55 protein-coding genes and 2 pseudogenes are annotated in these 56538 nt (G+C 33.1%); 15 read left to right on the plus strand and 42 right to left on the minus strand.

Annotation, left to right across the window (positions count from 1 at the left end):
- Nucleotides 1-180: 180 nt before the first annotated feature.
- From HMPREF2864_RS06755 to HMPREF2864_RS06780, 6 genes are all read right to left on the minus strand, one after another.
- Nucleotides 181-1023: a YitT family protein gene (locus HMPREF2864_RS06755; RefSeq protein ID WP_248285670.1), complete on the minus strand. Its 843-nt coding sequence runs from the start codon at nt 1021-1023 to the stop codon at nt 181-183.
- A 250-nt stretch (nt 1024-1273) separates the two neighbouring features.
- Nucleotides 1274-1534, minus strand: a complete 261-nt coding sequence (locus HMPREF2864_RS06760) for a hypothetical protein (protein WP_070572154.1) — start codon at nt 1532-1534, stop codon at nt 1274-1276.
- A gap of 557 nt (nt 1535-2091) precedes the next feature.
- Entirely contained in the window at nt 2092-3321 is a 1230-nt protein-coding gene (locus tag HMPREF2864_RS06765; RefSeq protein WP_002459821.1) for a NupC/NupG family nucleoside CNT transporter, read from the minus strand.
- A 512-nt stretch (nt 3322-3833) separates the two neighbouring features.
- Complete coding sequence (locus tag HMPREF2864_RS11905; RefSeq protein ID WP_083300137.1) at nt 3834-6002, minus strand: bifunctional glycosyltransferase/CDP-glycerol:glycerophosphate glycerophosphotransferase; 2169 nt, start codon at nt 6000-6002, stop codon at nt 3834-3836.
- Nucleotides 6003-6023: 21 nt separating this feature from the next.
- Nucleotides 6024-7511 (minus strand): glycosyltransferase, encoded by a 1488-nt coding sequence (locus tag HMPREF2864_RS06775; protein WP_002459824.1) that lies wholly within the window; start codon nt 7509-7511, stop codon nt 6024-6026.
- Between the two features lie 310 nt (nt 7512-7821).
- Nucleotides 7822-9549, minus strand: coding sequence for an ABC transporter ATP-binding protein (locus tag HMPREF2864_RS06780; RefSeq protein WP_002479400.1), 1728 nt, complete (start codon nt 9547-9549; stop codon nt 7822-7824).
- Between the two features lie 293 nt (nt 9550-9842).
- On the opposite strand from HMPREF2864_RS06780, the gene pbp4 reads away from it, so the two are divergent.
- Nucleotides 9843-11141 (plus strand): penicillin-binding protein PBP4, encoded by a 1299-nt coding sequence (pbp4, locus tag HMPREF2864_RS06785; protein WP_002459826.1) that lies wholly within the window; start codon nt 9843-9845, stop codon nt 11139-11141.
- A 333-nt stretch (nt 11142-11474) separates the two neighbouring features.
- Here pbp4 and tagD read toward each other — a convergent pair whose 3' ends face one another.
- The 4 genes from tagD to HMPREF2864_RS06805 all read right to left on the minus strand — a co-directional run bounded on the left by tagD (nt 11475) and on the right by HMPREF2864_RS06805 (nt 15239).
- Nucleotides 11475-11873 carry a glycerol-3-phosphate cytidylyltransferase gene (gene tagD / locus HMPREF2864_RS06790; RefSeq protein WP_002459827.1) on the minus strand — a complete coding sequence of 133 codons (399 nt, stop codon included), beginning with the start codon at nt 11871-11873 and terminating at the stop codon, nt 11475-11477.
- Nucleotides 11874-11975: 102 nt separating this feature from the next.
- Nucleotides 11976-13043, minus strand: coding sequence for a glycosyltransferase family 2 protein (locus HMPREF2864_RS06795; protein WP_002459828.1), 1068 nt, complete (start codon nt 13041-13043; stop codon nt 11976-11978).
- The gene (gene tarB, locus HMPREF2864_RS06800) at nt 13040-14128 is read right to left on the minus strand and encodes a teichoic acid glycerol-phosphate primase TarB (protein ID WP_070545081.1); all 1089 of its coding nucleotides are present in this window, start codon (nt 14126-14128) and stop codon (nt 13040-13042) included. Before tarB ends, HMPREF2864_RS06795 begins: the two co-directional genes overlap by 4 nt.
- Before the next feature lie 298 nt (nt 14129-14426).
- The gene (locus HMPREF2864_RS06805; RefSeq protein WP_002492956.1) at nt 14427-15239 is read right to left on the minus strand and encodes an ABC transporter permease; all 813 of its coding nucleotides are present in this window, start codon (nt 15237-15239) and stop codon (nt 14427-14429) included.
- A gap of 398 nt (nt 15240-15637) precedes the next feature.
- Between HMPREF2864_RS06805 and tagH the strand changes: the two genes are divergently transcribed.
- The 3 genes from tagH to HMPREF2864_RS06820 all read left to right on the plus strand — a co-directional run bounded on the left by tagH (nt 15638) and on the right by HMPREF2864_RS06820 (nt 18141).
- The gene (gene tagH / locus HMPREF2864_RS06810; RefSeq protein WP_002459832.1) at nt 15638-16432 is read left to right on the plus strand and encodes a teichoic acids export ABC transporter ATP-binding subunit TagH; all 795 of its coding nucleotides are present in this window, start codon (nt 15638-15640) and stop codon (nt 16430-16432) included.
- Between the two features lie 145 nt (nt 16433-16577).
- On the plus strand, nt 16578-16925 hold the full coding sequence (locus tag HMPREF2864_RS06815; RefSeq protein ID WP_014533359.1) for a Na-translocating system protein MpsC family protein: 348 nt from the start codon (nt 16578-16580) through the stop codon (nt 16923-16925).
- A gap of 190 nt (nt 16926-17115) precedes the next feature.
- Entirely contained in the window at nt 17116-18141 is a 1026-nt protein-coding gene (locus HMPREF2864_RS06820; protein ID WP_070572156.1) for an NAD-dependent formate dehydrogenase, read from the plus strand.
- 145 nt (nt 18142-18286) lie between these two features.
- Here HMPREF2864_RS06820 and tarA read toward each other — a convergent pair whose 3' ends face one another.
- The gene (gene tarA / locus HMPREF2864_RS06825; protein WP_002459835.1) at nt 18287-19057 is read right to left on the minus strand and encodes an N-acetylglucosaminyldiphosphoundecaprenol N-acetyl-beta-D-mannosaminyltransferase TarA; all 771 of its coding nucleotides are present in this window, start codon (nt 19055-19057) and stop codon (nt 18287-18289) included.
- A 200-nt stretch (nt 19058-19257) separates the two neighbouring features.
- Between tarA and HMPREF2864_RS06830 the strand changes: the two genes are divergently transcribed.
- The gene (locus HMPREF2864_RS06830; protein WP_002459836.1) at nt 19258-20004 is read left to right on the plus strand and encodes a M50 family metallopeptidase; all 747 of its coding nucleotides are present in this window, start codon (nt 19258-19260) and stop codon (nt 20002-20004) included.
- A gap of 148 nt (nt 20005-20152) precedes the next feature.
- Here HMPREF2864_RS06830 and HMPREF2864_RS06835 read toward each other — a convergent pair whose 3' ends face one another.
- Nucleotides 20153-20800, minus strand: a complete 648-nt coding sequence (locus tag HMPREF2864_RS06835) for a metal-dependent transcriptional regulator (RefSeq protein ID WP_002459837.1) — start codon at nt 20798-20800, stop codon at nt 20153-20155.
- 121 nt (nt 20801-20921) lie between these two features.
- On the opposite strand from HMPREF2864_RS06835, the gene HMPREF2864_RS06840 reads away from it, so the two are divergent.
- Genes HMPREF2864_RS06840 through mntC form a run of 3 tightly spaced genes read left to right on the plus strand, consistent with a single transcriptional unit; the run spans nt 20922 to nt 23409 of the window.
- Nucleotides 20922-21623, plus strand: a complete 702-nt coding sequence (locus HMPREF2864_RS06840; protein WP_070545116.1) for a metal ABC transporter ATP-binding protein — start codon at nt 20922-20924, stop codon at nt 21621-21623.
- 32 nt (nt 21624-21655) lie between these two features.
- Nucleotides 21656-22501 (plus strand): metal ABC transporter permease, encoded by an 846-nt coding sequence (locus HMPREF2864_RS06845; protein ID WP_070545085.1) that lies wholly within the window; start codon nt 21656-21658, stop codon nt 22499-22501.
- Entirely contained in the window at nt 22489-23409 is a 921-nt protein-coding gene (gene mntC / locus HMPREF2864_RS06850) for a manganese ABC transporter substrate-binding lipoprotein MntC (protein ID WP_002459840.1), read from the plus strand. Before HMPREF2864_RS06845 ends, mntC begins: the two co-directional genes overlap by 13 nt.
- A 239-nt stretch (nt 23410-23648) precedes the next feature.
- Here the strand turns inward: mntC and HMPREF2864_RS06855 are convergent, their stop codons facing one another.
- The 9 genes from HMPREF2864_RS06855 to HMPREF2864_RS06895 all read right to left on the minus strand — a co-directional run bounded on the left by HMPREF2864_RS06855 (nt 23649) and on the right by HMPREF2864_RS06895 (nt 32485).
- On the minus strand, nt 23649-25688 hold the full coding sequence (locus HMPREF2864_RS06855) for a cation:proton antiporter (protein WP_002459841.1): 2040 nt from the start codon (nt 25686-25688) through the stop codon (nt 23649-23651).
- Between the two features lie 306 nt (nt 25689-25994).
- Nucleotides 25995-26492: a Na+/H+ antiporter subunit G gene (locus HMPREF2864_RS06860; RefSeq protein WP_002459842.1), complete on the minus strand. Its 498-nt coding sequence runs from the start codon at nt 26490-26492 to the stop codon at nt 25995-25997.
- The gene (mnhF2, locus tag HMPREF2864_RS06865; RefSeq protein WP_002459843.1) at nt 26467-26769 is read right to left on the minus strand and encodes a Na+/H+ antiporter Mnh2 subunit F; all 303 of its coding nucleotides are present in this window, start codon (nt 26767-26769) and stop codon (nt 26467-26469) included. The genes HMPREF2864_RS06860 and mnhF2 overlap by 26 nt, the downstream gene beginning before the upstream one ends.
- Complete coding sequence (gene mnhE2, locus HMPREF2864_RS06870; protein ID WP_037544845.1) at nt 26769-27251, minus strand: Na+/H+ antiporter Mnh2 subunit E; 483 nt, start codon at nt 27249-27251, stop codon at nt 26769-26771. Before mnhE2 ends, mnhF2 begins: the two co-directional genes overlap by 1 nt.
- The gene (mnhD2, locus tag HMPREF2864_RS06875) at nt 27248-28747 is read right to left on the minus strand and encodes a Na+/H+ antiporter Mnh2 subunit D (protein WP_002459845.1); all 1500 of its coding nucleotides are present in this window, start codon (nt 28745-28747) and stop codon (nt 27248-27250) included. The genes mnhE2 and mnhD2 overlap by 4 nt, the downstream gene beginning before the upstream one ends.
- Nucleotides 28737-29087: a Na+/H+ antiporter Mnh2 subunit C gene (gene mnhC2 / locus HMPREF2864_RS06880; protein WP_002479408.1), complete on the minus strand. Its 351-nt coding sequence runs from the start codon at nt 29085-29087 to the stop codon at nt 28737-28739. Before mnhC2 ends, mnhD2 begins: the two co-directional genes overlap by 11 nt.
- Entirely contained in the window at nt 29084-29509 is a 426-nt protein-coding gene (mnhB2, locus tag HMPREF2864_RS06885; protein WP_070545087.1) for a Na+/H+ antiporter Mnh2 subunit B, read from the minus strand. The genes mnhC2 and mnhB2 overlap by 4 nt, the downstream gene beginning before the upstream one ends.
- Nucleotides 29496-31898 (minus strand): DUF4040 family protein, encoded by a 2403-nt coding sequence (locus HMPREF2864_RS06890; protein WP_070545088.1) that lies wholly within the window; start codon nt 31896-31898, stop codon nt 29496-29498. Before HMPREF2864_RS06890 ends, mnhB2 begins: the two co-directional genes overlap by 14 nt.
- Nucleotides 31899-31927: 29 nt before the next feature.
- On the minus strand, nt 31928-32485 hold the full coding sequence (locus HMPREF2864_RS06895) for a tyrosine-type recombinase/integrase (RefSeq protein WP_070545090.1): 558 nt from the start codon (nt 32483-32485) through the stop codon (nt 31928-31930).
- Nucleotides 32486-32623: 138 nt separating this feature from the next.
- On the opposite strand from HMPREF2864_RS06895, the gene HMPREF2864_RS06900 reads away from it, so the two are divergent.
- The 5 genes from HMPREF2864_RS06900 to sarA all read left to right on the plus strand — a co-directional run bounded on the left by HMPREF2864_RS06900 (nt 32624) and on the right by sarA (nt 36034).
- Nucleotides 32624-32830, plus strand: coding sequence for a sigS mRNA-stabilizing protein SroA (locus HMPREF2864_RS06900; protein WP_002479411.1), 207 nt, complete (start codon nt 32624-32626; stop codon nt 32828-32830).
- A 15-nt stretch (nt 32831-32845) separates the two neighbouring features.
- Nucleotides 32846-33067, plus strand: a complete 222-nt coding sequence (locus HMPREF2864_RS06905; RefSeq protein WP_002459851.1) for a DUF2922 domain-containing protein — start codon at nt 32846-32848, stop codon at nt 33065-33067.
- Nucleotides 33068-33356: 289 nt separating this feature from the next.
- Complete coding sequence (locus HMPREF2864_RS06910) at nt 33357-34286, plus strand: DMT family transporter (RefSeq protein WP_070572158.1); 930 nt, start codon at nt 33357-33359, stop codon at nt 34284-34286.
- Nucleotides 34287-34405: 119 nt separating this feature from the next.
- Nucleotides 34406-35335 (plus strand): efflux RND transporter periplasmic adaptor subunit, encoded by a 930-nt coding sequence (locus HMPREF2864_RS06915; protein WP_070545092.1) that lies wholly within the window; start codon nt 34406-34408, stop codon nt 35333-35335.
- 330 nt (nt 35336-35665) lie between these two features.
- A complete protein-coding gene (sarA, locus tag HMPREF2864_RS06920; RefSeq protein WP_002459854.1) occupies nt 35666-36034 on the plus strand; it encodes a global transcriptional regulator SarA in 369 nt (122 codons plus the stop codon).
- A gap of 230 nt (nt 36035-36264) precedes the next feature.
- Here sarA and HMPREF2864_RS06925 read toward each other — a convergent pair whose 3' ends face one another.
- The 21 genes and pseudogenes from HMPREF2864_RS06925 to HMPREF2864_RS07020 form a co-directional block, all read right to left on the minus strand.
- Nucleotides 36265-37047, minus strand: coding sequence for an alpha/beta fold hydrolase (locus HMPREF2864_RS06925; protein WP_002459855.1), 783 nt, complete (start codon nt 37045-37047; stop codon nt 36265-36267).
- A gap of 166 nt (nt 37048-37213) precedes the next feature.
- Entirely contained in the window at nt 37214-37930 is a 717-nt protein-coding gene (locus tag HMPREF2864_RS06930; RefSeq protein WP_002459856.1) for a hypothetical protein, read from the minus strand.
- Nucleotides 37931-38098: 168 nt separating this feature from the next.
- The gene (locus HMPREF2864_RS06935) at nt 38099-38605 is read right to left on the minus strand and encodes an SA0570 family protein (RefSeq protein WP_002459857.1); all 507 of its coding nucleotides are present in this window, start codon (nt 38603-38605) and stop codon (nt 38099-38101) included.
- Nucleotides 38606-38756: 151 nt separating this feature from the next.
- On the minus strand, nt 38757-39551 hold the full coding sequence (locus tag HMPREF2864_RS06940; RefSeq protein ID WP_070545094.1) for an alpha/beta fold hydrolase: 795 nt from the start codon (nt 39549-39551) through the stop codon (nt 38757-38759).
- Between the two features lie 3 nt (nt 39552-39554).
- On the minus strand, nt 39555-40256 hold the full coding sequence (locus HMPREF2864_RS06945) for an HAD family hydrolase (RefSeq protein ID WP_070545096.1): 702 nt from the start codon (nt 40254-40256) through the stop codon (nt 39555-39557).
- A 51-nt stretch (nt 40257-40307) separates the two neighbouring features.
- Complete coding sequence (locus HMPREF2864_RS06950) at nt 40308-41258, minus strand: FecCD family ABC transporter permease (RefSeq protein WP_002459860.1); 951 nt, start codon at nt 41256-41258, stop codon at nt 40308-40310.
- A gap of 166 nt (nt 41259-41424) precedes the next feature.
- Nucleotides 41425-42318, minus strand: coding sequence for an ABC transporter substrate-binding protein (locus HMPREF2864_RS06955; protein WP_070545099.1), 894 nt, complete (start codon nt 42316-42318; stop codon nt 41425-41427).
- 225 nt (nt 42319-42543) lie between these two features.
- Entirely contained in the window at nt 42544-43038 is a 495-nt protein-coding gene (locus HMPREF2864_RS06960; RefSeq protein WP_002459862.1) for a DUF805 domain-containing protein, read from the minus strand.
- A gap of 75 nt (nt 43039-43113) precedes the next feature.
- A complete protein-coding gene (locus HMPREF2864_RS06965) occupies nt 43114-43878 on the minus strand; it encodes a MerR family transcriptional regulator (RefSeq protein ID WP_237449032.1) in 765 nt (254 codons plus the stop codon).
- A 70-nt stretch (nt 43879-43948) separates the two neighbouring features.
- Nucleotides 43949-44608, minus strand: a complete 660-nt coding sequence (locus HMPREF2864_RS06970; protein ID WP_070545104.1) for an endonuclease III domain-containing protein — start codon at nt 44606-44608, stop codon at nt 43949-43951.
- Nucleotides 44609-44664: 56 nt separating this feature from the next.
- Nucleotides 44665-46332 carry an arginine--tRNA ligase gene (gene argS, locus HMPREF2864_RS06975; protein WP_070545106.1) on the minus strand — a complete coding sequence of 556 codons (1668 nt, stop codon included), beginning with the start codon at nt 46330-46332 and terminating at the stop codon, nt 44665-44667.
- The gene (locus HMPREF2864_RS06980; RefSeq protein WP_002459866.1) at nt 46329-46745 is read right to left on the minus strand and encodes a YwiB family protein; all 417 of its coding nucleotides are present in this window, start codon (nt 46743-46745) and stop codon (nt 46329-46331) included. The genes argS and HMPREF2864_RS06980 overlap by 4 nt, the downstream gene beginning before the upstream one ends.
- 452 nt (nt 46746-47197) lie before the next feature.
- Entirely contained in the window at nt 47198-47338 is a 141-nt protein-coding gene (locus HMPREF2864_RS12155; RefSeq protein WP_002479420.1) for a hypothetical protein, read from the minus strand.
- Between the two features lie 253 nt (nt 47339-47591).
- A complete protein-coding gene (locus tag HMPREF2864_RS06985; RefSeq protein ID WP_002459868.1) occupies nt 47592-47984 on the minus strand; it encodes a hypothetical protein in 393 nt (130 codons plus the stop codon).
- A 146-nt stretch (nt 47985-48130) separates the two neighbouring features.
- Nucleotides 48131-48535, minus strand: a complete 405-nt coding sequence (locus HMPREF2864_RS06990) for a cupin domain-containing protein (protein ID WP_002459869.1) — start codon at nt 48533-48535, stop codon at nt 48131-48133.
- Nucleotides 48536-48650: 115 nt separating this feature from the next.
- A pseudogene (adhP, locus tag HMPREF2864_RS06995) lies at nt 48651-49661 on the minus strand (alcohol dehydrogenase AdhP).
- Nucleotides 49662-50223: 562 nt separating this feature from the next.
- Nucleotides 50224-50730, minus strand: coding sequence for a YwhD family protein (locus HMPREF2864_RS07000; protein ID WP_070545109.1), 507 nt, complete (start codon nt 50728-50730; stop codon nt 50224-50226).
- A 98-nt stretch (nt 50731-50828) separates the two neighbouring features.
- A complete protein-coding gene (locus HMPREF2864_RS07005; protein ID WP_002459872.1) occupies nt 50829-52166 on the minus strand; it encodes an HD domain-containing protein in 1338 nt (445 codons plus the stop codon).
- A 26-nt stretch (nt 52167-52192) separates the two neighbouring features.
- On the minus strand, nt 52193-52672 hold the full coding sequence (locus tag HMPREF2864_RS07010; RefSeq protein ID WP_002459873.1) for a GNAT family N-acetyltransferase: 480 nt from the start codon (nt 52670-52672) through the stop codon (nt 52193-52195).
- A gap of 184 nt (nt 52673-52856) precedes the next feature.
- Nucleotides 52857-53402, minus strand: coding sequence for a flavodoxin family protein (locus HMPREF2864_RS07015; RefSeq protein ID WP_070545118.1), 546 nt, complete (start codon nt 53400-53402; stop codon nt 52857-52859).
- A 185-nt stretch (nt 53403-53587) separates the two neighbouring features.
- The gene (locus HMPREF2864_RS07020; RefSeq protein ID WP_070545110.1) at nt 53588-54526 is read right to left on the minus strand and encodes an aldo/keto reductase; all 939 of its coding nucleotides are present in this window, start codon (nt 54524-54526) and stop codon (nt 53588-53590) included.
- 154 nt (nt 54527-54680) lie between these two features.
- Here HMPREF2864_RS07020 and hypR point away from each other — a divergent pair, with 154 nt between their 5' ends.
- Nucleotides 54681-55103 carry a redox-sensitive transcriptional regulator HypR gene (gene hypR, locus HMPREF2864_RS07025; RefSeq protein WP_070545112.1) on the plus strand — a complete coding sequence of 141 codons (423 nt, stop codon included), beginning with the start codon at nt 54681-54683 and terminating at the stop codon, nt 55101-55103.
- 4 nt (nt 55104-55107) lie between these two features.
- Nucleotides 55108-56429, plus strand: a pseudogene (merA, locus tag HMPREF2864_RS07030) (hypothiocyanous acid reductase MerA).
- Nucleotides 56430-56538: the final 109 nt, after the last annotated feature.

A 56538-nucleotide genomic window follows, 5' to 3' on the forward strand; every position in this document is an offset into this window, starting at 1 on the left:
CCTAGTCAACCTTGCCAGGGCGGGACTACGAATTTATAATGAATGCTGTCCCGCTCCCAACAATAATCATGTGGGATTCAACAAATAAAAATAAGCACTACGTGTTCAAACTTAGCATGATTATTGTGCAAAACAATACAACCTTTGTTAAGAAGTTCGATTTCTGTTCTATTCCTTTGATTATTCTTCGACAAGAAAACCATTCCCATAGACATCACGCACATCGTGAATCACTAAAAATGCATGATCATCAATACGCTTAATAATGCGCTTTGCTCTTGACACTTGCGTCTTACTGATGACCACGTACAAAACATCTTTTTGCTCTCGTGTATAATACCCATGCCCATTTAATATGGTTAGGCCTCTTCCTACCTGCTCACCAATTGCTTTAGCTACATCTTCAGACTTACTTGAAATAATGGTCATTGCTTTTTTTGTGTTTAATCCTTCAATGACATATTCCATAACTTTAGTACCTATATAGAGTGAAATAACAGTGACTAATACCATTTCTATTGGTAATACTGTTAAAGAAATCAGTACCACAATTAAATCAAAAAAGAGCAAAGCATAAGGTGTACTAACGTCTAAATATTTATTAGCAATCCGTGCAAGAATTGTTGTCCCAGCAGTTGTTCCTCCGGCTAACACGATTATCCCAATACCAAGTCCCACCGAACCACCACCAAATATGCAATTAATAATGATATTTGACGTTTTAATATGCCAGTTTTCAGTTAATCCTAAAAATACAGAGATTAATATGGTTGCCAAAATGGTTAAATACGTGCTTCGTTTACTTAGAAACTTGAAACCTGCGATGATTAAAATAGCATTAGCAACAAAATTAGTCACTGCCGGCGAAATATGAAAGGCATAGTAAAGTATGATTGCCATACCTGTCACACCACCTTCACCTAAATTACCGGAAATAATAAAGGCATTCACACCAGCAGAAAAAATAAAAGAACCTATAATAACAAATACTATATCTCTAATAAGTTTATTCACTATACTCATCCCCTCTGCAATGTCTTAGGTAAAAGCTGTAATATATAAACATCATACGAGACTTTATATGAAATTTAAACCTGTGATGATTAAATTTTCTAAAAGTTGAGACTAAAGTCGCTACTTTTAGAAAATAAGATATAAAAAAAGCGAAAGCAAAGTTCGTTACTTCTTTGCTATTTCGCTCTATTCTTTCTTAATTAATTTACAAGTCAACCGAATTTAATATAAATTACGTAAGTATATATTTCATTGAAGCTTAGAATAAAAAGATTAAAAGTGCTGTAGCGATAATTATGATATTAAATAAATTGATAAAAACGCTAATGTAGCAATGATTTTTCAAGTCATCATTGTATCGATAATAAATACTATAAATTATAGATAATAGTAAACTTGTTGCACTAAAGGTAGCAACAATGTAAAATCCATAACTACTTAACGCATCTCTAAAGATAAAAATCATAGTTAAAACGATGATATAGTTAAGGATATTAATACCATATATTACACGTTCCATATTATATTCACCCACTTATATAAGTGTCCTATATGTACTTTTTATCGCCTTGCTTAAGCATTTTTTACATAATCCTTTCGATTATAATATAAACATACCCTCTATATAACTACAAGTAGTATGGCTTTTCAACACTTTTATGATGCACTTCATTTTCAGTTCTATACTTCTGATAACTATTCATTATAATTATTAAAAAAGTAAATACTATGCGTGCCATAAAATCAAGTTAAGCAATGAATTTATAAACAAATTTAAATTTTCTGAATTTTCTATTCACATTTTAGTTCTCTTCTGTTATAATGTGTATAACTTCTTATTAAGAGAAGTTATCTCCTTTGTGTTGTTTATATTAACAAACAAATTTTGCTCGAAGTACTGTGACAGTACCTAGTCCTTACCGTTACAAGTACATTAATATTCATTTCCCATAAAAACCAAGTGCAAAGAGTGTGTCCTTACTGTTCGTGCTTGGTTTTTATCTATTTACTAAACATAAGTACACCCCAATACTATACATTTAGTCATGTAATAGCATAGGGGCTTTTTATTTTTCATTACCAAGCAAATAAGCCAACAAAAGCAGCTGTTAATAATGACACTAAAATACCAGATAATAACATCATAGGCACATATTTAGACACAAAATCTGATGTCTTCTTATCGACAATGCCTTTTAATGTTCCAATAATCATTCCGATTGTCGAGAAGTTTGCAAAAGATACCAAGAATGTTGAAATCACTGCACGTCGATGTGGACTATATGTATCTATGACACTCGAAATTTTCCCCATTACAACAAATTCATTTGTCACAATTTTCTTAGCCATATCTTGTGCCACGTGCCAAGCTTGGTCTATTGGTAACCCTAATAGTAGCGCAAATGGATACATAATTGCACCTAGTATTTGGTCTAAACCAAAGCTAAATTTGAAGCCCATCCAACCAGCAATTAACCCTGTTATAAGATTAATAAAACGATCAAACAAATCTGCTAATGCTACAAAACTAATTACAAAGGCGATAATAATCAGTACTAACTTGCCTGCAGCTAAGACAGAATCGCCTAAAAATGAAAAGAACGGTTGACGTTCTTGTTTATTCGTATTAATACTATAGATAATATCTTCCTGTTCTTCAACCGTCACTGGATTGAGCAATGACGTTACAATAATAGCATTGATAATATTAAGCGGTATTGCCGTTAAGACTAAATCTCCTGGAATCATGCGAACGTAAGCGCCAACAATAGCTCCAGAAATCGAACTCATCGACATCATTGCTACGGTTAACACACGCATTTCATTCATACGCTTTAATTGCTCATTCGAAACAGCTAAAGCTTCTGTATTACCTAAAAACATCATTTCAACACCAAAGAATGATTCAAACTTTGGCTGACGCGTAATTTTTGCTAGTAACCAACCTATGCCCCCAATAATTTTAGGTAACACGTTAAAATACATTAAAATATCAAATAATGGCACAATTAACAAAATAGGAAATAATGCACTGACTGCCATGTCCATCATTTTCCCACTCACAAAACTTTTAAAGGCAAAGCCAGTTCCTTCATTCGCTGATTGAATAACCCAAGCTATCGCGTTAGCTAAACCTCTAACGACTTTTCTTCCCTGTTCAAAGTACACAAAGAACCATGCCAAAAAGAGATTAAGTGCAACTAATATTCCTATTGACTTCCATTGAATATGTTTCCGATTGCGCGAACATGCATAAGCAATGCCTAAAAATACAAATAACCCTATAATATTGATAATTAAAAACATAAGGCACCTACCTTTTTATTTCACCTTAGATGAACAATCTAAGATGAGATTTTGAATACACTTTTTAAAGTAAACATGTAAAATATCTGTAAATTCTACATGAAATATTATACCACGGGCTTACCATAAGAGGATATGACGTTTTAGCAAATTCATAATTACAACAAAATAGCATTCAGTATATAAATTGTTTCTAAACAAAGAAAATAGCAATTTCTTCTTAATTTTTAATAGAAATCGCCATTTTTTTATTAATACTATATTTATCGTGTTGTAGATCTAGTATTTTTCTGGTATTTAGTGATAATTTATCAAATTTTATATAAATAGCTATTGACTGAGGCAAGTCTTCAAGGAAATTAGTATCCATCCAAAGTTATGATAGCACCCTTGAAAATTAAGACAATACTATAAATCATTATTATAAAAACACCCTGAATGAATTCTGACAATACATTTAGGGCGTCTCATTCTATGATTAATATTCTAAATTTGATTGGCGCTTATTTATACTATTGATGACGATGAATATCATTATAAATATGATCACCAATAAACTGTGAAGCATGACCTTTCTCAAGTGAACAAAAGTCTTGATAAAACTTCTCAATTTTATCTTTATAGCGTTCTTTATGTTTATCAATGTGTTTGAGTTCTTCAGCTAATTTAAATTCATCAGTGATAATTTCTCCTGGTAAATCATTCATATAATCCATATAAAAACCACGAAGGCCTTTATCATATTTTTCAATATCATAAGCAAAGAAGAATTGTGGTCGTTTTAGAATACCATAATCAAACATAACAGACGAATAGTCGGTAATTAAGGCATCTGAGATTAAATATAGTTCTGAAATATCATTATAATTAGAAACATCTATCGCGAAATCTTCATATCCATTTAAATCTAAAGCATTTGCAATTAAATAATGCATACGCAATAAAATCACATAGTCATCACCGATTTGCTTTTGTAAGTTAGCCAAATTGATTTTTAAATCAAATAGATATTGTCCTTTTTTGACAAATTCATCATCTCGCCAAGTCGGTGCATACATGATTACTTTTTTATCTTCTGGGAGATTTAAATCTCTCTTAATTTGATTTAGATAATCTGTATCATTTTGACGTGTGACTAAGACATCATTACGTGGATATCCTATTTCCCAAATACGGGCCTCATCCATCCAAAAAGCAGTTTTAAAGATATTTGTAGAATATCTATTTGGAGACACTAAATAATCCCAGCGTGAAGCTTCAGAATAAAAGTTCTTCTTATAATTTGCTGTTGTTGTTCCTGGCATTCTGACAACTTTCATATCATTAGCCAAACGCTTTAGTGGTGTACCATGCCATGTTTGAATATATACTTGGTTTTCTTTTTTATTTAAGTACAGTGGTAGACGAGCATTAGAAACCCAATATTTTGCTTTAGCATATGCTTGATAATACGCCCTAGAACCTTTTTGCACTTTAATAGCATTTCCTGGAATGACAGTTTGTTCTGGTCTAGCACAAACCCAAATATAATTTAACTGTGGGTAGTGTTGTTGCATATATTCATAAATATATTTTGGACTGTCACTATAATTTTTACCACCAAATGATTCAAAGACAATTGTCTTGTCATCTACAATATCTTTATCATCTGTCAATTGATATCTTGAGCGTTCTTTCGCTTTGCTATTAGTAACAATATCTTTGACTAATCTCGTTTTTTTACGTAACTTATTGATGTATTTCGCATGGTCCACATCATTCATAGCAAGGAAAAGCACTTCAAGATTATAAAGTAATTTACCATCTCGAATAATATTCCATTTCACTGCTTTAACCACTTTAATTAAACTGTCTTCCAATGCAACATAACGCGCTTTTATATCTCTTAATGATGGATCAAATCCTTGTTTAATTTCATTTTTCATTTTATCTATTAAAAAGCTTTGAATTTTTTTATTATCAGTACGTTGCATCGCATCGAAAAAGCTCTCCACATAATCATCAAATATCAAAACAAAATCTTGATCACTTAATGTATTGCCATTAAATGGATCATAAACTTCTCCACGATAATAAAATGGGAAGTCAAAAACTCTGACAAAATGTTCAGCGTATTTCAAATATTCCAGTGTAAATGACATATCTGTAAAAATTCTTAAACTTTCATTGAATCTAATGTGATGGGCTTTAATAATAGCTGTTCTGAATAATATATTACAAACTGTATGTTTTCGTAAAAAAGAATTAGGATTTGTTTGGTGTGATAAATACTCTAAACGTACTTTATCTTTATCAACGTACTGTGGTCGATGATTGGTAAACTTATGAATGGGAGCAATCAAGCCGTCAAGTCCATTCACATGGTTTAAATAAAAGTCTATTGCATAGCTTGCTAATTGGTCATCCGCATCAAGGAACATCACATATGGGGTATCAACATAGTCTAATGCCACATTTCGTGCATGTGCATGCCCTGAGTTATGTTCGATTTGAACGAATGTCACATCTTTATCATACGTTGCTAATTGCTGTTGTAATATTTCTGTCGATGCATCTATTGAACCGTCATCGACAATAATGATATCAAAATCTTGATTTCTCTGTTTTTTTAAACTGGTGATACAATCACCAATATGGTCTTCATTGTTATAATATGTCACAATAACCGATAATTTATTCAATATGTTTCGCTCCATTTTACTTTAGTTACTTATCTCTTGGATAAGTTTTTGATAGTTTTTTACCGCTGCAGCTTCACTAAATTTTTCACTTAATTTTACATCTTCACGCTTGATATTTCTAACTTTTTCTATTCCATTAGCAAAAGCGGTCACGTCGCCCGCATCAATTAATAGCCCATTTTCACCATCAATAATCAGCTCACTAGGTCCATACCGAACGTCATATGATACCACAGGGCAACCGTTATGAATACTTTCCATAATCGTCATGCCAAAGCCTTCATATTGGCTGGTCAGCAATGACGCTGTAGCATGTTGAAAGACACGCTCTGGCTGATTTGTATGCGTATTAAACACTACATTATCACAAATACCTAATTCAGTTGTTAAGTCTTTTAAAGATGACACTTGATTGTCAACATCTTCTCCATAAATATGAAGTTGACTATTATATCCTTTAGCCAAATATTGTTGGAAAGCATGAATAAGATGATCGAGCTGTTTTTCTTTAGCAATCCTGCCAATAAAACAGAAGTAATCGTCAACTTTCTCGGATGGTTCGGTCAATAATTGATGTTGAAAATGTGGAATCACTTCAATCTTATCATCACTTATATTAAATTGTTGCTGAATATCTGCCTTTTGATAGTGAGTCAACACAAGATATTTATAAATAGACGCGCTATTTTCTAAAGCCAAACCATAAGACTTTCGGATTTTACCATGTTCAAGATGATTGCTATGAAGTACTAAAATACGTTTAATATTATTTTCACACTGAATCAATGAACGATCTAATAGTCGCGCATCATTGAATACCACGCTGCCATCTGACAAAACATGATTAAAATAATAGGTAAACATTTCTTTTTCAGTATTAAAGACCCGTCGAGACTTATGCTTCGGATAATAAATAATTTGAAACAGTTTATTTTCTTGATCATTTGAAAAATGTTTTTCTAAATAAAGCGTGCCCTTTTTTTCATAGTATTGTTCTTTCAACTTGAAGGTGTTTTTGGGGTTATACGTGACGATTCTGTGCAGTTTACCGTTTACAGTGTAGTCTTTACGTTGAATTTTAACTTTCGTTTCAGTTGCAAGTAACTCCTCTGTTTTCATTACGTTAGAATGCTTATAATATTTTCTAGTCATTACGTGTTGTTCATGTTGATAATAGTTAACCGTATTTCCCTTTACTTTAGAAGTCAACCCAGGTATTTTAACTGCGGTTTCCTTTGGACCTCGGTGTAATAGTGACTTCGTTTTTGGTTTTTCTAACAATTTATAATCTGCTAGCCAATCATAAATATTATCAATCTTCAAATTTTCCGTAATAATCCCTTGTTGTTTGAATTTATCATACACTTTTTTATAGTTAGGATTATAGTTTGTGGTCAATATTGTCGATGATTTGTTCAATTTTTCCTCTAAAAATTTAATTCTTTTTAATAATGATTTCGTTCTTCCACCATGCACTGGCGGTAAGGTTGAAGTCACCGTATATAACACATAATCTCCTCCAATATATCAAAGCATCACGCACAGTGATTAACGTCTGCATCAATAGCAAAAAATTTGCAAGTGATATAAAAGCCATTATAGCGCCAACTTCATATTGTCATCTTAACTTAAGATACAAATGAATTTGACGCTATTTAAAGTCGGTATTTTTGTGTCTCAACTTTAATCATCTTTGCTTTAGATATAGTTAAATTAGAGTTGATTATTTCATATTCATAAAATAATTTCAAATTAAATCTATTAATTCGTAGCTTAAAGATTGTTTATCATTTCATTGTTTTAAAGTCTAGCTCTAAAATTATTCTGATAAATTTTGAGTCGTAACAAATTTACGATATTTGTCATGCTCAGCCATTAGCTCTGAATGCGTACCCTCACCAGTTACTTGGCCTTGATCAATAAAGATAATTTGTCCTGCCTTTTTAATTGTCGATAAGCGGTGAGCGATTACAATCGTTGTACGTCCTTTCATGAGCACTTCTAACGCTTCTTGAATTTTTTGTTCACTTTCACTATCTAGATTTGCTGTGGCTTCGTCTAGTAATAAAATATCCGGATTTTTTACAAAGCTACGTGCAATATCGATACGTTGGCGTTGACCACCAGAAAGCTTAAGACCACGTTCACCTACTAACGTGTCATATCCATCATCAAATTGCATAATAAAATCATGACAATTAGCTAACTTACTATATTCAATGAGTTCTTCATCAGAAATTTGTCTATTAATACCATATAAAATATTATCGCGAATGCTCCCACTCATCATGGAGTTAGACTGCATCACATATCCTATTTTATTACGCCATTTAGACAGTGAGATATCATAAATACTTTGGTTATGATACTTGATATCTCCCCCATCAATATCATACATGCGCTCTATTAAGTTGAAGATCGTACTTTTACCAGAACCTGATGGACCTACAAAGGCACTAACCTGACCTTGTGGAATACGAAATGATACATCCTTCAATATATCCTTTACATCATATTTGAATGTCACATGATCAAATGTTAATTCTCCATCGTCAACGATGTTAATTGCTTCTTCGTCAGTGATTTCAGTCTGTTCGGTTGGCTCTTGCATAATTTCATAAATTCTATTACTAGCACCTACTGCTTTTTTGTAATCGGTAACTAATGTCGATAAATTTATCAATGGCATAGATAATTGAATCACATAAAAAATCATCGCAATCAATGTTCCGGCAGTGATGGCACCGCTGGCGATACGTATGGCACCAAATCCTAAAATGACAGCAATCGTGATCAGCATAATCACACTCGAAATGGGTTGAATAACTGCTGTAATCTTAGCTTGTTTTAAACCTAAATTATAAATAGATTGCAAGTTTCTGTGCGCGTTATCTAATTCTTTTCTCTCAGTATTAGATACTTTAACTAAACGCATTTCAGTTAATACACGGCCTAATAAACCACTAAAATTAGCAATTTCTGTTTGTGTATTTTTAGAAATATGTTGCATGATACGACCCAAAGGCATGATGATTGCAATAAAAATTGGAATCGTAATAAAGGTTAATAATGTCATTTGCCAATCCATGATAAATAGCATGATGAGAGAACCCACGAGCGTCAGAATAGATGGCAACAAATCAGGTAATTTTTGTGAAATAAATTCATTAATTACCTTTGTGTCATCTGTTAAACGACTCATAAGCTGACCGCTCTCATTTTTATCAAAAAATGGCATTTTTAGTTTAATAATATGTTCCCACAACAAAGAACGTATGGCGTAAATTACTTTTTCACCAATTTTACTTAGCAAATATAGGCCGATACCACTTAACAAAGCATTTAAGATGAAAATGCTACCAAAAATGACGGCAGTACGCCAGTTAACACTACTCATTGAAAATTTATCAACCATCTTACCGGTAAATAGTGGAATTAATAAACCACTAATGCTACCTAAACTAGTAATAATAACTGCTCCTATAATCAACCCAACTGGCCAATTAAGTTTTTTGAACAGGAAAAATAATGGATTTTGTGCTTTCATGCTTTTACCTCTACAATTTTTATCTTATTTATTATGAAGCTTGCTATTTTCTGTTATTTTGACTGTTTTCAATCATTTCTTATTTACTATCACAGTTTATTGTTACTATAACACTGCTAAGCTCCGAGTTCTATAGTATTAGTATAATACTAATATTAAAAAAACACACATTTAATATTTTTTTAAATTCAATAAAGTACTAAAACATCTTAATTATCAGATTTATAGTTTTATTAAAAGTATATTCGTGGTAAAATGTGAGCATTCTAACTTCAAAGAAAAGGACTCAATTTATGAAAAAAATTTTTATAATACTTATATTGGTGCTTGTTAGCTTTACTCAGTTTACCCCTTATCTATTCGCTGCAGAGTCAGATGCTGTGTTAAGCCCAAGTCAAATCGCTACCCAATATGGCTATACTGGCATAACTGCTGCATACGATCCAGAAGGTGCAATTAATGTCAGTCAAACTGGACAAATCTTGTATAATTACCATGGAAATAAAAAATGGTATCTTGCCTCGATGACTAAGCTTATGACGATGTATTTAACATTAGAAGCTGTCAAAAAAGGAGACTTATCGCTTGATGATAAAGTGAAAATCACACAAAATCATTATCGCATGTCAACGTTACCTGAATTAAGTAATACAAAACTCTATCCTGGAGAAGTGTATACCATTGCAGAATTACTACAAATTACTGTATCTAATTCAAGCAATGCAGCTGCATTAATATTAGCTAACAAAGTATCAGGCAACGTCACTTCGTTTACAAAGCTTATGAATAAAAAAGCTAAAGAGCTTGGAATGACGCATACATATTTCACTAACCCAACTGGGGCAGAAAACACGCAACTGCAAGAATTTGCACCTAAACTAACAACAAATGATAATAATTCAACATCTACAGCAAAAGATTATGCAATTCTTGATCAACATGTCATCGCAGATACACCGAATATACTTCACTTTACAAAACAACTCGCACCAACGCAACACGGTGTAACGTATTATACATTTAATCATTCATTAGAAGGTGCTAGCTTAAGCTTACCAGGAACAGATGGTTTAAAAACCGGTTCTAGTGATATTGCTAATTACAACCATACTATTACAACAAAACGTGGTAAGTTTAGAATTAACCAAGTTATTCTAGGCGTAGGTGATTATAATAATCTCGGTGGCGAAAAAGAGAGAAATAAAATGGGCAACGCTATAATGGAAAGTTCGTTCAATCAATATGCATACAAAAAAGTACTTTCTAAGGGCGAACATAATATCAATGGTAAAACATATTATATCAAAAAAGATCTTTACGATGTTGTTCCTAAAACATTACACGCTAAAGACTACCAATTTGTCATTAACGATGGTGAAGTCCATTTAGATTACAAACGTCAATTTATTTCTAAACAATACGGCCCACCAACCGTTCAAGTTCAGAAACCTATGATTCATAAAGCAGATACCATAGCTAAAAGCACATGGAAAGATCATCCAATCATAACATCCACCGCTATTGGTTTACTTATCATTGCCATCGCACTGATTGTTTACCAAGTTATAAAACGTTTGTTTAAAAGAAAATAATAACAACCTAGGATACCTAGTTTAAGGAAGCGGGACAGCATTCATTATGAATTCTTAGTCCCGCTCCGGCAAGGTTGACTGGATTGAAAAAAGTTTGGCATCCGCGTATTTTCAATCCAGTCAACTACTACCAATATTTAGTTCATAGCCTAAAACATAATAATGTCCTAGACCCTCTTCATTATTTTTATATTAAATGTCATTGCGAAACGCTTGAGGGAACAAGACAACTTCAGCCACCAATATGAAGTATTGATTATAAAAGAAGCACAAAGACGATTGTAAATTTCAAATCATCTTTGTGCTTCTTTAAGGATTTATATCTCTAACTTTTTATTTTGCATCTTTACCATAAAGCTCTTGTTTAATTTGCGTTGTAGAAATGCCTTCTGTACGTTTTAAATAAACTACTTCGCATTTATCTTTTAAGAAATCAAATTCGCCTTCCCAATCATGACCCATAACAAATGTATCTATCTCATAGCGCTCAACATCTGTTTCTTTTTGACCCCAGTCATTCTCTGGAATTACTAAATCTACGTAACGAATGGACTCAAGCATCATTTTACGTTGTTCATAATCATAATATGACTTTTTATGCTTAATCTGATTAAATTCATCTGAAGAAAGTGCCACAATGAGATAATCTCCCATTTCTCGCGCTCTTCTTAACAATTCAATATGGCCATAATGTAATAAGTCGTAAGTGCCATAAGTAATGACTCGTCTCATGATATGTTAAACTCCTTATCCTTAACTAAAAATTTACAATCTTAATGTAGCATAAATAATTTCTTTACACCATCTTTTAGATGTCACTTTATAATTATTGTATTATTTTTTTAATAACTTCTTGATTCTCTGTTTACTAGTGAAACGCACTTTTTTAGGGGTTACACTAAATTCAAAAGCCAATAAACGCTTAGGTCTTCCAACGCCAACTTCTAACAACGTTTGTCTCCACAATTTATAAGTTTCTTTAGTCCAATGCGATGCACCCTGTTCAACAGCTTGAATCACTCTAAATAAAGCATCTCCTGAATAATGCGTATGCTGCATATCTCTAATATATTGAATGATTGCTTCAATCACAGTTATATCAATTTTAGGATACTTTAATAAATAATTTTGGATCAAATAACTAACAATGAGATTATCTAAACGATGGCTATAATATATCTTCTCATTATCTAATAATAGAATTGACATCATTCTAGAACGTACTTGTCTAGCATCATTTAGATAAGGTAAAAATTGGTCTGCAATTTTAGCAGTAATAGAGTCTTCTCGTTCATTATAGCCCAATACCACGTCTGGAATTAATTGAATATCCCTAGCCTTTAAGAACACACGCCCCATAAATGTATGTTCTTCACAGTAGACGACATCTTCATCAAAGCGCTCATTTTTAAATTTAGCACTAAATAACTTAGCACTTGGTCCGATTGACTGTAGAACTTCCGGACATTCTGCTAATGTAACCCGAGCTTCTTGCTTTAAAACTTCATGCGTAGGAATATCACGCCAATTCCCTTCTTTTCCTCGTACCATTTGTCCGATAACAACATCCGTATCTTCATATTTGTTAAAATAGTGCACTAGTTTGTCGATACTTCCTGATAAATATTGATCATCCGCATCAAGGAATAAGAAGCCCTCGATATCGGCAGACATGGCTTCCAGTGCAATGTTTCTACTCGCAGCAGCACCACGATTAGCTTGTTTTATAATTTTCATATTTTTTACTTCTTTTTGGAGTGCTTCTAATACTTCATGCGTAGCATCTGTAGATCCATCATTTACACATATAATTTCAACATCATGCGTGGTATCAATAGATTTTACTGCCTGACGTATTGTTGTCTCAGCATTATATACAGGTATGATAACTGCTATTTTCATTTTTTCACCAACTTATCAATAAAATTCATCAATAACATTAAACTCTGTGTTGAATTATAATCATGCCAACTCTCAAATAACGATTTAAGTTGTGCGCTATCATTCTTCAATTTATTAATTATCTCCGCTTCATCTGTCACTTTGTAAACTTCAGGAATCGTCCAATAAAATTGATTTAATCCACGCTGATCATGATATTCCGTTTCATCATAAACATAAAATAATGTTGGTTTGTGTAATAAACTTGCTTCAATGGGCAATGAACTATAATCACTGATAAGCACATCAGCCATAATCAATAATTCTTGCGTAGATATTCCTGAAGATTTATGGACGATGCTTGGATGAAATTGACTAATCACACGATACTCTGGCAGTGCTTGTTCAATCTTTTCACTGTTTATTTTGCGATTGTTGCCATGGTCTTCACGATATGTAGGAACGTAAACGATGAGTTTCTTCGTTATCCCATGCTGCTGTTTGAGATCGCGCTGCCTTTTTATCATATCCTGCTGTTGATAGTCTACTAAACGAGGTAGCCCAAATTTAAGCATTTGTGCTGCCTGCGCATCAAACGCACCTTCAAAGCACTTCCCCATTTCTTCTCCACCAATAAGATAATAATCTGTCGCATCGTAAACTTTTTTATATTGTGTCACCATTTGTGTGTTTGCAGTGTCTACTTGATGATCTTGGAGACCAAATAATTTAAGGGCACCTGATGCGTGCCAGGTTTGAATAATCGTTTGGCCTCTTTTTTTTCGATAACCACCTAACATAAGATAATACGTATCTATTAATATTACCCTAGCTGAGCTTAATGCTTTAATATGTTGAATGACACCTTTATTACCAGCAATTAAGTAGTTTAGATGACCTAATGACTCAACCTCTTGTTGGTATTTTTTAGGTCCAATAACCGTAATTTGATATGAATGTTGCACTAACGCTTTAATGATGGGCATCATATCTTCATAAAAAGTCATAAATACAATAATATGTTGCTTATTCACTTTTACAGGAAAAAACAACATATTTAAGCTACGAATAATGGCCATATAGAGTTTCTTGATTAAAATTCTCATAAGTCACCGCCAAAAATATAATATGTTTAAAATTATAAATGATTCTACAATAGATAGAAAATAAAAGCTGTACAATATGCCATAACTATTTCTTAGAAACAAGGCACGATTTTAACGTAATTCTTTTGTTGGAACCCAACTTCCTTTGCTTGTGGAATTTCTTGTCGAAATTCTCTTTGTTGGGGCCCACCCCAACTTGCCTTGTCCGTTGGCTTTCTTTTGGAAAGCCTCTTTGTTGGGGCCCCCGCATTTTTTTAGGCTGGGACATGTTTGGATGTCTCAGCCTAGTGGATGTTGATTATAGGAAGTCTGCAAAGTGATCGCGATAGCGTTTATGGAGTATTGATCCAACGATGAAGAAGAATAGTATGACTATTATATTGTATACTAATAATCTCCAATGCTGAATAAAGTACCATTCATGGAATAATATTGCGGCACGATAAGATTGAGCAATAAAGTAGACTGGATTTAATTTCATAATATTATGGATAATGCCACTCACACCGTGGTCTTTCGGCATCCATAATATAGGTGACATATAAAATAAAATCCTCATAATCGCTTGCATCATCATTTGTGTATCTCGAATTAAAATCCCAAGTGTCGATGTTAATAAAGCTACGGATGCTGTAAAGAAGAACGCAATCGGCACATAAATCAACAATTGTATGATATGAATTGATGGATAAATCCCTGCACCCATACATGCTAAAATAATTAATGTTAACAAGCCAATGTGTCCATAGAACTTACTCGTCACAATATAGGTTGGAATAATAGATAATGGAAAGTTCATTTTAGCAACTTGATTAAACTTTTGAGAGATAGAACGCGTACCATCTAATGTTCCTTGATTGATAAAAAACCACATGCTAATACCCACTAATAACCATAGTACGAAAGGCACGCCATCAATAGGATTGTTACTTCTAATTCCTAAACCAAACACAAGCCAATAAACCATAATTTGTAACGCTGGATTTAATAATTCCCATGCAATTCCTAAATAGTTATTATGGTTAGAAATTTTAATTTGGAATTGTGCCAAACGTTGAATTAAATAAAAGTTTTTTATATGCTCTTTTAACACAGTTAAGACTGCTGACATCGTATAAACCACACTTTCAAACGTATTACATATTTCTATTTTTACTTGACTGTCCACTGTTATTTGCGCATGCATAACCTGTGTTACACACTCATACGATAACCTGTAGTTGTAAACAGTTACCTTTTATTGTTGCACACGTTTACTTTATTACTTAACCATTATACTATCATTTAACTTAAAAAGTAGCTTTAAGTTGGCAAATGTCGATAAATTTCATCCAAACTTATCGTTTTAGCAGTATCTTTCATCAATATGTAATCATCTTAATAGTCGAGTGATATCTTTTATGATGTATCACTGAAATCTTCTATTCACTTTACACCAGGTTAATAAATTTCACAACTGATGTGTGATATATTATAATCTATACAAATGCACGTAAGGAAGGTTTAATTATGAACGTATCGGTAAACATTAAAAATGTTACAAAAGAATATCGCATTTATCGAACAAACAAAGAACGCATTAAAGATGCGCTAATTCCAAAGCATAAAAACAATACCTTTTTCGCTTTAGATGATGTTTCAATTACTGCTCATGAAGGTGATGTGATTGGGCTAGTTGGAATCAACGGTTCAGGCAAATCCACGTTAAGCAATATGATTGGCGGCTCTCTATCCCCTACATCTGGCGATATTGAGCGTCACGGTGATGTAAGTGTCATCGCCATTAACGCTGGACTTAATGGGCAACTTAGTGGTGTTGATAACATTGAGTTTAAAATGCTCTGCATGGGCTTTAAACGCAAAGAAATTAAGAAACTTATGCCACAAATTATTGAATTTAGTGAATTAGGTGAGTTTATTTATCAACCTGTGAAAAAATATTCAAGTGGTATGCGTGCAAAATTAGGTTTTTCAATCAATGTAACTGTTAATCCTGACATATTAGTTATCGATGAAGCTTTATCTGTAGGCGACCAAACGTTCACTCAAAAATGTCTAGATAAAATCTATGAATTTAAAGAACAGAACAAAACCATCTTCTTTGTAAGTCATAACATTCGTCAAGTTAAAGAATTTTGTACGAAAATCGCTTGGATTGAGGGCGGTAAACTCAAAGAATTTGGTGATATTGATGACGTTTTACCTCAATACGAACAATTTTTAAAAGAATTCAGGAAAAAATCCAAAGCAGAACAAAAAGCATTTCGTAAAAACTTGGATGCAAATCGCTTTATCATAAAATAATGACACTAGCTCAAAATTTATGAAACAAAAAAATTCATAAATTTTGAGTTTTTTACTTTTCAAATAACCTAATCAGTACTATGATATAAACAGATGTAACAAATTAGACACATTTTATGCGTTTGGAAAAGTAGGTGATTGAGTCATTACTAACAAGACATCACAACAATTTGCAAACCTTGTACGTGCATACCGTAAGTCATATATCGGTAAAGGCCCAGAAAATATTAAAGTATTCTTTAAAGATAATTGGGCTGTCTGTCACATGACCGGAAGCTTAAGTAAAGTTGAAAATTTCTATTTAAGAAATGACGATTTTAAAAGCATGTTGAAATATGGCAGAACCGAAGAAATAAAAGCTTTATATCAGCAAAACCCTCCAACTGAAATGGAGAAACTTGTTGGTGCAAAATTTGTAAAATTATTTACAGATGTTGATTTAAAAACGGATGAAGTCGTTTCTATATTCGTCTTTGACAAAACAATCGAATAATTATCAATCTAAGGGATTGGTGTAAGGTACTCAGTGCTGTTTGCTAACCCACTTTTTCAAATATGCTAATCAAAGTATGCATTTTAGGAGGTGGTCGAACAAGACTGAGTATTTTTTTACTAATTTTTAATATATTCTCATTAGCCATGCGATTAACATTTTAATTTATATAAATAGGAGCGGATTAATTATGAAAATTGTGGCATTATTCCCAGAAACAGAACAAGGTTTAGATAATCAATTATTAAATACAACAAAAGCAATCGGTCTTCCTGATTTTCTTGAACATACAGAGCATGAGCTTGTCATTTTAAAAAATGGAGAAACAGACTTAGATCAACACTTAAGTGATGCAGATATTATTATTAGCTCACCATTCTATCCTGCTTATTTAACTAGAAAACGTATCGAACAAGCACCAAAACTAAAACTTGCTATTACTGCTGGTGTTGGCTCAGACCATGTCGATCTTGAAGCAGCTAGTGAACATGACGTTGCCGTTGTAGAAGTAACAGGTAGCAATACGGTAAGTGTTGCAGAACATGCTGTTATGGACTTACTCATTATTTTAAGAAACTATATGGAAGGTCATCGTCAAGCTGTTGAAGGTGAATGGAACCTTTCTAAAGTAGGTAATCAAGCACGTGAATTACAGCACAAAACAATTGGTATTTTTGGATTTGGCCGTATTGGACAGCTTGTAGCAGAACGTTTAAAACCATTTAATGTTAACATTCAACATTATGATCCTATCAATCAAAAAGATTCTGAACTGTCTCATTTTGTAGAGTTTGAAGAACTTGTACGCACAAGTGATGCAATTACAATTCATGCGCCATTAACACCTTCTACCGACACACTATTTGATGCTGATGTGTTATCTCAAATGAAAACAGGCAGCTATCTTGTTAACACTGCACGAGGTAAAATCGTAGATACTGACGCACTTGTTGCTGCAGTTAATAGTGGTCATATTCAAGGCTATGCTGGAGATGTATGGTATCCACAACCTGCACCTGCAACACACCCTTGGAGAACAATGCCACGTAATGGTATGACGATTCATTATTCCGGCATGACATTAGAATCACAACAACGTATTGAAGATGGCGTTAAAGATATTTTAACTCGTTTCTTTAACAATGAACCTTTCCAAAAGAAAGATATTATTGTTGATAGTGGACGTATTGCTAGTTCAAGCTATACAGCAAAATAATACTCATAACTAAATCTGTTACGTTATCTTGCTCCCCCCTATTCGATCATTGCAATATAACGCCCCTGTTTGAAATTAAATGATATAAATAAAGGAAAAAGTCGAGACAAGTGCATATGGCACATCGTCTCGACTTTATTTTTGCTTATTTCTTATGCTGCTCTTTATGTTCTTTATACTGTGTTTTAGCAACCTTTAACATAAATATAGGGATGCTTTTAAGACGTCCGATACGTTTCCAATCAATTAACAACCGATAAACCCATTCTATATTTAATTTTCTAAATACTTTAGGTGCTCTTTTTTTCATGCCACTAAAGACCTCAAAAGAACCTCCAACACCCATCATTACCGTATGCTTAAACTGATGTTGCTGTGCGACAATCCATTCATCTTGTTTTGGAAAACCCATACCAACAAAAATATAATCGGGATTTAATTTTTTAATTCGTTTTAATACTGTCTCATCATGTGTATCAACATATCCATGATGACTAGCAAACGTAATATATGGATAACGTTGTTGTAAACGACGTTGTGCTTTAGTCACAACTTCATTTTTCGCTCCTAATAAGAATACACGTTGACGCTTTATATTAGCCATTTTTAAACATTGATCCATAAGTTCTATCCCAGGAATACGTCGAGCTAATGGTCGTTTTAAACGCTTTGATGCTTTAACAATGCCCGTGCCATCTGCTACGACGTAATCGGCTTGATTGATTAAGTTTCTATAATGTACGTGTGTAGACGCATAATCAACAATTTCTGGATTAGCAGTTACAATCCACATATTATCGTCTTGCGCTTCATTTTCAACATATGCTGTTATGTTTTCTACCATTTCCAACATGGTCACATTATCAAATCGAACACCTAAAATATCTATTTTGTGAGGCTTGTCGTGATTACTCATAGCAGTATGCTCCTTCGAGTTTTCTATCTAATTATCGACATGCGTGATAACTATATACTTTGAATATATAGTTTATGATACATTATTCCCGTTTGCAATTGTATTCTTAAAAATACATCTAAAGTCCAAAAGTTAAAATATTCAAAGTAGCGTATAATAAAAATATCATGTACTAAAAACAAAAGATTACGAGGTTTATTATGTTGTATTTAGAAGATTTATTTACCACCGTGATAACTTTAAAATTTTATATCATTGTGTTAATTGGTATCTTATATATTTTAATTCATCATTACAGATATCATCCTGTTCTTGCCTATCTTGACATTTTATTAAATTACATACCTGTCTTAACACATGAATTTGGACATATTCTATTTAATAAAATAAGTGGCGGTCACGCTAAAGATTTAGTTATTGTTACGCGACCATATGAAAGACAGATGACATCACAACAAGGTTATGCGATTACGCAATCAACTAGTAAATTAGGTCATGCAATAACAACATTAGGTGGCTATATTTTGCCTCCAATTATGTTACTTGTTGGTGCTGCTTCGGCACATTCTGAGCATCCAATCATTTTTCTAATATGCTATATTGCTATTTTTATCTATTTTCTAATTTTAACGTCTAGAAAATGGTCTCCCATTATCATTTTGATATTGTTGGTAACATTATTATATTTATTTTTACAGCAAGCGCAGTATACTTTTACACATACAATAATGTCTTATAGTTATCATTTTATTTTAGGTGTACTATTAGGCGAAGTCATACAATCGTCTTGGACAATTGTTAAATTAACATTTCAACGTCCTAAAACCCAATGGGATGGGCAGGCATTAGCAGATATGACACATGTCCCTAGTATCGCATTCAGTTTAATTTGGATTTCGATAAACGGTTACAGTTTATATCTGTTATTCCAATACTCATTTTACTAATAACTACCCCATCTTATAGCTTAATTTGCATCAGTAAAAATAAAAGGAGCGAGAAATCAAATTCTGACTTCTTGCTCCTACGATATATTTATTCTTATTTTAATAAATATCCTTTGTATGATGCAGTTTTAACGCGTGACCAAAATCATTACGCTTGCTCAACAAAAATATTCTCCGCATTGTCAAAACTTAAGATTGACGTATTATCAGTCCTTTTTAAAATAAGCACTTTATTCGTCTCATCTTTAGCTACTATTTCCACTTCATTGCCAATTGAGATGTCTTTACTTGATAAATAAACCAATAACTCCGTCTTATCTCTCACACGTCTTATTATCACATGCTCTCCTGGTTCAAAATTTAAGATAGAAGTTGTATATTTCTCTTTGTATTCATTACTCCGTGGAATAATACCTCCATGTGGACAAGTGTCTGGATAGTTTAAAATCGCATCTAAGCGTTGTACAAATAAATCAGAAATTTTATGTTCTAATACCTCTGCTTCTTGATGCACTTCTTCCCAATTATACTTCAACACTTCAATTAAAAATAATTCTAACAAGCGATGACGTTTAATAATATCTAATGTATGAATTAAACCTTCTTGAGACAGTTTAACTCCTTTATACGGCTTAGTTTCCACATATCCAGCCTTTTCTAGACGACTCACCATTTCACTAACTGATGGTGGCTTAATTTCAAGATAGAGCGATAACTGCTTATTGGAAACAAATTGATGATCACCATCATTTGCAAGTATAGCTTTAAGATAATCTTCTTTTTCTTCTGTTAACATTTCTTCACCTCACAGACACATTCACCTAATTGTACCATGAAAATACTTGACATGTTAAAAGTTCAGAGTTTATCATGAAATAAATTAGGTTAACCTAAAATTTTTGTTAGGGGGTGTAAATATTTTAGAAGTCTCTAACTTAACACTTCAACTTGACGGTAAAATTGTCTTGAAAGATATTTCTTTTAAAATACCAATACAAGGCGAAATAATTGGTATTATAGGTCCTAACGGTGCCGGCAAGTCATCATTAATTAAATCACTGATTGGTGAGTTTCAAGCAAGCGGGAAACAAACATTATTTAATAAACCGATACAACATCAGTTAAAATCTATGACCTATATTCCTCAAAAAGCCAACATCGATATTGATTTCCCTATTAGTGTAGAACAAGTCATCCTCTCTGGCTGTTATAAGGAAACAGGTTGGTTTACTAAAATTCCGAAAAGTGCACGTCAACATCTCGTCGAAGTTATGGACGATTTAGAACTAACACCGCTGCGCCATAAACAAATCTCACAGCTAAGCGGAGGACAACTACAACGTGTCCTTGTAGCACGTGCTCTAATGTCTGAAAGTAGAATTTATTTTTTAGATGAACCATTTGTTGGTATAGATTTTAGAAGTGAAGATACCATCATGCAAAAATTAGCAGCGTTGAAGCGAAGTGGTAAACTTATTTTTATTGTTTATCATGACTTATCTAAAACTGAAGCCTATTTTGATCGTGTGTTGTTATTAAACAAAACATTGCGCTATTTAGGTCCGACTAAATCCGTTGTTAATAGTGAACTCATCTATGAGACATTCCTCGGAAAATAACACTATTTAAGAAAGGAGTACCATTGCTGTTTATGATAGATTTTCTAAATCAAATATTAGATTACCAATTTTTACATCGTGCCTTAATTACTTCAATTGTTGTAGGTATCGCATGTGGTACTGTCGGTAGTCTAGTCATCTTACGAGGATTATCACTTATGGGTGATGCCATGAGTCATGCAGTGCTACCTGGTGTCGCGGTATCCTTTATCTTACATATACCGTTTTTCATTGGTGCAATGATTTCAGGTATGCTTGCAAGTTTATTTATCGGTTTTATTTCTGATAAAAGTAAAACTAAACCCGATGCAGCTATAGGAATTTGTTTCACCGCTTTCTTGGCACTCGGAGTTATCATGATTAGTTTAATTCAAAGTTCAACTAATTTGTATCACATTTTATTTGGTAATTTATTAGCGATTACGAATCAAGCATTTTTGTCAACACTGATAATCTGTGGACTGATTTTAGTATTAATTATTATTTTTTATCGTCCATTGAAGATTTCAACGTTCGATTCTACATTTAGTAAAATGAGCGGTTTGAACACATCATTGCTACATTATTTTGTCATGCTGCTACTTGCATTAGTTACAGTTGCCAGCATTCAGACTGTGGGTATCATTCTCGTTGTTGCCCTACTAGTTACGCCTGCTTCGACTGCATTTTTAATCACGAAGCAACTATCTACAATGATGATGGTTTCTAGCTTATTGAGTACGATATGTTCAATCATTGGTATGTTCTTTAGTTATCTATACAACTTACCTAGTGGTGCATCTATCGTTATCTGTACGTTTATTACATACGTTATTGTATTTACTTTTAAAAAATTAGCTAACAAACAGAAAAGAGGTATTTCATCATGCGAAAGTTAATTCCCTTTATACTTGCACTGTTATTAGTATTAACAGCTTGCGGAAGTAAAGATACATCGCACAATCATAAAAAACTTAACGTTGTAACAACAAACTCTATTATATATGATATGGTCAAACATGTCGGTGGTAATAATGTAAATATACATAGTATTGTTCCAGTAGGACAAGACCCTCATGAATATGAAGTAAAACCGAAAGATATTAAAAAGCTTACAGATGCTGATGTCATTTTTTACAATGGTTTAAATTTAGAATCTGGTGATGCATGGTTTGAAAATGCTTTAAAACAAGCCGGAAAATCACTGAAAGATAAAAATGTTATCGCTGTTTCCAAAGGCGTTAAACCCATTTATCTAAACGGAGAAAATGGCAATAAAGACAAACTAGACCCACATGCTTGGCTAAGCCTAGACAACGGTATTCAATATGTCAAAAATATTCAACAAGCCTTGAAAGACATTGATAAAAAACATGCTTCATCTTACGACAAGCATGGCAATAAGTATTTAAATAAACTTACAAAATTAAATAATCATAGTAAAGCAAAATTTAATGACATACCGAAAAAAGAACGAACAATGATTACCAGTGAAGGCGCCTTTAAATATTTCTCAAAACAATTCAATATTCATTCAGGATATATTTGGGAGATTAATACCGAAAAACAAGGTACACCTGAACAAATGAAACAAGCAACAAAATTTGTTAAAGATAATAAAGTAAAACATTTACTTGTTGAAACAAGTGTAGATAAAAAAGCTATGCAAAGCCTTTCTGAAGAAACCAATAAAGATATTTATGGCGAAGTTTTTACCGATTCAATTGGTAAAAAAGGAAGCAAAGGCGATTCATATTACAATATGATGAAATATAATATTGATATCATTCATAATAGTATGAAGTAATAGCAGACCTGCTTGCCCCAATCACCTTTGAGGTGAGCAGGTCACCTTTATAATATTAGTATGCTTTGTAGTCCCATATCGTGTATAAATCATACTGACACACTTTGTGTTGTAAACATCATCCTCCGTAAAACTTATAATCAACCTATACACGATATGGTGGTATAAAGCTTATACCATATAAAATTAGTGCGCGTTTGTGTAACCCATACACTCCCCAAACGCGCACTCTTTTTGTTTTAATCTGTCAAACTATCAACGATAACCATTTCATCATAATTAATCGCTTCTCTAATTTTTAATGCAGTACTTTCAGTGATTTCTTCATCTTCAACTAATGAATTTAATACGCGACGTTGCTCTCGTAATGCGTTGAGCTTGATTTTAGTCATTGTATTTTCTGCTTTAGTATTAAAGAAATTATCAGGTGTTAAGTTCTCAATACGCATTAAGTAACCATCACAGACCATACCAATTTCCAAAGTATTGTCACTTGTTGCTTCTTTTGCTAAACGACTTACGACATTATAATGTACTAATTTATTGATTCTCGCCAACTCTGTAAGGTTATCTGTAACGCTCAAAGAAGAAGATGCATTGATACGTGTCTTTACACGACTTTTAAGTAACATACCTCTCACAGCAACAATCATACGTCGGATTAATGAAGCTTGACGATAGACTTGCGTACGTTCAGCATAGCGCATATAGTTTTCAAGTGCACTCGTCGTAATGTTACCTTCCTCAGCAAGATTTTCTAATGTTTTTGTTTCTACATTAAATGCAATTTTTTGTAATCGCTCTAGTTCTTTAGAATTTTCATCATCTTTCGACATCGTTTTTAGAAATGTTAATTTATCATGATATTCTTTAATCACATTACCATATTTATAGCTAGTATCTAATGTCGCATGTTGATTTAAATAATCAATCACATTTTCTAATATATATATTCTTGCTTCTTTAAAGTTTAAACTACCGATTTTCGCTTTAGGTGCATTCGGTGTTATTAGTGGCAAAGCCACCTGAGCAATAACTAAACTAATGATGACCATCCCAGATGCAATAAATAATAAATCATTACGAAACGTAAATGCATGATGATCTGCCAATACATATGGTAATGTCAACGCGATAGCCAATGAAATGGTACCATGTACGCCACATATCGTTATGATTAAGGCATACAAACTTCTCTTTGGCGGTTTTTCATCTGTCTTATCTTCTTCTTTAGACATCATCTTTTGAAAAGGGCTGACAGATAAATAAAAATATGGATATAATACATAAACCCAAATAAACCTAAAGACATATACAGCCAAAGCAATCAGCACGGTTATCGCCATTAAAAATGGTAAATTATGTGGTTCATTATCAATAATTCTAACCACAACTTCAGGCACTAAAAAGCCCAAAATAGAAAAAACAAAACCATTTAGTGCATATCCTAGGATATTCCATGTATGGTTATAGCTCATTTGCAATTGTGTTCTCGTTTGGGCAATACGATCTCTTTCAAAGCCATGAACTAAGCCAGCCACAACCGCCGCAATAATACCTGAAGCATGAAACATTTCAGCAACTAAGTATGTCACAAACGGTGTTAATAGTTGTATGAAGGTAAACATATTAATATTTTCAATGCCTCGACGTGTTAATGTTAAGCGGAATCTTACCAAAGCAACACCGATAATGACACCGACAATGGCACCACCAATTGAGGCAATTAAAAATTGTTCAATCGCTTCAAAAATTGAAAATACACCTGTAATTAAAACGCCCACTGCTATTTTAAATGAAATGATACCTGCAGCATCATTAAGTAAAGACTCACCTTCTAAAATAGTCATTGAACCTTTAGGTAGTATTTTGCCATTTGTTATTGCCTGCACAGCAACTGCATCTGTTGGACAAAGGATAGCTGCTAATGCAAAGGCCGCACCAATGGGCAATTCCGGCCAAATCCAATGTACAAATAATCCTACACCAAGCACTGTCGTAATTACTAAACCTAAAGCCATTAACATAACTGGTTTAATATAACGTCTTAAGTGCACTCTTGATACGTTAACACCCTCTACAAATAGTAATGGTGCAATTAGTGTAACCATAAATAATTCGGTATCAAAGTTAAATTCAACAGGAACAGGAGTTAAGAAAAGTAGCATGCCAAATGTAATTTGAATGAACGCAAGAGGTACTTTAGGTATAAAAGTATGCACAAAAGAGCTTATGATGACGACACCGAGAAATATTAGAATCGTTTCAAATATTTCCAATCTTTCACCTCTCCATTTTTTCTTTGCATAATTGAGTTATTCAATACATTGAGTAATTGCAATCACAATGTCTCTTTTATGTAGATAACAATAAACATAAGCATAGAGGATGACCATAAAGGAAGGAACTGAGCCTAAAATTGTTCTATGTCATGCATTGATTAAATTTCAATTAAACTTGTAATAAATTTTAACATGTTGTATACATTATTTTAAATGACTTGCTTAAATAATATATTTAGGTCAATATGTCATTTAATTTTTTCTAGCAGTGTTATGATGAGACCTGCTCGAAGATCATAGTTCTTATTTATCATCGCTATAATCTGATGAATCAGTTTGTTTCTTTTTTCCAACATCTTTTTGCGTAAAATCATAATATAATTTCTCGCGCCGTTCTTCTCTTAATTTAGCACGTGTTTTTAATTCCTCAGGTGTGTTAAATTCCTTTGAGCTCAGCAATATTGTTGACTGTCGTGGCACATCATCTTTGCGATACATATAAGCTCCAGTACGATAGGCAGCACGTGCTACCAAATGCATTCCTACTGGAGAAGTTAAATTAATAAAGACGATAGATAATAACAATCTCACACTAAAGAAACTTTGTTCATTAGTAAAAAATATTAATACTCCTACCAACGTTAATAGCACTGACAATGTAGAACTTTTAGTTGAGGCATGGCTTCTTAAAAAGACATCCTGAAATTTGACTAGGCCTATTGAACTAATCAATGCAATCATACTACCTAGAAATATTAGAATTGAGGCACATAAATTAATTATTTCTTTTGTTAGTTCCATTAAACACACGCCCTCCTCCTATAAATCTAGAAATTGATACAGAGCTTACAAAGGATATGATAGCAATGAGCATGATAGAATCCAAAAATGATACTGTACGATTAATAACACTCAATACGCCTACGATGGACATGATAACAGCACTCGTTGTATCAAAAGCCACTACACGATCCGCTGTTGTTGGCCCTTTAATTAATCTAAACATAGCGATAAGTAATGCAATACCAAAAACAATTAACGCACTCGTCGTAAAGAACATGGTTAAAGTCGCTATCATTATTGCATCACCTCCAAAATTAAGTCTTCATAATGTTTGATATTTCTGAGTAAAGTTGCTTTATCCTTGTCCGACACATCAATACTATGAATAAAAAATTTGTTCGTTTTCTTTGAAATGCGTATAACCGTAGAACCAGGCGTAATAATAATCAATATCGTTAAAAAGGTAATAGCCCAATCATTTTTCAATGTGGTTTCATATGTCAACAACCCAGGATTCATATCATTCGTCTTAAACAAAATATAATTAATGGTCGAGAAACTTGATGTAACTAATTGGTATAAATAAACCATTAAAAATTTAAATGCTACCCACAGTTTCTTAGGATAAAATTCTTGATTGAAAAAACGATGCAAAATGTAAATAACAACGATACCAATCACATATCCTGAGAAGAACGTTGAGAACAAGAATGAATCTTCATCTTGAAATAAGACCCATAAAAATGCAATTAAAATATTTAAAACTACTTGTCTCATTTTAGTTCCTCCTTCAAGTGTGGATTAACTAGTTGATGAAATGTGTGTCCATCCATATTCATCTTTGTAGCATCTTCAGTAACATTAAGGACGATCGGTGCAGCAATTCCCATTGTAATGACAACTACAATTAGTACGCTTAAAATACTTTTACGATGTGTCGGTAATGGATTGAAATTTACTTGTTCACCATCCGCATCACCCCAATACATCACAAAAAAGATTCTAAATAAGCTGTACATCGCTATTAAACTCGTCAAAATCAATAACGTTAAACCTATATAATTGCCATTTTGAATGGCACCTTGAAAAATAAGCACCTTCCCTGGAAAACCACTAAATGGCGGCACGCCACCTAATGCAAAAATCATAATGACAAATGCTACACCATACAATGGTTCTTTTTTAGCTAAGCCATTTAAATATTTATACTCCCGATAACCAGTCATATAAACTAAACTACCTATAATGAAAAAGAGCATTGTTTTAACAACCATATCATTAGCTAGATAGAAAATAGCTCCATTAACGCCATCAAAAGTATTAGAACCAAGACCTAGAATAATAAATCCAATTGATAAGACTACTTGATAAGAAGCGATTTTCTTTATGTCATGATAAGCAATCACACCAAACGCACCAATAATCATCGTGATGCATGCCATAAATACCAGCAATGGATGCGTGACTCCAGTATGTTGATTAAACAGCAAAGTGAAAAAACGAATTAATGCATAGGCACCTACCTTGGTCATTAATGCAGCAAATAGCGCAGCCAACTCTGTATTTAACACAGCATAAGCTTTAGGCAACCACATAAAGATGACCAATGCAGCTTTGGAACCAAATGCAACTATAAAGACTAATGAAATAATAATGATTGTTTTATTATCCTGCATTTGATCAAGCCTTAATGCAATTTGAGTAAAATTCAACGTTCCTACCGTTTTGTACAACAAACCTATACCCAGCAAGAAAATCCACGAACCAATAATATTAAGTACGACATAAATAATTGCCGCTCTTAATTGTTCAACAGATTGTCCTAACGTAACTAGTACAAATGAAGCCAATAACATAATCTCAAACATCACATATAAGTTGAACAAATCAGAAGTTAAAAAGGATCCAATCACACCAACAGTTAAAAATAAAATAAACGTTGGTAAATAATAACGGTTAACTCGATTTTCACCACGACCAAACCCGTATGACATAATTAAAGTAACCACAAATGACGTTATTGTTACCAACAATAAACTAAGAGAATCGCCTAAAAATTGGATGCCGAAGGGTGCTTTCCAACCTCCAAAATCTAAAGTGATTGGCTTATGGTTCAACACATATATTAATAATGCTAAAGAAATAACGGTCGTAACAGACATCGTCCCAATATATAATATTTTTGAAGTATTGTTCTTATTTTTAGTAAAAACTAAGACAAGCGCACAGAGAAAAGGAAGAAGAATAGGTAAAATAAGTAAATTACTGCTCATGATTCTCTTCATCTCCTCTCAGCAAGTTAATTTCTACTTCTTTCGTTACACGATAAGTTCTGTATACTAAGACGAGTAGAAAAGCAGTCATCGCAAAGCCAATAACAATGGCAGTCAAAACAATAGCTTGTAATAAAGGATCAACATAATTCGTATTCGAAGTTCCAATAAGCGGCTCCGTCATATGACTACTATATTTACCCATGCTCATAATAATAAGATTCCCAGCATGCGTGTAAATTGAAATACCAATAACAATTCGAATTAAATTAAGTGATAGGATCATGTATGTTCCTATAAATACTAAGAATCCTATAACTAATAATAAAATGATGTTCATGACTTACCACCACTAATGGATAACATCACTGTAACAATCACGCCAACCACCGTCAGCAAGATGCCTAATTCAAATAAGGTAACCGTAGTTAGGTGCAATTCATCGAAAATAGGCAAATGTAAATGCGCTTCAGATTGATATAAAAACGGCTTGCCAAAAAACATAGGAACAATGGCAGTCGTAACAGAAATTAATGCACCTAAAATCATCAACTTTCTAAAATCAACTGGTAAACTTGCCAATACTTCTGACACGTCAAAGGCCAAGAACATTAGAATAAATGCCGAACTAAAAACAAGTCCACCAATGAAACCGCCACCTGGGTTATTATGCCCAGCCAAGAAAACGTAAAAACCAAATATTAATAAAATAAACACTACAATTTTAGTAACTGTTTTTAGAACTACATCATTTTCTTTCATCTTGACCCCTCCGATCTTTATAGTTAAGTAATGTGAAGATACCTAATCCAGCGATAATTAAGACCAATCCCTCAAACATAGTATCTAATGCACGAAAATCTCCTAATATAGCATTGACAATATTTTTTCCACCCGTTAGTTGATAAGCATTAAGATAATACTTAGAGATTGAACTGATGCTTTCTCCATTTTGTGTGATGAAAATAAGCATCATTACTGACCCAGCAACAATCAATGAAATAATAATTTTAATCGTTTCTTTCATCATATTGGGTGCTTTACGAGCCACGTTTGGTAAACGTGAAAAGCTGACAATAAATAGTATCGTTGTAATTGTCTCAACAACAAGTTGTGTAAGTGCCAAATCAGGGGCTTTCATTGCAATAAAAAACAATGCAACAGAAAAGCCAATCACACCATTTAAAATAACCATTGTCAAGCGCTGTCTAATAAAGACAAGCGCAATACCAACAATGCTAATTAATATAAGTAAAATCACTTCAAGGGGGCCAAATTCTGAAACATGAACTTCTGCCACTTTGGGAAAACCAACTTGAATCATGCCATAAGCAACAATCACAGAAAAAATCATCAACGTAATAATCAAATAATAATTCAAGCGATTACTCATTAATTTTCTAATACTTTGTCCAGAATATCTTTCAAACCATTGATACACTGAGCGATACGATTGTGTAATTGAAGCCGTTTTTAACATGCCTAAACGGAGATATTTCCAATCAATAAACAGTGTTCCAAGTAAACCTACAGCGATGATAACAATGGTAAAAATTAGCGGTAAATTTATGCCATGCCATTGTGAAACGTGTGGTGCGATAGCTTCAACTTCTGTACCCAACTGAGAAACACTACGTAGTGCAGGTATGACAATGTGTTGCGTAAACAAATTGGGAATAAAGAAAATAATCGGAATAAGCAGACCTAATATCACTGCAGGTATACTAAATAGCCACGGCTCGTGAATATTTTTTCGAGGGACTTTTTGCGTATCAAATTTACCCCAAAAGGTTTCTTTAACCATGTATAATGCATAAATAAAAGTAAAGAGACTTGCAATAACACCAATCGCTGTAACGATGATTGTTAACGTTATATCAAATTGTGCTAGATTACGCGCATGCACTAGTCCGTCGAAGAACATTTCTTTACTTAAGAATCCATTCAATAACGGGACCCCTGCCATGGATAATGCTGCTAATGTCATGACAATATGCATCTTAGGAAAATGATGCCTCATACCTCCAAGACGACGAATATCTCGTGTACCTGCTTCATGATCAATAATGCCTACACCCATAAATAATACACATTTAAATATGGCATGATTCATTAAATGAAATAAACCAGCAAATAAAATCATGATGTATAATTCTGCCATTTTACCTGTAGTTTGTTGTGCAATTCCACCTCCAAGACCAATCATTGACATAATCATGCCGAGTTGACTAATAGTAGAATAAGCCAATATCCCTTTTAAATCATATAATCTTAGCGCTGCGATAGCTCCAAATATCATCGTAATTAAACCGACAAATGTCACAATATAAATATAACTATCATTTAAACCAAGTAATGGTGTGAATTTAAATAACAGAAATAAGCCAGCTTTCACCATTGTTGCTGAATGCAGATATGCACTAACCGGTGTGGGCGCTGCCATCGCTTTGGGCAGCCATACGTGGAATGGAAATTGGGCTGATTTTGTAAATGCACCAATTAGCATTAGAAGCATAGCGGGAATAAATAGCGGTTGTTGGGAGATGTGGTGTCGTTGCTGTAAAAGCTCAGTAATCGTATTTGTTCCAGTCATCATATAAAGCATGATAAAACCTGCAAGTAGCGCTAGTCCGCCAAACACGGTGATCATAAATGATTGAATAGCACCTAGCTGACTATTTGCATTGCTATACCAATATGAAATAAGTAAAAAAGATGAGATGCTTGTTAATTCCCAAAAAACGTACATCAGAATTGTATTATTGGAAACAACAATACCTAACATGGCAAACATAAATAATAATAAATAGATAAAAAATCGAGGTAAATTATCTTTCCCAGAAGTAAGGTACTGTGTCGCGTAGAAAAATACTGCCACCCCAATGAGTGAAATAATCAAACCAAACATTAGTCCAAGGCCGTCTAAACGTAAATCTACATTAATGTCTATAGATGACATCCAAGGTATATGGATGGCTGGATACTGTTCTTTTAATACTATAGGTATGTGATAAATAAAATAGCTTGATGCCATTATAGGTGCAAGTAGTGCAATGTAACCAGTATATCGTTGACTTGGCTTTATAAATAAAGTGCCTAAAACGACTACCATAACAACGATGAGTGCACCCATAAGATAAACAATGCTCATCAAAAGCCTCCTTTTATGTAAGTGATTACTTATAAATTCAATGCAATCACTGTTTGATTTTTCTCAATTTTCTTAATGCCAATAAACTTCATTGTTTCTTGCGTCGTCTGGTGACCTAAATATTTTTGTATTATTGAAATTGAAATACCCGATTCATAGGCATGATATGCAAATGTTTTGCGCAAAGTTGTTAATCCTATATGTAAAATACCTAATTCTTCTGCTGCTTGATGAATAATTCTATAGGCCTGCTGTCTTGAAAGCGCCTGCTGTGTACGTATTGATTGGAATAATAATTGCTGATTAGCCAATTGATAGTCATCAATATAATCTGTCAGTTCTTGACGTAATGTTTCAGGCAACTTAATCTTAATTGACGGTACTGTGTTTTCAATCCAAGCTGTTTTAATATTCCCTCTTTTCGGATTTTTAATATCTTTCACTTCTAATTTTAATAAGTCTGTCAATCTAATGCCGGTATGAATTGCTAATTTGAAAAATAAATAATCTCGCTTAGATTTCATGCTAAGCACTTGATACATACGCTTAATATCTTCTTTATTTCTAATAGGTTCTACTTGATTCATTTGGCCACCTCATAATTGTTTCTCATTTAATAATAATACATATTTAAGTTACATAAAAGAATTATGCTTATATATTCAAATTCATTTGGCTCTTTTGATAATGCGCAACGATATATAAAGTGTAAGGAGGTGAAAATAATGAATCAAATCAATCAACTGACTGTTCAGCTTACTGAAATCAAACTTAATGATGCAGGTAAAGCACAAGAACAAAAACGACGCTTTGCAAAACTGAATCCACAAGCCACTGCAGACCAAATCAAATCATTTTCTCAAATTATAAGTCAACTTACTGGTTTAAAATTTGATAAAGTGGAAGCGATTAAAACTGAAGAAATTGTATAATAAGGAGGACATATCATGCCAAAAACTCTAGAATTAGTATTTAAAACGGCTGATAATAAAAATGCTAGACTGCAAGTTCCAAATATCGTTGCAACAACCGATGCAGATCATGTTAAAGAAGCCATGAATAACTTAATTGCATTGAAAATTTTAAATCCAACAACTGGTTTACCAGTTAAAGCTATTGCGGCTTATCTCATTGACAAATCAACAACTGCCATTTTTGAAGAAAAGTAACTTGTTCATACTAATATCCATAGCAATTGATTATTATTAACCATTTTTGACGGAGTCTGGGGCATCATTATTTTTCAGGCTCTGAACTCTATATTGATGGTAGTTAACTGGATTGAAAATACGCTTACACCAAGCTTTTCAATCCTAGTCAACCTTGATGGGGAGGGATAGAATTCACAATGAATTCTATCCCTCCCCCCTATCTATTTTTTAACAACTATCTTTTATCGTACTTTTATTTCAGCTATAATAAGGCCAATCACTTATTTTAAAGAAAGCGTGTTTACTTATGATATTACTATTTATATTCGGTCTTATTGCCGGTATGGTCGTACCTATTCAAACGTCAATTAATTCAAGGCTAAGCTATTATACGAAGTCATCATTTTATGCATCGACCATTTCCTTTTTCACCGGAACACTTTTTTTAGTTGTGCTTAATTTAATATTCAATCCACAGCTACTACATATCATACATACTCAACAAACTTCTTTTAATTACACATGGTTTGTAGGTGGTTTACTTGGCGTTTGTTTTCTAACAGGTAACTTACTGTTATTACCACGACTGGGTGCTGCTTTGACAGTTGTCATGACCGTAACTGGGCAAATTTTCATGGGGGTAATTATCGATACCTTTGGCATACTTGGAGCTCAGCAACATACGTTCACTACGCTCAAAGCTTTAGGTACATGTTGTTTGCTTTTAGAAATTATTTTAATGAACTATTTGCCGAAATCAAAGTTGACTGAAACCAAACAGCCACGTTTTTATTTATGGCTTATCATTGGTCTCATTTTTGGTTTTGCACCCCCGTTACAAACAACAATTAATAGTTCGCTAGCCCAACAAGTGCATTCCTCCCTTTTTGCATCTCTAGTGTCTTTTAGTGTTGGAACAATGGCTTTATTCATCTTAACATTATTATTTCATCGTAATTTACGTCTTGAGCGTTACCATGAAACGCAAGGAGCATTGCATCCGATACATTTTATCGGAGGTCTGCTAGGCGTAGCATTTGTCACTGCAAACATTGTCCTAATGCCTCATTTAGGTGCAGCTTTAACTACGATTATAGGTATGTTAGGTCAAATGCTTATGGGTGTTATTATTGATCATTTCGGTTTATTGGGGACACCTCAAAATCGTATCACTATAAGAAAAACATTCGGTCTTATCGCCATTGCTTTAGGGATTATTTTGCTGCGGCTTTTTTAATAGACATTTGTCTTGTCTCAAGCCTTAGAACGTGAAATCATTTAATATCGTTCTGAGGCTTTCAATATAGCCAAAATATTGTATAATATTTTTATAAAATAACCCCGAGGTGATTTAACTTGCCCACAATATTCAAACATCATTTTATTTTCCCCTTACTCCTACTATTAATTGTTCTAGCTATTTGCCTGATGGTTTATCACACGTATTTTAATCAACCTAAATCTTCCCCAACTTTAATAACCGTGAAACCATACCAATCAGCCTCATTTACCGCTATGGAACAACCTAAATCCTTTTATGAATTACGTTATCACTCAAGCTATGGCTATATAGATCATATTTATGTCAAAAATCAGCAACTCATCCAAAAACAGACACCTTTATTAACTTACTATAATCCTCAATTAGAACCCCTTATTCTTGCACAAAAGAAATTGCTTACTCAAATTAATCATTCAAACGTTTCTAACACATTTAAAGATCAAGCCCGTTTAAAATTTATTAGTGATATTGCAGTTGAACAAAATCATTTAGTAACACGTTTAACTTCTCCAATCAAGGGGTATGTTTTGATAAACAACACGACGCCCTCAAAAGAAAATGATATTATCTTAACGATTACAAGTGAAGAGCATATCATCGTTGGAGATTTACCAGAAACATTCCGCAATAAATTTAAAATAGATGAAGAAGTTACATTACTAACCAGCAATAATCAACAATTTTATGGCAAAATCAATAGTATTTCTCCAATTCCTAAGGCATATCATACAAAAAATTCTGTTTATCGCGTTATAATAAAATCTGATAAAAATTGTCCTCTTGGCACACACATTAAAGTTGCACCGTACCACACAACTTTTGAACTACCACAGTCAGTATTAATTCAAAAAGATTGCGTTTTGATTTCAAAAAATAACAAATTAATTAAAAGAGAAGTAAAATACACTAAGAGTTCAAAAAAAGGGTATATTATTATAACGCAAGGTTTAAATATTAATGACCGCGTTGTAAGACATCCTGAAGCCAAAGATATTTATGATTGAGCACACTTAATGACACTTAACTAATTTTTTTATATAATGAGACTAAACTAAATTACGCCGACATTAATTTGTAATATGAAAATTCTGTTAAATAAAAACTAACTTATCTCAAAACAATATTTTGTTTTATTAAGTGTTTTTATGTTTACTTTTTATTTTTATTTAGTTATAATTAACTAAATAATATAGCATTAAGTGCATTTAAATAAGTTTTATTGACTTCAAACTATCCATAGGCAACGCTTTAATTTTTTTATAAATCTGTATGATTATTAAATTGGGTACGGTGTCTTATAGTAAATGAGGAAATATATTGGGGAGGTTTCACATATGGCAGTTTCAAAAATCAATGATTGCTTTGAATTATTAGCGATGGTTACTTATGCTGACAAATTGAAAGGTATTATAAAGAAAGAATTCTCAATTAGTTTTGAAGAATTCGCAGTTTTAACATATATCAGTCAAAATAAAGAGGATAAATATTATTTGAAAGATATTATTAATCATTTAAATTACAAACAACCACAAGTTGTTAAAGCTGTTAAAAATTTGTCTCAAGAAAACTATTTCGATAAAAGACGTAACGAACATGATGAAAGAACTGTATTAATTTTTGTTAATGCAACACAACGCAAAAAAATCGACAAGCTATTAGAGCAAGTAAACAACCGTATTACAGAAGCAAATAAAGATGCATAAGTCAGCACATAATAATGCAATATTATTGCATAAACGCGATCAGCTATAAGCTAATCGCGTTTTTTATTGACTAGAAAATGAGTGTAATAACAAACTTATTCTAGTTTTACTAATAGTATGATCAAAACACATTTCACTACACAAATTAAGCCATTAAAAACATATTTGTCCATAATCTTTTACTATAGACTATTAAATTTCAATAGATCTCAATCTCGCTTATGATCATGTTAAGAATGACTTGCATCAATAAACTGAGTTAAAAAAGACAAAAAGTGATCAGGTTCTTCAATGTGTGGTGCATGTCCTGAGTATTCAAACAACTCCTTTTGGACACGCGTAAAATGGTTATCAATATCATCGTCACTAATTAATGGATCATATTTGCCATCAATAACCAATGTTGGCACATGTATAGTCGTTGGCTGTTCAGCTTGACTATTGCTTATTGAATATAATGCTCTACTGGCAGTCGCATTGTCTTCTGACGTAGCCTTATGATATAAATATTGTGCTTGGAACCATTTCATTGCCCGACTTTGTTCCTTGAAAATGTAAGGAAATAATATCAAAATAGCCTCTGAACGATTGAAACCTTGAATCTCTTCTTGATGCTCAATCATCAACTGTGTAAAACCATGGACGACGGCCTTACGTTTAGAAGAAATCAACGTTAAAGACAACACTCGGCTAGGATATTGTTCAGTAAATTCACGTGCAACCATGCCCCCCATCTCATGGCCGACTAAATGAGCCGTACAGATTCCCAAATGACGCATGATTGCTTTTAAATCTCCAATATGGTCAGATAAGTGATACACATCTGGTCTCGAAGACTTACCATGACCACGTAAATCATATGTAATAACTCGATACTGTGTTTTTAACTCTGCTGCTAAATTATAAAAACCCGCTAAATTACCATTTAAACCATGTAGTAAGATAATGGGAATGCCCTGACCTTCGTCTTTATATACTAATTCTTTTTGGTCAAACGATTTAATTTTGTCCATGACGGCACCTCCCTTTACTAATCTGTATACCCACTCCCGCTAAGAATACGCTAAGAAGTTTAAAAACACTTTATTACTTTTGTATTTATATTCATTTATTATAAAAAGCTTAGCCCATAGCATCCTACATAACATAGCAATACCTATGGCTAAGCTTTTAAAATTTTTATATTTTGGTGCGTGATGATAATTGAATTGTATAGTATATCACTAATACAACAATTAATATCCATATTACTAATGAAAATATTTGAGCTTGATGAGGGTTATGAATAACTGCATCGATTGTTTTTTGTGCAAAGAGAAGGCCTATTCCTGTAAACTCATACCGCTTTAGAAACATGCCTAATAAACTTAGCGCAATTCCTACAAAGAAGACCACTTGATGGCCATACATCGAAACTGGCACAATTCCCAAATTAAAATTGAATGCGCGCATTACAATTAAAATCATAGCTAATATAGCGATAACAACTCCCATAATCATCTCGACACGGTTGCTATATAAATAATTTTTAGCTTCTATTCTAAAATGCAGTAAAACTGTCAATGGAAATAATATAATACAATAACAAATAGACATCGTTGTTGCTGCTTGATAAATAACAAATTGTTTATCATATAAATATGAGATAAGCACAAAATTAATGATGAAGAAAATCGCCGGGTTGATTTGTAAACCAAAAATATTGCGTTGAATGGTCAAGATAATTTGTGCCGGCGACTTCCCTCTATACTCAATATAATCCTCGTTTTTTGCTTCAGATTTAGCTAAATCATGACGATATTTTTCTTCAATATCATCAATAATATTTGAGGGTAAACCTTTATGTGTGAAGTAATCATCGATATTTTCTAGTAATATTTTATCATTAGGACGCATGATAAACTCCTTTACGTAACTGATTCGATAATCAATTGTATCATAAGTTATTCGCATTTACTTAAAGTTTAACATAAGTCACATGACAAAAAGAAAGCGACAAAATACAATCATTTAAAACATGTATTTGTCGCTTCTATTATTAATATGTCAGTGTTGCACAAAAAGTTATTTTGCAATATCTATACGATATAATTTAATATTTTTATCTTTTGGTGAATTTGATGCAAATTGATATGTTGTTTTACCATTTTCAATATAGCCAAAGTTACCACTTACGCTATTGTATTGCACGCGTGCAATCGCTTTGTTACCCACTAGGTGCTTAACATGCTTATATGTTGGGCCATCTGCTTTATTATAAGTCATAGAAATACGTGTAACATAACCATGGTCTTTTTGACCATTTGCAGTAACAACTAAAACACCTTTACTTGTGCGATACTCATAATAATGTTCTTTGCCACTTGGCTCTTTTGAATAGATAGGTGTGCCATATTTTTTAGTTACTTTATTAATAGATTCGCCTATATTAACATCTTCTAAATTTTTTTGTCCATGCGTTAATTGTTCTACAGTTTGAGAAGTATTTCCAGATGCAGCTTCAACATGATATATGCCTACGCCACTGATTACCAAGCCAGAAACTAATAATGATGCCATTAATTTTTTCATAAGCTTTCTCTCCTTCTATTGTTTCTATCTTTCATTTGCTCATTCATATTATACCCTACATATTACTAAAATAACACTACTATTACAAATATATTACAAAAATATGTAATTTGTAATATAATAAATATATAAACTGCCGTTTCTTTACTTACTATTGTTGAGGTATATGTGCTTTAATAAATGAACTAACCTGACTAATAAAGTGTTCTTGTTCTTCAATAAAAGGATACAAACTAGAAGCATTAAACACTTCAAACTGTGGTTGTCCTACTAAATCTGCAACTTCTTTTGCCTCTACACTTGTAACTTGCTCACCATGTTCTCCAGAGATAATGTATGTAGGTTGCGTTACTTGGTTAAATGACTGTGCAATTCCTGTTGTTTTAAATACTTCTTCAACCGCTTCTATCTCTTCTTTAGTGGAAATCGCATTTGTGTCTTCAATATGTTTTAAATATTTGTTTAAATGACGCGGTTTATAATATCTATGTTTATCTAAAAATTTCTCTTGTTTATTGTCTTCCCAATTTCTTATTTCATTAGCATACTTACGGAACAAACGTTCAGCAGGCAATTCACCCTCTATTGACGTCGGATTGACTAGCGTTAATGAAGAACAATATTCAGGATAGCGTACGGCTAAATCAGCTATAATGTTAGCTCCTAATTCGTGACCTATAAACGCTGCTTGCTCGATATATAAATAATCGAGCAATAAAATGATATCATCTGCAAATTCATTAAATTTAATGATTCTTGGTTTATCAGAATAACCATGCCCTCTCAAATCTATCAGCACAACTTGAAATGATTCTGCTAACTTCTTAGATAAATCTTTAAATATAGCTGCGTTATCATATGCCGTGTGTATTAATACTACAGGATAACCTTCACCTGCAGTATGATAATGAATCGTAATACCACCTTTTCTTGTAAATAACTCCATTTATTATTCTCCCTTCCCTGCTGATTGTTGAGGTAAAATGTCTAATATTTCTTCAATCGTTGTTATCGTGTAATCTACTTCTTCAGCTAATGGCTCAATTTCCGCATCTTCTTGTTTAAACCATACACTAACCATGCCCATTGCTCTTGCTGGTGCTACATCGTTTAGTGCATCATCACCTACATACATCATTTCATTTGGTGTAATTCCTAATTGAGCAATCATATCTTCAAATATTTTTGGGTGTGGCTTACGGTATCCTACCATTTCCGAGGTCGATAGATAATTAATTACATGTTCAATTCCTAGAGAGTGAAGTCTAAATTGTTTGATCTTTGACTTACCATTGGCAATCACACCAGTAAGATAATTTCGTTCTGTTAACTGTTCTAAAGTGTATAGCGTGTCGTAGTATGGAAAGACATAGCGATAAAAATGCATTTCAAAATCTCGAAATAAATCTTTCCATGTTAAACGATCAATATGAAATTGTTTAATAATTTCTTTATAGAGATTTGGTTTATCGTTGTCCTCATCATCATCTAATTCAATAAATGTCTTTTTAAAATCTGCTAATTGAACATGCACGAAGTAATCATGGAAACGTTCATATTGTTCTTCAATAAACTTATCTCTTGATTTCTTTCTATCTAATAAAGTGCCTTCTAAATCAAATACAACTGCTTTAATACCACTTAAATCCATGTTTGTCCCTCTTTATTATATAATTTGTATTATCGTAGCAAAGACTTATTGTCATCTTAAAAAACGTGCAGATTTTATCAACATTAAAAATAACACGGGGATCCCTATGATGGCTAAAATAATACTTGCCGGAATTTGAACTGGTGCAATAATAATTGCGCCTAGCCAATCGGTTATCACCATCATAGTCCCACCAATTATAATATTCAATATCATTTGAATATATAGTGAGTAACGATGATGTATCCTACGACTTAATTGCGGAATAATCATACCTATAAAACCTATTATCCCTACATATGCTATTACAATAGCAGACATCATTGAGGCTATAATTAAAACATAGAAAGTAAGCGTGGTTACATTTAAACCTAATGATTGTCCTTTAAGATCTCCAACTTGTAGTAATTTTATTCTCGGTATCATAATAAATAAACATAGTAATAAAGGCAAACATACCACAAGCATTATCCAAGATTCATAAAATTCTGCCGTAGCAAAGCCTCCAAACATATAATTTGCTACATTATTAAGTTGTTTAGGCTTAATCAGTATTAAAATATAAAGTAATGCATTAAACAATGCACCAATCATTAAACCTGTAATAATTAATAATCGCATTGGTTGTTGTTTAGCCATCGTATAGACAATTGCTAGAACTAAGATAAGTGTTAACATGCTTGTACCAATGGAGAAGACAGGTATCCAGAGTACGCTGATACCAATAAATAGTGGTAACGCCGCACCAAATGTGGCACCACTTGCTAAGCCTAATGTGAAGCTATCTGCCAACGGATTATTTAATACAATTTGAAACAGTTGACCAGCTACAGTTAAAACAGCACCAGCTATTAACGCTTCAAGTACCCGTGGTATGCGCACCTTTAGCAATATCATTTGATTAAATTGATCTAATATTGAGCCTAAGTTCCATAACAGACTAGTGCCTATAACTAAACATAATAACACAAGCCAAAGACTTACTACTTGATATCCTTTCATTATCGTCACTCTTTATCTTTTTTTATTAAAACCTCACTTGACCACAGTAAATAAGCTATATACTATAAGCAATAAATTAATATACAAAGCAAGCTATATTTTCCAAACATACTGTTTAATTATTAGTCTTACAGCAATAGCCCACACATTTTTACCAACTTTATTATCATTTATAGATGGCTTCTTTTAAATCCTTTAATCCCTCATCAATACGTGGACCAGGTCGTGAAACTTCGTCACCATTCACAACTTCAACTCTACCATTTTTCACTGCTTTCACTTGATTAAATCCACCTCGTTTTTTTACGATATCGTTGTATTCAGATTTTGAAATACCTTCTGTAGATATTAATATATCTGGATTCTTTTTAATAATAGCTTCTTTGCTAACAGCTTTCCAACCTTCAATTGAACTAAAGCTATTTCGTGCATGTAATATAGTTAACATATCGTTAAAAAATGTCTGCCGCCCTGCAGTATAAATGTCTGGTTTAGAGGACACTTCTAAAAACACCTCTTGTTGTCGTTGATGCTGCGGTATACTATCAACTACTTTTTTAATGTTTTGTTTTGTGTCTTGTATCAAAGCTTCTGCTTGCTGCTCGCGATGAGTTACCTTACCTAGTTGTTTAAATGTTTGATACATCTCATCAATAGATTGAGCATCTTTCACATAAATCACTTTGACACCACTTTTTTGTAGCGCTTTAAGTACTTTATCAGATGATGCTTTTTGTGATTCATGCGCAACAATTAAATCTGGTTTTGCTTTTAATAATGTCTCTTTATTTAGATTCATCGCATCAAATTGTTTTCTTCCTTTTTTAATATCTTTAGGATAATCATCCACAGTAGAAACGCCAATGAGTTGTTTCTTCAATCCTAATTCATATAATATTTCTGTATTGCTTGGCATCAATGACACTATTCGTTGATACGGTGTATGCGATTGTTTATCCGCATTTTGATGTTGACTACGTTGCGTTTTATCTGATTGACTACAAGCACTTAATATAAGCAGTATCGATAGCAAAAGTATAACCCCATATTTTAACTTCATTATGTTACCACCTTTATATTTATTTCAATATTCATCATATCAAATTTATTAAGCTACTATTATGTGATTTTCAAAAATATTAAAAAAGCACAAAGACGATTTTCAATTTTTTAATCATCTTTGTGCGATTATGTTGGGATTTGTATCCTAGTCTCTACATTATAAACCTTTAAAAATTTTGCACTTATAATTGTAGGTATATTAAAAATTGTATCTTATTACAGCCTAGTGCACTTCAGGTTCTGCACCATATTTATTAGGACCTTTATCACTTTCTAATAGACAAACAATAAGCGCATATAGCGCAGTCACAATAAATGTTATAGTATATACTAAACCAATGAATAGTCCAATATTTCCTGCCATTTCAAATAATGATTTATCGCTAGAATCATTTAACACAATCTTAAAAATATTCTCAATGATTGATAAGCCGTCAAATATTGCAATAATAAGCGGTGCAGCCATGGTGCGACCACAATCATGGAAACGACGAACTGAAATACTAAATAGTGGAAATAAAGCAACAATTTCAACAAGTGTTATCATTGAGTCTTTAATAGGACGTGATATAGGAAACACAATTGATAGGATAGCTATCAAAAAATAAGCCACAATCACTAGCCCCCACGTTATTAAGACAGACGGCCAAAATTCTTTGCGTCTTGTTCTTCCTTCAAGCTTAAATGTATTTAACCAAAATTTTTTGTAAAAACCCACAGCATGATCTCTCCTTATTTGTAATCAAACATTCTTTGTTTATACTTTACCACAGATTAAGATGCCTATTATCTTTTAAGCAATATAAGCACGAATTGCTTCAGAGATATAACAATTTAGGCCTTCTCTTCTATGTCGATTAATATAAGCACTAAAGCGTGTATCCTCTTCATAGAGTGTTGCCATATAGTTTAAAAATATAGTATCGCATTGGGGTACTTGTTGCAATATAATGTTTTTTAACTTAACAATATTAAGGTAAACTTCTGGTTGTGTAGCTGAAACTCCTTGTATTAAGTATTCATTCATGCAATCAAAAAATTGATTCATGGGTACTTCAATACGTTCATCCCACTTTTTACAAGCGCTATTTTGTTGCACTTGCTGTATGCTATAGGACTGATAATAGTCTGTTTGCCCATACTTTATTTTTGCTTCTTTAGCATATTGCGCATGCAAACGTACATGATCATAATCAAGTTCATCTAATGCTTTCTGATGTGATGAAGTGAGATGGTGTTGTAAATCTTGTAATCGCTGTTCTAACTCATAATAACGTTTCAAAATTTGCTGGTAATGTGCTTCAAGCAACTTGTTTTTAGCTTCTATATCACTATGACAATACCTATAAATTTGTGACAAAGATAGTCCCATATTTTTCAAAAACTGTATTTCTTGTAACTTCTCAATATCTGATTCACTATAATAACGATAACCATTTTCCGCAATGATAGAGGGGATGAGCAACCCTATCTCATGATAGTAACGTAATGTTCTAGTACTACTTCCCGTAATATGCGCAACTTCATTAGGTAAAAATGTGTAATGCAAACAACTCACCCCTTTAATATTTTTCATTCATGCATACTTATCTACTACTATAAACAATAACGTTACGTTAATGTCTATATTATTGTTCAAAATATTCATCTAAAAACTTGTACTTTTTACTATTTGAACTATTGAAATAATTTTTACCAAAATTATCTAATAATGCATGAAACTCATTCGCATCTTGATTTGTAAAATTTACTGGTAATGTGATATGCTGCTTTAATTTATCATAGCTAGCTGTTTGTTGATAGCCTAATTTATGATATAAACGCCGTGTATAACTGTCAGGAATAAATTCAACACCATTGAATATATAAACCATTAAGACATCCGCTGTTTCCGAGCCAATCCCTTTAATTGCTAACAGTTCATCTCTCAATCGCTTATCAAATAAATGTGCAATGTGTTCATAGTCAAAGTGATACATATGTAACCAACTGAACAATTCATGTAGTGCCTTAGCTTTATTTCTATAAAATCCACTAGGACGAATTATACGCTGCAACGTTTCTAACGATAAAGATAAAATACTTTGCGGTTGAAATTGTGTTGCCTCTTTAAGACGAAGCAATGCCATATGTGCATTGTTCCATGCTGTATTTTGAACTAATATCGCACCTGCTATCATTTCTTCTGGAGTTTCTGCAGGCCACCACGCTTGTGGGCCCATCTCTTCGAATAATTTGTTATAAAGTTGCTCAGTTGTTAGCGTTGGCACATTATCACTCCCATTCATAAGATAAAAATACCCTCATAAACAACAGGCTATGAGGGTACTTTAATTCATTTATTTTACATAGACTCAGGTGCTGACACGCCTACTAAAGTTAAGGCATTATGCAATGTAATTCTTACCGCTTCAATAAGTGCAACAAGTGCTTTTGTCTTTTCTTGATGATCTGTCAAAACCTTTTCAGCATTATAAAATTTATGGAATGCTGCAGCTAAGTCTTGAATATAATTTGTTAAACGATGAGGTGCACGGTGCTCGGCAGCATTGTCAATAACTTGTTCAAATTCAGCAACCTTTTTCAATAAGTCAATCGCTTTGTCATTCGTGATCAATGAAAAATCAGCATCTGTAGTGATGTCTATTCCTTGCGCTCTTGCTTGTTTCAAGATAGAACAAATACGCGCATGAGCATATTGTGCATAGTAAATTGGGTTGTCTTGTGATTGTTCTTTTGCAAGTTCCATGTCGAAGTCAAAATGTGAATCTGGACTACGCATGGTTAGGAAGTAACGCGCCGCATCTACGCCTACCTCGTCCATAATTTCACGTAAAGTAATGGCATTTCCAGTACGTTTACTCATTTTTACTTCTTCGCCATTTTGCATTAGACGAACCATTTGCATGATTTGTATTTCTAAACGATCGCTATCTACGCCAAATGTTTCTAAGCTTGCTTTAATACGATTAATATAACCGTGATGATCTGCACCCATTAAATCAATTAAGATATCATTACCTCGATTAATTTTGTCATAATGATAAGCCGTATCAGGTGTGAAATAAGTATACGAGCCATCACTTTTGATTAAAACACGGTCTTTATCATCTTTAAAATCAGACGTGCGTAACCATGTAGCACCATCTTTTTCGTACGTATAACCGTTTTCTTTCATACGTGCCAATGTGTTTTCAATAGCACCATTGTCATATAACGTTGTTTCACTAAACCAACTATCAAAGTGCGCATTGAAATCAGCCAAATCTCTCTTCAGCTTCACCATTTCGTATTCAACACCTAATTGTCTAAATGTTTTTAAACGATCATGGTCAGAGTAATCTTTAATTTCCGGATGTTTCTGCGCTAAGTCTTTACCAATTTCAATAATGTCTTTGCCGTTATACCCATCTTCCGACATTTTATGACTCGTATCACCTAATGCTTCAAAGAATCTTGTTTCAATAGAACGCGCTAAATTCGTGATTTGATTACCGGCGTCATTAATATAATATTCTCGTGTTACATCATATCCTGCAGCAATTAATATATTGGCTAGTGAATCGCCTACTGCTGCGTTTCGAGCATGACCAATATGTAAGTCCCCGGTAGGATTGGCAGATACATATTCTAATAAAATACGTTTGTTTTTAGGCTCACTTGCATAACCATAATGCGCTCCCTTAGAAATGGCTTCAGGAATGATTGCCGTCAAATAATGATTATCTAAATAAAAATTTATAAAGCCTGGTCCTGCGATGTCTACTTGTTTTACATGTGCTTTCGTTGTATCAAGATGATCTACAATGGCTTGGGCAATTTCGCGTGGATTCCGCTTTGCTAATTTAGTTAAGACCATCGCAATGTTGGTAGAATAGTCACCATTTTTACTATCTTTAGGAATTTCGATTTTTATTTCTGGTATTGATTGATCTTGAATGAGTTTAGCTGATTTTATGCTCGTTTTAATTTCATTAATTAATGTCTGCTTTACTTGTTCGATAATATTCATTCGCTTATCTCCTTATAGTTTATTTCATACTGGTACGTGCCCATTTTTTCATTTTCTTGATACAACTCATAATGTATCTTCAATTTGCCACCCGACTTGTTGACAAAATGCAGGATACTCAATGTTTTAACCGTTAAAGTGAGTCGTCCTGCTGAAATATCGTACAAAGTCGTTGTTGTTTTACCTTCAACAAAATGGAGGTTCATATTAATATCGCCTTTGCGAATGAGCTTGACCCCTTGTTGGTCTATTTTAATCGTTACATTTACATTAGCATCTTCTATATTTTCTTCATATCGAATGAATTCGGACTGACGCTGTTGCCATACACCAATCGTTGTCATATCAAATTGTTGCTTATCGCCATTTTGCTTTAAGACTTGCTTTGTATTAATCTTTACAGTCTTAGTCAAAAGTTACTCACCTTAATCTCTAAATAATTACACCACATTATAGCATAAATACTATAGCGCTTGTAGTCGTCAATATACTAAAAATATGGACTTATCGACATATTAAATATCTTATCATTAAAATTAATCTTGCTTTAAAAGACTTTGCTATTGAACTACATGGACCAATATCAGAAATACAATATGCATTCGTTAATCATATTCAAAAATAGCGATATAGTCAGCATGAGTATGCCGATAAATATGCATCATTCTATGACAATTATTCCCCTTATGAAACTGGACATATCGCTAAGCTCATCATCAACTGCTTCTTTTTTAAAATTATATTGCTTTAACTACTTAAATCGTTAAAAAGCTGAAACAACTCTTGTATAAGTTGCTCCAGCTTTTGCTTTGCTTCTTCATTTTAATCTATCATATACTGTAATTTGCCATCTGCGTCACAATATTTATCTATTCTTTCTAAAAATATCTGCTTCTGATTCAAGTTCTACTATGTCATAATTATATTTATCTACCAACATTTTATACTTATAGAAATAGATGATGCCAAAACAAAGCGTTGTTACAAACAATAATAGTTTAGTCATTTGTTGTCCTCTCATTCTATAAATCAATTCACTTACAAAAATTATACCATTTATTAAGTTGATTACAATATTAATTGATTAATAGACTGTGCTACATTAACATAGAGCAACCTTTTCAAATATATGTATCGCTCTGGTTATTACATAGCGTTTAAGCATCTTGTAATATGTTTATATATAGCAGCTTAGAGTTAATCTATGCTTGATACAACATAGGTGTTTTGACATTTCAAATAAATCATTAACGGTGATTTTAGACAAATTTCCCATTTTTAAAAATGACACGTTCTTTTTGACCATCTATAAAATAATTAAAGTTTTCTGTTTGGAAATCACTTAATAGCACTTTGGAAGTACCATATTTCATACGTTCATTTTCAGTTGTAATAATCATTTTGCGATATAGCCAACCTTCTTTTAACGTGATATCCTTCACTGCAGTGTAATCTAATAGCATAGCTTCTCTCGTTTCAAATGTGTTAAATGCCACAATGATAGCGGCAAACAATTCTTCACCAAGATAATAGACTGTCAAATCGTCACGATGATGTTGACCAACTAACATTCTCCCTTTTTTAAATTCTTTATCTGGAAAATTTATTTCTAAAAAATCTATAAGTTCTTGTTCTCTTAATTTCATCTGCATAACGTCATCTCTCCCATATAATTATTAATTTTATTATATATAAAATTTCAGTATTTGTATATTTTATCACTATGCGCTGAACAGAAATAATTCATATTTTGTTTTAAAATTAATTCATTTAAATGGGAAAATCACGTTAAACATTATTATTCAATCTTACTATATTGCTCATCATCGACGGGTTCTAACCATTCGTTAGAGCTATTTTCTGCTGGAACTTCAATCGCTAAATGTGTAAACCAGCTATCTTTTGTAGCACCATGCCAATGTTTGACTTCTGCTGGTATATGAACCACATCACCTTTCGTTAACTTACGTGCAGGTTCTCCCCAGGCTTGATAATAACCTTCACCTGCTGTTACAAGTAAGATTTGTCCACCTTTATGATGGATATGCCAGTTATTTCTACAACCAGGTTCAAATGTTACATTACCAATAGTTATGCCTTCTGTAGACAACATATTAAGATAACTATCCCCAATAAAATATTCTTTAAATGCGTCATTTTTTTCACCCATTTCAAAAACTGTATCAATATTTTTGTTAGTCATTTTTATCACACTTTCCTAAATTTGTTTCTTTAACCAATGAAAACATATAGAAGCTGGAACAGTAACAAAATGTCCCAGCTTGATGTATAGCTATAATGATGTTGTATCGTTCAAATTAAAACTTAATAACCATACGCCCAGTGATTTTACCTTGTTCCATTTCTTCAAAGATATCATTAATATCCTCTAAGTCACGTGTTTTAACTTTAGGAACAACTTTACCTTCTGCAGCAAATTGGAAAGCTTCTTTTAAGTCTTGACGTGTTCCTACTAAAGAACCGACGACTTCAATACCATCTAACACAAGACGTGGTATATCTAAATCCATTTTGTCTACAGGTAAACCAACAGCAACAACACGTGCACCAGCTTTAACAACATCAACTGCTTGGTTAAAAGGTGTCTTCGCTACTGCAGTAATCACTGTGGCATCTAAACCTTTATTATTGGTTAGTTGATTAACGATTTCAGTTGCATCTTGATTTTTAGTGTTCACGACTGCATCGGCACCTAATTCTTTGGCAAAATTCAACTTATCATCACTAATATCAAATGCAACGACTTTAGCATTAAACACATTCTTAGCATATTGAAGTGCTAAATTACCTAAACCACCGATACCAAATATTCCAATCCATTGTCCAGGTTTAATTTTGCTCACTTTAACCGCTTTATATGTTGTAACACCAGCACAAGTAATTGATGAAGCTGCGGCAGGATCTAAGTCATCAGGCACTTTAACGGCATAATTTGCATTTACAATAACCTCTTCTGCCATTGCACCATCGACCGTATAACCTGCATTTTGGACATCACGACATAATGTTTCACGTCCAGAAGTACAATATTCACAACGTCCACAAGCTGCGTACATCCAAGCGATTGACACACGATCGTCGACTTTTAATGCGGTAACATCATCGGCAACTTCAATCACTTTTCCGATTCCTTCATGACCTAGTATTCTACCTGTAACATCACCAAAATCTGCATTTTTCACATGTAAATCAGTATGACAAACACCACAAAATTATGTCTTAACAAGTACTTCTCCAGGCTTCAAAGAACGTAAAGTTTTATCTTCTAAACTTACTTTATGATCTTGCGTAACAACAGCTGCTTTCATGATTACTCCACTCCTATCATTCGTTGTAATACAACACTATTATAGTTTAATTATACCATGCAAAAGGTTACTATCGTTAGCAATAACCTAGCTCACAATGTTTTTCATTAAATTATATTTTAAGCATAAAATATATAAAACATCCGGGACAACAATGTCTTTGACAAGTTAAACAAGCATGCAAGATAGCATTCATTTTGAATTCATATTCCCACGCCGGCAAGCTTGACTAAGATTGAAAAAACTCAGTTTAAGCGTATTTTCTATCCAGTCAACTACTGCCAATATATTGTTACGAACCTAAAATAAATGAGGCATTATCTCTCAGGCGCTTCTTTATTCTTTGTTATATTACGTACCACTTAAGACCAAACCAAGTGCTTTTAAATACGACGTATTGAACATAAAAGAAGCACAAAGACGATTTTTAATTTTTAATCATCTTTGTGCGATTATGCTGGGATTTATGTCCCAACCTGATACCTATATCCAAGACGTTACAAGTTTAGTGGTAAACGTGTTGTCTTTATATTTAAATAATATAAGCTTGTATAACTCAATCTTATTCAAATGCTAAATGTAGCTCAGAGCTCGAATTATTCCACATTTCACTATTATGTGATTGTAAAAATTTCTTGAGTACCTGTTTGTTATTGTCACCAATATGATCTATGATAACATGATGTTTCATTGATTTATCCATCATATTAACATGTTCAGGCATGCTTTTATAACCACGGCGAATGGACTTATTAACGAGCAAGTAACATGCAGTAACGCCTGCATAGTATGGACCTTGTTCACTACGTTCAGTCGTCACCCAACAAAGCCAATATTCCTTTGCATCGTCACCTTCTACTATTTCTTTATCAGTTATCCATTTCACACCTTTTTCTACTTGAGCTCGTGCGTGCATACCTCCAATATCAATAAAAGCTTCTTGGTTGGCAACATCAATAAATACAGGTGCAATATTATCTAAGCTAATTGAGCCAATATTTGTACCTTTATGGCCATCTAAAGGGTCATTTTTAATAAAATTAAACTTAAATCCTTTATTCTCTGCCAATCATGACACCTCCATATAAATCAAAAAGTATCTATTTGAACTTTAACTATTATCTATTCTACGCATCAGCTAATATTACTGAATGGTTATATCAATCATTAATTTAACTCATTGAGTAAATTAATAATTGAACCTTTAACTTCAAGGTCAGCAATATTAAGGATGCGCTCCTTAGGATAGTATAATTTATAATCTTCACGATTAATACCTGTAATGCTGGAAATTACTAATGATTGACTACTAATTTCTCGAATATGACCATTTTTTCGTAGCAAATGAATCGGTTGACGGTTAGATCCTGGTCTGTCATAATCGTAAGGTAAATCTGAAAAAGCTTCACTAACAAAATAATACGTTGGATCTATGCCAGCTTGAATAAATAATTCTTGTAATTCCGTAATTGTTATAATAGAACCATCAAAAGGAATGTACTTAAACAAATCCCTATTGATAAACCGTCGCGATAAATCGCTTAATATTGCATCATCTTCTTTAATCCAATTTTTAAGATAATAAAGAACAACGGCTTCGTCTAAATCAATATATTGTTCTATGGTCATTGTTCCTTCAAAAAACGGTACAAAGTCATGTGGATGCATTTTAAATATATAGCCTTCTTGATATAAGTGTTTCGCTCGTTTCAAACAATTATTGAGCAATACTTCTCCTCCACGACTAACTGGGTGAAAATAGATTTGCCAATACATTTGGTAACGACTCATAATAAAATTCTCAACAGCATGCATACCACTTTCTTTAATTAGTACTTCATCCTTAGAAGGTCGCATTAATCTCAATATCCGTTCCATATCAAACGTGCCATAAGATACGCCTGTAAAATAAGCATCACGCTGTAAATAATCCATTCTATCTGCATCAATTTGTGATGAAATCATTGAAATCACGAGCTTATTATTATGCGTCTTATTAATAACATCTGCAACTTCTTGTGGGAAAGTATCCGAAACGCGACTTAACACTTCGTTTACTTCTGTATCTCCAACAATAATTGCTTGAGTAAAGGCTTCATGATCAGTATTGAAAATTTTCTCAAAGCTATGTGAAAATGGTCCATGTCCTAAATCATGGAGTAGCGCAGCACATAAAGCGAGTGGTCTGTCACTGTTATCCCACGCTTCACGCCCGTTAAATGACTCATCAATAAGACGTCTGACGATTTCATAAACACCTAAAGAATGGCCGAAACGACTATGTTCGGCTGTATGAAAAGATAAATACAACGTTCCAAGTTGTTTAATACGTCGTAAGCGTTGAAATTCCTTCGTTTTGATTAAGTCCCAAATCAGTTGATCTTTGACATGTATATATCTGTGTATAGGGTCTTTAAACACCTTTTCTTCTGCTAACTTTTTTGTCGCGTATGATGATAAATTCAAAGTTATCCTCCTTTTGAGGCTTGAAATATCATGAATCATGTTGCTGTCTGCTGTGCAAAACGAAGCTATTTTATTTCCTTTTTCATTAAAGCTAAATCCATATGTTCGCCATACATTTCTGGCTGATACGAACGCACGATTTCAAAGCCATGATTTTGATAATATTCAATACCTTTAGCATTTTTATTGTCTACTTCTAAATATACTGTATCGTACTGACCTTTAAATGTTTCTATACCTTTATTTAATAAACTTGTGCCGTATCCTTTATGCTGTGCTTCAGGATGCACATAATGGGCAGATAAAAATAGTTCTTTACCATAAATAAAGTTGGCAAATCCTACAATAATCCCTTCTTCTTCAGCAACTAAAAATAATTGTTCTTTTAAACGTTTCGCTAAATGTTGCTCATTATAAGAAGCTGCCAATAGTTCGTTGACTGTTGATGCAGCATAAATTGCTAAATACGTGTTATACCAAGCTTTTGTAGCAACATCTCGAATGGCTACTGCATCTTGCTCAGTCGCTTTTCTAACTCTATACATGCCTGTCTCTCCTGACCGTTAATGAAGTAATAATAGTTGCATTATATCACATTTTGAGTTATTCATATCATTATTATAGATATGAGACTTAAGCCATTAACTTTTTAGAAATGTTACCCTAGAATATCTCTTTAAAATTTAAAATCACGCATTTAAAAGATAGCTTATCATCCAACTTGCTAGCTTATATCTTATTACTAAATGCTTGATTCCATTCTGTTGCTCTATCTAATGCTAGTTTATCTTTCATAATATCTCCGGGACGTTCGGCTGTACCAATAATGTATCCTGATAACTCTGCTTTTACAAAATCTAAACTATATTTCATTTGTGTAATACATGGTTTAGCTTTTACTTTAGGCACATCTCCACCTACTAAAATCAAACGAAAATCAATTTTGGACATACGCATTTTAAAATCTTTGTATTGTGGATCTATAAGTGTTTCTGACCAATGATCGATAAATGCCTTTAATGAAGCTGAAACACTATACCAATATACGGGTGATGCAAAAATAACCACATCACTTGCTAACACTTGGTCAATAAGTGCTTTATAATCATCAGAATAAGAAGTGATTTCTCCCTTATCATGTCTAGCATCTCTAACTGGATTTAGCTGATATGTTGTCAAATCTATCCAGTTATATTCAAGTCCTTGTAGTGCATATTTTGTTAATTGTGCCGTATTACCATCAGGACGACTTCCTCCAAATAACACTGTAATCATCATACTCATTCTCCTTTAATTCATAATATCATTATTATTTATGATGCCAATCTTGACATTGTTCTTTATACCCATTCTTCTTATTTTCAAATTCTATAAATACACATTAACATACTCAATATAAAAAAAGACTTCTGACACTTATATAAACGTTATCAGAAATCTTTTTACTTATTATTAAGACATTATTTTTCTATTGGAAATAATTGTTCAATCGTCTCAATATCTTTGTCAGTCAATGTAAGCTGTGCTGCTGCAATATTTTCTTTAACCTGTTCAACTCGTTTAGCTCCAGGTATAACGACATCCAAGACTGGTCTTGTTAAATAAAAGGCTAATACAATATTAGCTATTGATGTTTGATGCGCTTCCGCAATTGGTTTTAAAGCATTGACACGGCGGACATTATCTTTAAATGTTTCAGGTTGAAAATCCCGACGTGGAGCTCGGTGATCGTCAAATGTCATATCTTCTGTGTATTTGCCAGCTAAAATGCCTGAAGCTAGCGGAAAATATGGAATAAATGTAATATTATTTTCAGCCGCATAAGCCATAATATCCTCATTTTCACGATGCAATAAATTATACTCTAATTGCACAACGTCGACATAACCATCTTTGTTGGCTTCTTTAAGTTGTTCTAAAGTAAAGTTAGAAACGCCAATCGCCCTAATCTTCCCTGCTTCTTTCAATTCTTGCAATGCAGCAACAGCTTGATCTTTAGGCGTTGATTCATCTGGAAAATGTATATAATATAAATCAATATAATCTACTTGTAAACGCGCAAGACTCTCTTCTACTTGTGACTTTAAAAATGCCGGTTCATTATTATGATAAACTTTACCGTCTTCATTTATGACATGAGATCCCTTGGTTGCCACTTGAACTTGCTCTCTTGGATATTCTTTAAGTACTTGACCTACAAGTTCTTCGGAACGTTTAGGTCCGTAAATGAAAGCTGTATCAATTAATGTAATACCATTATCAATTGCTTCACGTACAACTTGTTTACCTTGTTCTTCATCTAAATTAGGATATAGATTGTGTCCACCAACTGCATTGGCACCTAACGCAATAGGGTAAACATCAACATTTGATTTGCCTAATTGTACTTTAGTGGTCAAAACAATACACTCCTTTAACTTTATCTATTTATTATTATTTACCCACATCATCTAAAAACATTCCATACTTCTGCTCAATAAGACTAATAAGTTGACACATTGCTTAACATTTTATTTAATGTAACTATAATAGTTACATTAAGGTGGTGACATGATGAACTTAGAATTTAATATTGCTGTACATGTCTTATGTTTTTTAGCAAAGCATAAAGATAAGCATTATAGCAGTACTGAATTAGCAACATTGACGTGTTTAAATCCAGTACAACTCAGACGTGTAATGTCACAATTAAACAATAGTAATTATATACAAACAATTCGTGGTAAACATGGAGGATATCAAGCTAATCAACATACGGCTGCTATCACCCTAGCAGAACTTTATTCACAATTTGTTCTCGATAAAACACACACGCAACGCTTATTCACAGGCAGTATAGACAGTGATTGTATCATTTCAACTCAAATTGCCACTACCATGTCACACTATCGCGAACAAGAACAGCAACTGATTTTAAATTTTTATCGTGATAAGACAATCGATGATGTGATTGAAGATATAATAAAGGAGGCATAATGTTATGACACATTATGATTTATTAATTATAGGTTTTGGAAAAGCAGGAAAAACGCTTGCAAAATTTGCTGCGAATCAAGGACAACGTGTCGCAATAGTTGAACAATCTGCAAACATGTATGGCGGTACATGTATCAACATTGGTTGTATTCCTACAAAGACACTCATTCATGATGGGCTTCATAACCGTTCATTTGCTGATGCTTTTGCAAGAAAAAATGAAGTCGTATCAGCATTAAATAAGAAAAATTATGGAAATTTAGCAAATGATACGCATATTGATGTTTTGGACTATAAAGCTACGTTCAAATCTAATACTGAAGTTAATTTAATTAATGCTCAAGGACAAGTTGAGCGTACCATTAGTGCAACAGATATTGTTATTAACACAGGTGCAAAAGCGCGTATTCCGAATATTGAAGGTGTAGATCGTGCCACGCGATTATATGACTCTACTGGCATTCAAAATCTCGCTACGCAACCTCAACAGTTAGTCATCGTTGGCGGTGGATACATCGCACTTGAATTTGCTCACTATTCGCTAACTTAGGAACACATGTCTCTGTGCTTGAATCTAGTCAAACACTCATCCCAAATGAAGATCGTGAAATTGCTGAACTTATCATCCATGATTTAGAAAATAAAGGCGTCGAGATTCATACCGATGTTGAAACATTTGAATTTATTGATAGTAATGATCATACAATAGTGAAAACATCTCAAGGAGATTTTGTAGCTGATGCCGTTCTTCTAGCTACTGGCCGTATTCCGAATACAGATTTAACCCTTGAAAATACAGATATTGAATTAGAAGAACATGGTGCTATCAAAGTGAATCCACATCTACAAACTACAGTACCGCATATATATGCTGCTGGAGATGTAAAGGGTGGACTACAATTTACGTATATTTCTCTAGATGACTTTAGAATATTGAAAGCTAAACTATTTGGTAATAAGGATAGAACAACAGAAAATCGTGGACAAATTCCTTATACCGTATTTATTGATCCGCCACTATCTCGAGTTGGTTTAACTGCTGCTCAAGCAGAGGCACGTCATTATAACTATTTGGAAAACAAGCTAGCCGTTAATAACATTCCTCGTCATAAAATTAATAATGATCCTCGCGGCTTGTTTAAAGTAGTCATTAATAAGGACACAAATGAAATTTTAGGCGCAACGTTATACGGTAAGGAATCTGAAGAAATGATTAACCTTATTAAATTAGCTATGGATCAACACATACCTTATCAAGTATTAAGAGATAATATTTATACTCATCCAACAATGACAGAAGCATTCAATGATTTATTTAATTTATAATAAAAACAGACTGGAACATAAATCCCAGAAAAATGGCACTCAGATGAATTGAATTCAACTCAATCTGAGTGCTGATTTTTTATTCAATACTACGTATTAACATGTAATT

This window comes from Staphylococcus sp. HMSC059F04 (genome assembly GCF_001812565.1).
Taxonomy (GTDB): Bacteria; Bacillota; Bacilli; order Staphylococcales; family Staphylococcaceae; genus Staphylococcus; species Staphylococcus lugdunensis.

What these genes read in the sequence shown, in the direction of transcription:
- HMPREF2864_RS06930 (WP_002459856.1), bottom strand. Translation starts at nt 37,930, where the DNA reads ATGCGTCCTAATGATAAAATATTACTAGAAAATATCGATGATTACTTC.
- argS (WP_070545106.1), bottom strand. Translation starts at nt 46,332, where the DNA reads ATGAATATTATCGAACAAGTAAAGCAGACATTAATTAATGAAATTAAA.
- HMPREF2864_RS06910 (WP_070572158.1), top strand. Translation starts at nt 33,357, where the DNA reads ATGATATTACTATTTATATTCGGTCTTATTGCCGGTATGGTCGTACCT.
- tarA (WP_002459835.1), bottom strand. Translation starts at nt 19,057, where the DNA reads ATGAGTAATCACGACAAGCCTCACAAAATAGATATTTTAGGTGTTCGA.
- tarB (WP_070545081.1), bottom strand. Translation starts at nt 14,128, where the DNA reads ATGAGAATTTTAATCAAGAAACTCTATATGGCCATTATTCGTAGCTTA.
- HMPREF2864_RS06955 (WP_070545099.1), bottom strand. Translation starts at nt 42,318, where the DNA reads ATGAAGTTAAAATATGGGGTTATACTTTTGCTATCGATACTGCTTATA.
- HMPREF2864_RS06985 (WP_002459868.1), bottom strand. Translation starts at nt 47,984, where the DNA reads ATGCAGATGAAATTAAGAGAACAAGAACTTATAGATTTTTTAGAAATA.
- HMPREF2864_RS07010 (WP_002459873.1), bottom strand. Translation starts at nt 52,672, where the DNA reads ATGTATAGAGTTAGAAAAGCGACTGAGCAAGATGCAGTAGCCATTCGA.
- HMPREF2864_RS06860 (WP_002459842.1), bottom strand. Translation starts at nt 26,492, where the DNA reads ATGGAACTAACAAAAGAAATAATTAATTTATGTGCCTCAATTCTAATA.
- hypR (WP_070545112.1), top strand. Translation starts at nt 54,681, where the DNA reads ATGAACTTAGAATTTAATATTGCTGTACATGTCTTATGTTTTTTAGCA.
- HMPREF2864_RS06805 (WP_002492956.1), bottom strand. Translation starts at nt 15,239, where the DNA reads ATGTCAGCAGTCTTAACTGTGTTAAAAGAGCATATAAAAAACTTTTAT.
- HMPREF2864_RS06760 (WP_070572154.1), bottom strand. Translation starts at nt 1,534, where the DNA reads ATGGAACGTGTAATATATGGTATTAATATCCTTAACTATATCATCGTT.
- HMPREF2864_RS07015 (WP_070545118.1), bottom strand. Translation starts at nt 53,402, where the DNA reads ATGATTACAGTGTTATTTGGAGGAAGTCGTCCTGATGGTAATACGGCA.
- HMPREF2864_RS06890 (WP_070545088.1), bottom strand. Translation starts at nt 31,898, where the DNA reads ATGAGCATTGTTTATCTTATGGGTGCACTCATCGTTGTTATGGTAGTC.
- HMPREF2864_RS06755 (WP_248285670.1), bottom strand. Translation starts at nt 1,023, where the DNA reads ATGAGTATAGTGAATAAACTTATTAGAGATATAGTATTTGTTATTATA.
- HMPREF2864_RS06830 (WP_002459836.1), top strand. Translation starts at nt 19,258, where the DNA reads ATGTTGTATTTAGAAGATTTATTTACCACCGTGATAACTTTAAAATTT.
- tagD (WP_002459827.1), bottom strand. Translation starts at nt 11,873, where the DNA reads ATGAGACGAGTCATTACTTATGGCACTTACGACTTATTACATTATGGC.
- HMPREF2864_RS06925 (WP_002459855.1), bottom strand. Translation starts at nt 37,047, where the DNA reads ATGGACAAAATTAAATCGTTTGACCAAAAAGAATTAGTATATAAAGAC.
- HMPREF2864_RS07005 (WP_002459872.1), bottom strand. Translation starts at nt 52,166, where the DNA reads ATGATTCATGATATTTCAAGCCTCAAAAGGAGGATAACTTTGAATTTA.
- HMPREF2864_RS06765 (WP_002459821.1), bottom strand. Translation starts at nt 3,321, where the DNA reads ATGTTTTTAATTATCAATATTATAGGGTTATTTGTATTTTTAGGCATT.
- sarA (WP_002459854.1), top strand. Translation starts at nt 35,666, where the DNA reads ATGGCAGTTTCAAAAATCAATGATTGCTTTGAATTATTAGCGATGGTT.
- HMPREF2864_RS06780 (WP_002479400.1), bottom strand. Translation starts at nt 9,549, where the DNA reads ATGAAAGCACAAAATCCATTATTTTTCCTGTTCAAAAAACTTAATTGG.
- mnhB2 (WP_070545087.1), bottom strand. Translation starts at nt 29,509, where the DNA reads ATGAAAGAAAATGATGTAGTTCTAAAAACAGTTACTAAAATTGTAGTG.
- HMPREF2864_RS06820 (WP_070572156.1), top strand. Translation starts at nt 17,116, where the DNA reads ATGAAAATTGTGGCATTATTCCCAGAAACAGAACAAGGTTTAGATAAT.
- HMPREF2864_RS06795 (WP_002459828.1), bottom strand. Translation starts at nt 13,043, where the DNA reads ATGAAAATAGCAGTTATCATACCTGTATATAATGCTGAGACAACAATA.
- HMPREF2864_RS06835 (WP_002459837.1), bottom strand. Translation starts at nt 20,800, where the DNA reads ATGTTAACAGAAGAAAAAGAAGATTATCTTAAAGCTATACTTGCAAAT.
- HMPREF2864_RS06945 (WP_070545096.1), bottom strand. Translation starts at nt 40,256, where the DNA reads ATGGATTTAAGTGGTATTAAAGCAGTTGTATTTGATTTAGAAGGCACT.
- mnhD2 (WP_002459845.1), bottom strand. Translation starts at nt 28,747, where the DNA reads ATGAGCAGTAATTTACTTATTTTACCTATTCTTCTTCCTTTTCTCTGT.
- HMPREF2864_RS06970 (WP_070545104.1), bottom strand. Translation starts at nt 44,608, where the DNA reads ATGAATGGGAGTGATAATGTGCCAACGCTAACAACTGAGCAACTTTAT.
- HMPREF2864_RS06905 (WP_002459851.1), top strand. Translation starts at nt 32,846, where the DNA reads ATGCCAAAAACTCTAGAATTAGTATTTAAAACGGCTGATAATAAAAAT.
- mnhE2 (WP_037544845.1), bottom strand. Translation starts at nt 27,251, where the DNA reads ATGAGACAAGTAGTTTTAAATATTTTAATTGCATTTTTATGGGTCTTA.
- HMPREF2864_RS06935 (WP_002459857.1), bottom strand. Translation starts at nt 38,605, where the DNA reads ATGAAAAAATTAATGGCATCATTATTAGTTTCTGGCTTGGTAATCAGT.
- tagH (WP_002459832.1), top strand. Translation starts at nt 15,638, where the DNA reads ATGAACGTATCGGTAAACATTAAAAATGTTACAAAAGAATATCGCATT.
- pbp4 (WP_002459826.1), top strand. Translation starts at nt 9,843, where the DNA reads ATGAAAAAAATTTTTATAATACTTATATTGGTGCTTGTTAGCTTTACT.
- HMPREF2864_RS12155 (WP_002479420.1), bottom strand. Translation starts at nt 47,338, where the DNA reads ATGACTAAACTATTATTGTTTGTAACAACGCTTTGTTTTGGCATCATC.
- mntC (WP_002459840.1), top strand. Translation starts at nt 22,489, where the DNA reads ATGCGAAAGTTAATTCCCTTTATACTTGCACTGTTATTAGTATTAACA.
- mnhC2 (WP_002479408.1), bottom strand. Translation starts at nt 29,087, where the DNA reads ATGAACATCATTTTATTATTAGTTATAGGATTCTTAGTATTTATAGGA.
- HMPREF2864_RS06940 (WP_070545094.1), bottom strand. Translation starts at nt 39,551, where the DNA reads ATGGAGTTATTTACAAGAAAAGGTGGTATTACGATTCATTATCATACT.
- HMPREF2864_RS06990 (WP_002459869.1), bottom strand. Translation starts at nt 48,535, where the DNA reads ATGACTAACAAAAATATTGATACAGTTTTTGAAATGGGTGAAAAAAAT.
- HMPREF2864_RS06950 (WP_002459860.1), bottom strand. Translation starts at nt 41,258, where the DNA reads ATGAAAGGATATCAAGTAGTAAGTCTTTGGCTTGTGTTATTATGTTTA.
- mnhF2 (WP_002459843.1), bottom strand. Translation starts at nt 26,769, where the DNA reads ATGATAGCGACTTTAACCATGTTCTTTACGACGAGTGCGTTAATTGTT.
- HMPREF2864_RS06900 (WP_002479411.1), top strand. Translation starts at nt 32,624, where the DNA reads ATGAATCAAATCAATCAACTGACTGTTCAGCTTACTGAAATCAAACTT.
- HMPREF2864_RS06845 (WP_070545085.1), top strand. Translation starts at nt 21,656, where the DNA reads ATGATAGATTTTCTAAATCAAATATTAGATTACCAATTTTTACATCGT.
- HMPREF2864_RS06895 (WP_070545090.1), bottom strand. Translation starts at nt 32,485, where the DNA reads ATGAATCAAGTAGAACCTATTAGAAATAAAGAAGATATTAAGCGTATG.